This window comes from Cupriavidus sp. GW823-FHT06D04 (genome assembly GCF_058795055.1).
In genome coordinates this window covers 1-42,993 of the sequence record NZ_JBXAHL010000020.1, presented here as the reverse complement: position 1 = coordinate 42,993, position 42,993 = coordinate 1, and the positions used below count along the sequence as shown (strand labels likewise).

43 protein-coding genes and 1 pseudogene are annotated in these 42,993 nt (G+C 67.7%); 27 read left to right on the top strand and 17 right to left on the bottom strand.

Going from position 1 to position 42,993, the window contains the following annotated elements; translation table 11 throughout:
• Positions 1-1,181 (bottom strand): alkaline phosphatase D family protein (locus tag AC1Q7H_RS23045; RefSeq protein WP_492381768.1); only part of this gene is annotated, 1,181 nt, incomplete at its 3' end.
• A 291-nt stretch (positions 1,182-1,472) separates the two neighbouring features.
• Here AC1Q7H_RS23045 and AC1Q7H_RS23040 point away from each other — a divergent pair.
• Positions 1,473-2,306, top strand: coding sequence for a universal stress protein (locus AC1Q7H_RS23040; protein ID WP_211981034.1), 834 nt, complete (start codon positions 1,473-1,475; stop codon positions 2,304-2,306).
• Between the two features lie 43 nt (positions 2,307-2,349).
• On the opposite strand, the gene AC1Q7H_RS23035 is transcribed toward AC1Q7H_RS23040, so the two are convergent.
• The gene (locus AC1Q7H_RS23035; protein WP_492379330.1) at positions 2,350-3,603 is read right to left on the bottom strand and encodes an alkyl sulfatase dimerization domain-containing protein; all 1,254 of its coding nucleotides are present in this window, start codon (positions 3,601-3,603) and stop codon (positions 2,350-2,352) included.
• A gap of 222 nt (positions 3,604-3,825) precedes the next feature.
• Positions 3,826-4,758, bottom strand: coding sequence for a LysR family transcriptional regulator (locus AC1Q7H_RS23030; RefSeq protein WP_013952490.1), 933 nt, complete (start codon positions 4,756-4,758; stop codon positions 3,826-3,828).
• Between the two features lie 200 nt (positions 4,759-4,958).
• Between AC1Q7H_RS23030 and AC1Q7H_RS23025 the strand changes: the two genes are divergently transcribed.
• From AC1Q7H_RS23025 to AC1Q7H_RS23000, 6 genes are all read left to right on the top strand, one after another.
• The gene (locus AC1Q7H_RS23025) at positions 4,959-6,182 is read left to right on the top strand and encodes a CaiB/BaiF CoA transferase family protein (RefSeq protein WP_153955072.1); all 1,224 of its coding nucleotides are present in this window, start codon (positions 4,959-4,961) and stop codon (positions 6,180-6,182) included.
• Positions 6,179-6,868: an enoyl-CoA hydratase/isomerase family protein gene (locus AC1Q7H_RS23020; RefSeq protein WP_492379329.1), complete on the top strand. Its 690-nt coding sequence runs from the start codon at positions 6,179-6,181 to the stop codon at positions 6,866-6,868. The genes AC1Q7H_RS23025 and AC1Q7H_RS23020 overlap by 4 nt, the downstream gene beginning before the upstream one ends.
• A 14-nt stretch (positions 6,869-6,882) precedes the next feature.
• Positions 6,883-8,106 carry an acyl-CoA dehydrogenase family protein gene (locus tag AC1Q7H_RS23015; RefSeq protein WP_492379328.1) on the top strand — a complete coding sequence of 408 codons (1,224 nt, stop codon included), beginning with the start codon at positions 6,883-6,885 and terminating at the stop codon, positions 8,104-8,106.
• Positions 8,107-8,149: 43 nt separating this feature from the next.
• Positions 8,150-9,295 (top strand): acyl-CoA dehydrogenase family protein, encoded by a 1,146-nt coding sequence (locus AC1Q7H_RS23010; RefSeq protein ID WP_492379327.1) that lies wholly within the window; start codon positions 8,150-8,152, stop codon positions 9,293-9,295.
• A gap of 105 nt (positions 9,296-9,400) precedes the next feature.
• On the top strand, positions 9,401-10,408 hold the full coding sequence (locus AC1Q7H_RS23005) for a Bug family tripartite tricarboxylate transporter substrate binding protein (RefSeq protein ID WP_153955075.1): 1,008 nt from the start codon (positions 9,401-9,403) through the stop codon (positions 10,406-10,408).
• Positions 10,409-10,463: 55 nt separating this feature from the next.
• On the top strand, positions 10,464-11,489 hold the full coding sequence (locus tag AC1Q7H_RS23000; protein WP_492379344.1) for a porin: 1,026 nt from the start codon (positions 10,464-10,466) through the stop codon (positions 11,487-11,489).
• Between the two features lie 130 nt (positions 11,490-11,619).
• Here AC1Q7H_RS23000 and AC1Q7H_RS22995 read toward each other — a convergent pair whose 3' ends face one another.
• The 4 genes from AC1Q7H_RS22995 to sorA all read right to left on the bottom strand — a co-directional run bounded on the left by AC1Q7H_RS22995 (position 11,620) and on the right by sorA (position 14,514).
• Complete coding sequence (locus tag AC1Q7H_RS22995) at positions 11,620-12,105, bottom strand: SRPBCC family protein (RefSeq protein WP_492381767.1); 486 nt, start codon at positions 12,103-12,105, stop codon at positions 11,620-11,622.
• The gene (locus AC1Q7H_RS22990) at positions 12,095-12,481 is read right to left on the bottom strand and encodes an ArsR/SmtB family transcription factor (protein WP_013952497.1); all 387 of its coding nucleotides are present in this window, start codon (positions 12,479-12,481) and stop codon (positions 12,095-12,097) included. Before AC1Q7H_RS22990 ends, AC1Q7H_RS22995 begins: the two co-directional genes overlap by 11 nt.
• Positions 12,482-12,581: 100 nt before the next feature.
• A complete protein-coding gene (locus tag AC1Q7H_RS22985; RefSeq protein ID WP_013952498.1) occupies positions 12,582-13,241 on the bottom strand; it encodes a c-type cytochrome in 660 nt (219 codons plus the stop codon).
• Positions 13,242-13,251: 10 nt separating this feature from the next.
• Positions 13,252-14,514, bottom strand: coding sequence for a SorA family sulfite dehydrogenase catalytic subunit (sorA, locus tag AC1Q7H_RS22980; protein ID WP_492379326.1), 1,263 nt, complete (start codon positions 14,512-14,514; stop codon positions 13,252-13,254).
• A 301-nt stretch (positions 14,515-14,815) separates the two neighbouring features.
• On the opposite strand from sorA, the gene AC1Q7H_RS22975 reads away from it, so the two are divergent.
• Genes AC1Q7H_RS22975 through AC1Q7H_RS22965 form a run of 3 tightly spaced genes read left to right on the top strand, consistent with a single transcriptional unit; the run spans position 14,816 to position 18,343 of the window.
• Entirely contained in the window at positions 14,816-16,165 is a 1,350-nt protein-coding gene (locus AC1Q7H_RS22975) for a uracil-xanthine permease family protein (RefSeq protein ID WP_492379325.1), read from the top strand.
• A gap of 19 nt (positions 16,166-16,184) precedes the next feature.
• Complete coding sequence (locus AC1Q7H_RS22970) at positions 16,185-17,633, top strand: amidohydrolase family protein (RefSeq protein ID WP_013952501.1); 1,449 nt, start codon at positions 16,185-16,187, stop codon at positions 17,631-17,633.
• Positions 17,634-17,635: 2 nt separating this feature from the next.
• Positions 17,636-18,343 (top strand): sulfite exporter TauE/SafE family protein, encoded by a 708-nt coding sequence (locus AC1Q7H_RS22965; RefSeq protein ID WP_013952502.1) that lies wholly within the window; start codon positions 17,636-17,638, stop codon positions 18,341-18,343.
• On the opposite strand, the gene AC1Q7H_RS22960 is transcribed toward AC1Q7H_RS22965, so the two are convergent.
• Positions 18,340-19,377, bottom strand: coding sequence for a LacI family DNA-binding transcriptional regulator (locus AC1Q7H_RS22960; RefSeq protein ID WP_211981041.1), 1,038 nt, complete (start codon positions 19,375-19,377; stop codon positions 18,340-18,342). The two genes, AC1Q7H_RS22965 and AC1Q7H_RS22960, sit on opposite strands and share 4 nt — an antisense overlap.
• Positions 19,378-19,436: 59 nt before the next feature.
• A complete protein-coding gene (locus AC1Q7H_RS22955; protein WP_041228823.1) occupies positions 19,437-20,372 on the bottom strand; it encodes a LysR family transcriptional regulator in 936 nt (311 codons plus the stop codon).
• 155 nt (positions 20,373-20,527) lie between these two features.
• Here AC1Q7H_RS22955 and AC1Q7H_RS22950 point away from each other — a divergent pair, with 155 nt between their 5' ends.
• From AC1Q7H_RS22950 to AC1Q7H_RS22935, 4 genes are read left to right on the top strand one after another with little or no spacing between them, the layout of a single operon-like run.
• Positions 20,528-20,734, top strand: coding sequence for a DUF3311 domain-containing protein (locus tag AC1Q7H_RS22950; RefSeq protein WP_013952505.1), 207 nt, complete (start codon positions 20,528-20,530; stop codon positions 20,732-20,734).
• 13 nt (positions 20,735-20,747) lie between these two features.
• Positions 20,748-22,130, top strand: coding sequence for a sodium:solute symporter family protein (locus AC1Q7H_RS22945; RefSeq protein ID WP_013952506.1), 1,383 nt, complete (start codon positions 20,748-20,750; stop codon positions 22,128-22,130).
• A gap of 12 nt (positions 22,131-22,142) precedes the next feature.
• On the top strand, positions 22,143-23,807 hold the full coding sequence (locus AC1Q7H_RS22940) for an amidohydrolase (protein ID WP_492379343.1): 1,665 nt from the start codon (positions 22,143-22,145) through the stop codon (positions 23,805-23,807).
• Positions 23,804-24,754 carry a CobW family GTP-binding protein gene (locus AC1Q7H_RS22935; protein WP_492379324.1) on the top strand — a complete coding sequence of 317 codons (951 nt, stop codon included), beginning with the start codon at positions 23,804-23,806 and terminating at the stop codon, positions 24,752-24,754. Before AC1Q7H_RS22940 ends, AC1Q7H_RS22935 begins: the two co-directional genes overlap by 4 nt.
• Positions 24,755-24,776: 22 nt before the next feature.
• Here AC1Q7H_RS22935 and AC1Q7H_RS22930 read toward each other — a convergent pair whose 3' ends face one another.
• Positions 24,777-25,688, bottom strand: coding sequence for a YihY/virulence factor BrkB family protein (locus AC1Q7H_RS22930; RefSeq protein WP_013952509.1), 912 nt, complete (start codon positions 25,686-25,688; stop codon positions 24,777-24,779).
• Positions 25,689-25,949: 261 nt separating this feature from the next.
• Between AC1Q7H_RS22930 and AC1Q7H_RS22925 the strand changes: the two genes are divergently transcribed.
• Both AC1Q7H_RS22925 and AC1Q7H_RS22920 read left to right on the top strand, forming a co-directional pair.
• Positions 25,950-27,245 carry a serine hydrolase domain-containing protein gene (locus AC1Q7H_RS22925; RefSeq protein WP_492381766.1) on the top strand — a complete coding sequence of 432 codons (1,296 nt, stop codon included), beginning with the start codon at positions 25,950-25,952 and terminating at the stop codon, positions 27,243-27,245.
• A 10-nt stretch (positions 27,246-27,255) separates the two neighbouring features.
• Positions 27,256-27,417, top strand: a pseudogene (locus AC1Q7H_RS22920) (porin); the annotation flags it as partial.
• A 7-nt stretch (positions 27,418-27,424) separates the two neighbouring features.
• Here the strand turns inward: AC1Q7H_RS22920 and AC1Q7H_RS22915 are convergent.
• A complete protein-coding gene (locus AC1Q7H_RS22915; RefSeq protein WP_013952511.1) occupies positions 27,425-28,345 on the bottom strand; it encodes a LysR family transcriptional regulator in 921 nt (306 codons plus the stop codon).
• 152 nt (positions 28,346-28,497) lie between these two features.
• On the opposite strand from AC1Q7H_RS22915, the gene gtdA reads away from it, so the two are divergent.
• The 5 genes from gtdA (at position 28,498) to AC1Q7H_RS22890 (ending at position 33,708) form a co-directional block, all read left to right on the top strand.
• Complete coding sequence (gtdA, locus tag AC1Q7H_RS22910) at positions 28,498-29,544, top strand: gentisate 1,2-dioxygenase (RefSeq protein WP_013952512.1); 1,047 nt, start codon at positions 28,498-28,500, stop codon at positions 29,542-29,544.
• A 95-nt stretch (positions 29,545-29,639) separates the two neighbouring features.
• Positions 29,640-30,338, top strand: a complete 699-nt coding sequence (locus AC1Q7H_RS22905) for a fumarylacetoacetate hydrolase family protein (protein WP_211981043.1) — start codon at positions 29,640-29,642, stop codon at positions 30,336-30,338.
• 36 nt (positions 30,339-30,374) lie between these two features.
• Positions 30,375-31,016, top strand: a complete 642-nt coding sequence (maiA, locus tag AC1Q7H_RS22900; RefSeq protein ID WP_013952514.1) for a maleylacetoacetate isomerase — start codon at positions 30,375-30,377, stop codon at positions 31,014-31,016.
• 27 nt (positions 31,017-31,043) lie between these two features.
• Positions 31,044-32,258 (top strand): 3-hydroxybenzoate 6-monooxygenase, encoded by a 1,215-nt coding sequence (locus tag AC1Q7H_RS22895; RefSeq protein ID WP_013952515.1) that lies wholly within the window; start codon positions 31,044-31,046, stop codon positions 32,256-32,258.
• A gap of 109 nt (positions 32,259-32,367) precedes the next feature.
• Entirely contained in the window at positions 32,368-33,708 is a 1,341-nt protein-coding gene (locus tag AC1Q7H_RS22890) for an MFS transporter (RefSeq protein WP_492379322.1), read from the top strand.
• 84 nt (positions 33,709-33,792) lie between these two features.
• Here the strand turns inward: AC1Q7H_RS22890 and AC1Q7H_RS22885 are convergent, their stop codons facing one another.
• Positions 33,793-34,401, bottom strand: coding sequence for a cysteine hydrolase family protein (locus AC1Q7H_RS22885; protein WP_492381765.1), 609 nt, complete (start codon positions 34,399-34,401; stop codon positions 33,793-33,795).
• A 181-nt stretch (positions 34,402-34,582) separates the two neighbouring features.
• Between AC1Q7H_RS22885 and AC1Q7H_RS22880 the strand changes: the two genes are divergently transcribed.
• On the top strand, positions 34,583-35,545 hold the full coding sequence (locus tag AC1Q7H_RS22880) for a GlxA family transcriptional regulator (RefSeq protein ID WP_211981045.1): 963 nt from the start codon (positions 34,583-34,585) through the stop codon (positions 35,543-35,545).
• Positions 35,546-35,575: 30 nt separating this feature from the next.
• Here the strand turns inward: AC1Q7H_RS22880 and AC1Q7H_RS22875 are convergent, their stop codons facing one another.
• Complete coding sequence (locus tag AC1Q7H_RS22875) at positions 35,576-36,046, bottom strand: DUF1801 domain-containing protein (protein ID WP_013952519.1); 471 nt, start codon at positions 36,044-36,046, stop codon at positions 35,576-35,578.
• A 221-nt stretch (positions 36,047-36,267) separates the two neighbouring features.
• On the opposite strand from AC1Q7H_RS22875, the gene AC1Q7H_RS22870 reads away from it, so the two are divergent.
• The 5 genes from AC1Q7H_RS22870 (at position 36,268) to AC1Q7H_RS22850 (ending at position 40,841) form a co-directional block, all read left to right on the top strand.
• Positions 36,268-36,687, top strand: coding sequence for a DUF1801 domain-containing protein (locus tag AC1Q7H_RS22870; protein ID WP_013952520.1), 420 nt, complete (start codon positions 36,268-36,270; stop codon positions 36,685-36,687).
• A 156-nt stretch (positions 36,688-36,843) separates the two neighbouring features.
• On the top strand, positions 36,844-37,824 hold the full coding sequence (locus tag AC1Q7H_RS22865) for an ABC transporter substrate-binding protein (RefSeq protein ID WP_492381764.1): 981 nt from the start codon (positions 36,844-36,846) through the stop codon (positions 37,822-37,824).
• Positions 37,825-38,093: 269 nt separating this feature from the next.
• Positions 38,094-39,092 carry a taurine ABC transporter substrate-binding protein gene (gene tauA / locus AC1Q7H_RS22860; protein WP_013952522.1) on the top strand — a complete coding sequence of 333 codons (999 nt, stop codon included), beginning with the start codon at positions 38,094-38,096 and terminating at the stop codon, positions 39,090-39,092.
• 86 nt (positions 39,093-39,178) lie between these two features.
• Positions 39,179-39,955 (top strand): taurine ABC transporter ATP-binding protein, encoded by a 777-nt coding sequence (locus tag AC1Q7H_RS22855; RefSeq protein ID WP_013952523.1) that lies wholly within the window; start codon positions 39,179-39,181, stop codon positions 39,953-39,955.
• Positions 39,956-39,965: 10 nt separating this feature from the next.
• Positions 39,966-40,841 carry an ABC transporter permease subunit gene (locus AC1Q7H_RS22850; RefSeq protein ID WP_013952524.1) on the top strand — a complete coding sequence of 292 codons (876 nt, stop codon included), beginning with the start codon at positions 39,966-39,968 and terminating at the stop codon, positions 40,839-40,841.
• 163 nt (positions 40,842-41,004) lie between these two features.
• Here AC1Q7H_RS22850 and AC1Q7H_RS22845 read toward each other — a convergent pair whose 3' ends face one another.
• From AC1Q7H_RS22845 to AC1Q7H_RS22830, 4 genes are all read right to left on the bottom strand, one after another.
• Positions 41,005-41,268 (bottom strand): hypothetical protein, encoded by a 264-nt coding sequence (locus AC1Q7H_RS22845; protein ID WP_041228579.1) that lies wholly within the window; start codon positions 41,266-41,268, stop codon positions 41,005-41,007.
• 68 nt (positions 41,269-41,336) lie between these two features.
• Positions 41,337-41,600 (bottom strand): hypothetical protein, encoded by a 264-nt coding sequence (locus AC1Q7H_RS22840; protein ID WP_492381763.1) that lies wholly within the window; start codon positions 41,598-41,600, stop codon positions 41,337-41,339.
• Between the two features lie 67 nt (positions 41,601-41,667).
• On the bottom strand, positions 41,668-41,931 hold the full coding sequence (locus tag AC1Q7H_RS22835) for a hypothetical protein (RefSeq protein ID WP_114134388.1): 264 nt from the start codon (positions 41,929-41,931) through the stop codon (positions 41,668-41,670).
• A 64-nt stretch (positions 41,932-41,995) separates the two neighbouring features.
• Positions 41,996-42,259, bottom strand: a complete 264-nt coding sequence (locus AC1Q7H_RS22830) for a hypothetical protein (protein WP_153957110.1) — start codon at positions 42,257-42,259, stop codon at positions 41,996-41,998.
• Between the last annotated feature and the right edge of the window lie 734 nt (positions 42,260-42,993).

Genomic DNA, 42,993 nt, shown 5'->3' with positions numbered 1-42,993 from the left:
TTCCGTGTGGTGGTGTCGGCGCCCCCCCGGTCCTGCCACCACGCGCGCTGCGCGTCGCCCAGCATCGACACGGGCGTCAGCGTGTTGCCCGCGGCGGCAATCTTCTGCGCTTCGGCCGCGGCCAGTGTCGCGGCCGGGACGAAGTACAGGGCGCCGACTGCGCGGCCGGTGGATTGCTCGGAGATGATGTGGTCGGCGCGGTACAGGCGCTCGTCGGTCATCAGCAGGGTGGCGAGATTGCCGAAGGTGAACGAGCGATAGATCTGGATGTTCTGGAACGACGGGTTGTTGACGTCCAGGCTGACATCGGCCGGCATGAACTCGAACCACGCCTGGTTGGCAGCGCGCCGGCGCGCGGTGCGCGGCGTCAGGTCGTCGTCGGAGTCGTAGGTCTGGCGGTCCTGCCAGCAATTGTCCGAGAACTCATGGTCGTCCCAGATCGCAATCATCGGGAACGCGGCATGCAGGGCCTGCAGGCGCGCGTCGTTGCGATAGCTGCGGTACAGGTAGCGATAGTCGTCCAGCGTGGTGGCGTAGACGCTGCCGTCCGGCAGCGCGGTGCCATTGGGCAGCTGCAGCACGCCGTGGCGATCCTCCACATTGTCGGCGCGCGAGCCGCCCGGGACGGCCTCGTAGATGTAGTCGCCGACGTGGACGATGAAGTCCAGGTCCTGCTGCGCCAGTTCTTCCATGCCGGCCCAGTGGTTGGCATTCCAGTCCTGGCAGCTGACAAAGGCGAAACGCAGCTGTGACAAGGGCGTGCCGGCCGCTGCCGCGGTGCGGGTGCGGCCGACGGTGCCGGGGCGGTTGCCCAGCAGGAAGCGGTAGTAGTAGCGGGTGCCGGGGCTCAGGCCCGTGACCTTGTTGCGAATGGTGTAGTCCCAGTCCGGCAGGGCCATCAGCGGTTGATTGACCAGCAGGCTCGGCGGCGGGAAGTCAGGCTGCGTCGACACCTGCAGCCGCACCACCACCGGCCGTTTGCCGTTGCCGCCTTCCACCCGCGTCCATACCACCACGCTGTCGGGCCTCGGGTCGCCCGAGGCGACGCCATGGACGAAATTGAAGTTTTCCGGATTGCCGGTGTCGGGTTCCGAATCGCCGCCGCCGCAGGCGCTCAGCCCGCCGGTGGCAACGGTGACGGTCAGGAAACTACCCCACTTGAGAAACTCGCGGCGGTCCATGGCGCTCCTCCTGTTCTTGCGGTCTCGGTCCATGCAGCGCGCAGCCGCGGCCAGGATGCCGCGTGCGGCACCAGGATTCGTGGGGGCGTGCTGGTTGCTGAATGCATACTAGTGGCTGGTCCGCACGCTCGCTGTCGGTGAGGTTCCGACATCGATATAGGAGGAGGTCGACTGGTTCGTGCCGGGACCGGAGCACCGCGCATCACCATTGCTGGCGCGATCGGCAAGTCGGCAAGCATTGCCTGCCACGCGGCCTAGACTGAAAGCAAACGGTCCGGACGCGAGGGCATCATGGCGTACGAGAGCATCCTGGTCCAACTCGATGGCAACCGGCAGGCAATGCAGCGCTTGCAGATTGCGGCACGCCTTGCCACCGCCAGCCAGTGCCCGCTGATCGGCCTGCTGGCCGGGCGCGTGCCGGACCCCAGCTGGTTCTACCGCATGAACAATGCCCAGCGCTGCCTGGCCGAAGACCAGGAGCGGCGCCGGCTGCAGCGCGAGAACATGCGCTGTGCCTTTCAGGCCGCCACGCGCGAGCTGGCGGTTGCCTGCGACTGGCGCACCGTCGAGCGCGATCCGGTGACACTGGCGCTGCGCGAGGCGCGCGAGGCCGGCCTGATCGTCTCCGGCCAGTACGACGCCGACAACGCTGAAGGCCCGGTGGCGCGGCAGCTATTGGAGGCGCTGCTGCTGGAGAGCGGCCGGCCGGCGCTGGTGGTGCCCTGTGCCGGCGCTTTCGCCACCGTGGGCACACGCGTGCTGGTGGCCTGGAACGGCAGCCGCGAGGCCGCGCGTGCTTTGCACGACGCGCTGCCGCTGATGGCCGGCGCGCGGGCGCGGGTGCTGAGCGCCCATGCCGCCAGGGAGCCGCGTGCCGATGCCACCCCGGTCAGCCACGCCGTGCACGTGCTGGAGCGACAGGGTGTGGCAGTTGAGGTGGAGCACGACCCGGCCGGTGGCGACCTGGCCATCGGCGAGCTGATCCTGTCGCGAGCGTCGGACTTCGATGCCGACCTGATCGTGATGGGTGCCTACGGCCACGGCCTGTTGCGCGAGCTGGTGCTGGGCGGCGTGACCAGGGTGGTGCTGGAGTCGATGACGGTGCCGGTGCTGTTCTCGCACTGAAGCGCAGCGCCGGGCGGCATCAGGATCGTGGCATGGGGTCTGCTTAGTGCATGCCGAAGTTGTCCGCCGCGTCGCCTTCCAGCGCGTCGGCGGCAGCGCCATACAGGCTGCGCGACACATAGCTGCGGATCTGCGTGGCGCGCTGGCGCAGCCAGGCGGCCTTGAGCTGGCGGGCCTCGCGCACGGTGGGCGTTTCATCCGGCGCCAGCGCCAGCAGGTCGATCACGTGCAGCGCCAGCTGCGTGTCGCCGCGCGCGGCCAGGGACTGGGCGTGGCGGATCAGCGCGCCGTGGTCGGCCACGGCCGCGGCGATCTCGGCGGCCGCCTGTTGCGGCGCGGCCGGATGCAGCGTGGTGGCATTGCGGTCCCACCAGCCGTTCTCCGAGCGGTAGATGTCGCGCGCGATGTAGCTGGGGTCGCCATAGGTGGGGCGCATCCAGGGCTGGTCGAACAGCTCAGCCGGCGGCTTGAGCGCGGCCAGCACCTGGCGTTCATTGCAGCCAGCGTTCATCAGCCGCACCACCTCCGCGCGCAGCCATCGCAGGGCCCTGGCGGTCTGGCACAGCACGCGCTGGCACTCGTCCCCGCCTTGCAGCGTCGCGCCGAACTCTCGCACCACGGTGCGCGGCTGCAGCCCGGCCAAGCGTTCCAGCGTCTCGGCCCAGCGCACGGTGTCGCGCATGGTGCGGAAGGGGGTGCCGATGTTCGGGATCGAATCAATGACCGCGGGGCCGCCGTACAGCAGGCGCCGGCCCGGCAGCCAGACCGCCACGGCGTCGTCGGTCTCGGACGGCGCCCACAGGATTTCCGCGCGGCGCTCGCCCCGGCCCAGCGTCAGGCCATCGGCGAAGGTCTCGGTGGGTTCGATGTGGACCAGCTTTCCTGCCAGCGCGCCGGCCGGCTGGCGGAACTGGATCTCCGCCATGCGCTCCTGCATGCGCTGGGTCTCGCGGTAGCGCGCCTGCCGCGCCAGCACGTTGACGTGGGCCAGCACCCGCGGCGCGGGCTCGCCGCGCGCGGCGGCGTGGTCCAGCCATTGCTGCAGGCCGGCGTTGTAGCCCATATGGCCGTGGCTGTAGCAGATGGCCAGCACCGGCAGTCCGGTCTGCGTGCGCAGCGCCTCGATCATGCCGCGCGTGACGCGCCCGCCGGGGCCGCTGTCGACCACCAGCAGGCCGCCGCCCACGTCGGCGACAAAGCTCTGCCCTTGCCCGTGCAGCAACCACACGCCGTTGCCGGCGCCGTCGATTCCTGTGCCGGTGACCAGTGCCGCCGGCCGGTCCTCAATGTCCTGCATGCTTGCCTCCTCTGCGAACCAGGTCGCGTCCAGCGCAACTGTCAGGCAAGAAGGTGCACCCCGGGGATTGGGGAAAATCCCGCCGGGAGGCGGCATACCGGCCGCAAACCAAGCGCCGGTGCGGCCCGGCGGGGGTTCTGGAATTTCAGGTGTAAACCGCTGGTTAGCACCGCGCGGGTGCAGGGAGTTCCCGGCCGGCGCGCGCTGCGGTAGCGGCTGCCTTCAGTCGAGTCGGCGCAGCGGACTGTCAGGCAGGTTGGACAGATAGTGGACTTCACGACGCAGCAGAGTGGCGAACTGCGCCGCCACCGGCGTCATCGGCGAATCGGCGCGGTAGATCAGGCTGACGGTGTGGCTGGGCAGCTTGTCCTCGATGGGCAACGGCACCAGGCCATTGGCGGCCAGCCGGCCGGCCACCATCTGGCGCGGCAGCATGCACAGCAGGTGGCGGTCCTGCATCAGGTGCTCGATCATGCCGATGGTGTCGCAGCGCACCGCCACGCGCGGCAACGGCAGATCGCGTTCACGGAAGGCATCGAGGATGGCGGCGCCCGGACCATGCATGCGCTGGCCGGTCAGGATCCAGTCCGAGCCGATCAGCTCGCGCAGGCTGCGGGCGTTGCGCAGCGGATGCTCGCGGTGCGCCATCACCACCGAGTCATTGTTGTAGAGCGGCTCGCAGGTGAATTCGCGCTCGATGCCCTCGTTCGGGACCGGACTCACCGCCATGTCCATCACGCCCGAGCGCAGCTCGTCCAGGTGGGTGGGGTAGCCCCAGCTGTCAATGCACACCAGCACGTCTGGATGCTGCACGCGAAAGCGCTTGACCACGGGAGGCAGCACCACATGCGCCGGGCCGCGGGTGGTGCCGACGCGCACCACGCCGTTGCGCGCGCCCAGCATCTGCGCCATTTCCTCGCTGGCCTTGCGGGCCTCGGTGGCGATCAGCCGCGCGCGCCGCAGGAAGGCTTCGCCGAAGCGCGACAGCACCACGCCGCGGGTGGTGCGGGTCAGCAGTGGCACATGCAGTTCCTCTTCCAGCTGGCGGATGCTCTTGGTCAGTGCCGGTGCCGACACATCGCGCGCACGGGCCCCGGCGCGGATGCTGCCGTGCTCGGCCACGGCGATGAAGTCCTGGACTTGGCTCAGACGCATGGATTTGGCTCCACTCAAACGACGCACTGGGCGCACAGCATAGCGGCATTCCGGCGGGTTCGGGATAACCCCAGGGTGCTAACCATTAGTTTGCACCGAAGCAGTTTTGGCATCTGCCATGATGCGCGGTGCTAACGCATGATCGCTCCACATCGTCGCAAACCGCCGGCCGCGCCGGCATCTTCGAGGAGTGGCATCGCATGACGAACCGGCAAGACCTGCCGCTGGCAGGCATACGCGTGGCGGAGTTCGGGCAGTTCATCGCGGCGCCGGGCGCGGCCATGATGCTGGCCGACCTGGGCGCCGACGTGGTCAAGGTGGAGGCCTTGCGCGGCGACAGCGCGCGGCGCTTTGACGGCACCAGCCCGCAGAGCCCGATGTACCTGGCCTACAACCGCGGCAAGCGCGGCATCGCGCTGGACCTGCGCACGCCCGGCGGGCTGGACGCCGCACGGCGGCTGGCGCTGGCCAGCGACGTGGTGCTGCACAACACCCGCGCCGGCGTGATGGAAGCGCTGGGGCTGGACGCCGCCACGCTGCGCGCGGCGCGTCCTGACCTGATCCACGCCTCCATCAGCGGCTTCGGCACGCGCGGGCCGTCGCGCACGCGGCCCGGGCTGGATATTGCCGCGCAGGCCGAGAGCGGCATGATGTCCGTCACCGGCGAGGCCGGCGGGCAGCCGCTGAAGGCCGGCTTCGCGCTGATCGACGCGGCCACCGCGCTGGCGACCGGCAACGCCATCCTGGCGGCGCTGTTCCGGCGCGAGCGCACCGGCGCCGGGGAGACTATCGAGACCTCGCTGTTGTCGGTCGGTGTACAGATGCAGGCCCAGCTGTGGGCCGAATACCAGTGCTCCGGCGCGCTGCCGGTGCGCAGCGGCAACAGCCAGCCCAAGGCCGCGCCGGCCGCGGATGTGATCGCGGTCGCGGACGGGCATATCGTGCTGTCGGCCTATCTCGACGAACACTGGACGCGCCTGTGCGAGGCCATCGGCCAGCCGGCGCTGGCGCAGGACGCGCGCTTTGCCTGCAACGCTCTGCGCGTGCAGAACCGCCTGGCGCTGCTGGCCATCCTGCACGACGCCATGCGCCACCTGAGCGGCGACGCCGCCCGTGCGCTGCTGGAGCGCCACCAGGTGGTGGTGGGCGTGGTGCGTGACTATCACCAGGTCAAAGCGAGTGCCGACGTGCGCGCCAGCGGCATCCTGCGGCAAGTCGATGATGGCGAGGGCGGCCAGCTGGACCTGCCCGGGCTGCCGTTCACCATGGCTAGCCTGCCGGCAGGGGCCACGCCCGCGGTGCCGCGGCTCGGCCAGCATACGGCCGAGGTGCTGGCCGAGCTCGGCTACAACGCGGCGGAGATCGACGCCATGGCCCGCGCCGGTGCGATTGGCGTGGAACAAGCCCAGCAGGAGCCCGCATGAACACCCCCCAATCCCCCGTACTGCTGCAGCGCCATGCCGGCTGGGCCGAGGTGGTGCTGAACCGCCCGGCCCGTCGCAATGCCGTCGACATGTCGCTGGCACGCGCGCTGGGCGATGCCATCGAGATCCTGGCCGCCGACGACAGCGTGCGCGCCGTGCTGCTGCGCGGCGCCGACGGCGCCTTCTGTTCCGGCCTGGACCTGCAGGCACTGCAGGCGGAGCCCGGCGGGCTGGCCGCGTTTGCGCCGGTCTGGGAGCGCGTCCATCTGGGCCTGCTGCAAAGCCGCAAGGCATGGATCGTGGCGCTGGAGCGCCATGCCATCAACGGCGGCGCGGCGCTGGCGCTGGCCGGCGACCTGTTGGTGTGCGGCGCTGGGGCCTTCCTGCAAATCGGCGAGATCCGCCTGGGCATGGCCGCGCCGCGCAATGCCGACTGGCTGGCGCTACGCCATTCCGAGGCCGTGGCCGCGCGCCTGTGCTTGCTTGGCGACCGCGTGCCAGCGCCGGAGCTGCTGCGCCTGGGTATTGCCACCGAACTGGTCCAAGACGCCGAGGTACTGGACCGCGCGCGCGGCCTGGCCGCCACCATCGGCGGCTTTCCGGCCGAAGGCGTGGCCGCGATTAAGGGCGGCATGCGCGCCGCGACGATGCGCATGGCATCTGCCGCGCGCGACAAGAATTCCTGAGGACCGATATTTCCATGACAGATTCCATCAACACTGACGACGACGCGTCGCTGCAGGATTTCCGCCGCGAGGTGCGCGAGTTCGTCGCCCGGTCGCTGCCCCATGCCGTGCGCGAGAAAGTCCGCCTCGGACTGGAAGTCAGCAAGCAAGAGCTGGTCGACTGGCAGCACCGGCTCGCCGAACGCGGCTGGCTGGCGCCGCACTGGCCGCCTGAATGGCAGGGCTGCAACTGGAGCGCCGAGCGCCGCGCCGCATTCCAGGAAGAACTGGTGCTGGCGCACGCGCCCGAGAGCGGCGGCATCACCTTCGAGATGATCGGCCCGATCCTGATCCGCTACGGCACGCCGGCGCAGCAGCAGTACTTCCTGCCGCGCATCCTGAACCAGGAGCACTGGTGGTGCCAGGGCTATTCCGAACCGAACTCCGGTTCCGACCTGGCTTCGCTGAAGACGCGTGCGTTGCGCAGGACGCGGCCCGACGGCACCGATGTCTACGTGGTCAGCGGCAGCAAGATCTGGACGTCCTACGCGCAGTACGCGGACTGGATCTTCTGCCTGGTGCGCACCGATACCGAGGCGCACGCGCAGCAGGGCATCAGCTTCCTGCTGATCGATATGCGCAGCCCCGGCGTCAGCGTGCGGCCGCTGGTGGGCATCCATGGCTGGCACCTGTTCAACCAGGTGTTCCTCGACGAGGTGGAAGTGCCGGTGGAGAACCTGGTCGGCGAAGAGAACGCTGGCTGGACCATCGCCAAGTCCCTGCTCGAGCATGAGCGGCTGAACCTGGCACGCGTGGCGGAGAACCGCCGCCGCCTGGCCAAGGTGCGCGCCATCGGCGAGGAGCTGGAGGAGGGCGGCCAGCCGCTGTCGCAGCGCCCGTGGTTTGCACGCCGGATGCGCGCGCTGGAGGTGCGGCTCGAAGCGCTGGCGGCAACCGTGCTGCGTTTTCGCAAGCGGGCGCGCGCCGGGGAAACGCTGGGGCCGGAGACCGGCATGCTCAAGCTGCTGGGCAGCCGGCTGATCCAGGATATCGAGAACCTGGCGGTCGATGCGCTGGGTCCGGACACGCTGGCCTATGACCGCGCCGCGCACTTCGAGCCCGCCGTGCCGCAAGCGGGCCAGTCGGCATACGCCGCGGCGGCATCGGCGCGCCGCTTCGTCACCCGCGGCTACACCATCGCCGGCGGCTCCAGCGAGATCCAGCACGAACTGCTGGCCAAGCAGGTGCTGGGCCTGTAGTGGCCCCAATCGTGCCCGCAACCCAGGACAAGGAACTGAACACATGAGCGATTCAACGGACGATCGCCGCCTGCTGCAGGAAAGCGTGCGGCGCTATGTCGAGCGCGGCTACGGCTTCGAGCAGCGCCGCGCGGCGCTGGCCGAGCCCGAAGGCTTCTCGCGCAAGCACTGGCAGGCGTTTGCCGAAATGGGCTGGCTGGCCGTGGGCCTGCCCGAAGCCTGCGGCGGCCTGGGCGATGCCGCGGACCAGGCCCTGCTGGCCGAGGAACTGGGCCGCGCCCAGCCTGCCGAGCCCTGGCTGGCCAATGCCGCGCTGTGCGCGCCGCTGCTGGCCGCCTGCGGCGATCCCGCCCACGCCGCCATCGCGGCGGCGATGGCCGAGGGTGGCGCCATGCTGGCGCTGGCCGCATGGGAAACGCAGGGACGCTATGACGCCTTCGATGTCAGCACCACCGCGCAACAGCATGAGCCGGGTCAATGGACGCTGGACGGCCGCAAGACCCTGGTGCTGGGCGGCGGCGCCGCCGCCGTGCTGCTGGTGCTGGCGCGCACCGGCGGCCAGCGCCGCGACCGCAGCGGCCTGACGCTGTTCGCGGTGCCGGCCGACACGCGCGGCATCAGCATCGATGCGCTGCCGACCTACGACGGCCGCCAGACCGCCAGCGTAACGCTGCGCCGCGCGACCGTGCCGGACAGCGCGCGCATCGGCCCGATGGACGGCGCCTGGCCGCTGGTGGAAGGCGCCATCGACCAGGCCACCGTGATGGCCTGCGCCGAAGCCGTGGGCACCATGTCGCGCGCGTTCGACCTGACCCGCGACTACCTGGTGACGCGCGAGCAGTTCGGTCGCCCCCTGACGGCCAACCAGGTGATCCGGCATCGGCTGGTAGACCTCTATGTCAGCGTCGAACAGGCGCGCGCCATCACCGAGCTGGCGGCCAACGCCCTGCATGGCGATGCAGTGGCGCGCATGCGCGCGGTATCGCATGCCAAGGCCTTTGTTTCGGACGCCGGGCGCGCGCTCGGCGAAGACGTGGTGCAGCTGCACGGTGCGGTGGGCATGACCGACGAGATGGAAATCGGCCACTGCTACAAGCGCCTGGCCGCCCACGCCAACCTGTTCGGCGATGCCGACTGGCACTACGAACGGCTGGCGGCACTTGATCACGCGGCGCAGGCGCAAGCCTGAGCCGGTTCAGCCAGGGCGCCCGGGCCGCTGCCCGGTGCGCCCACCCATGACACGCCGGCAACGTACCGGCATGCGCGGCCAATGCGCCGCAACGGAGACAGCAATATGAGCAGCCAGCACACTGGCGCCCGCAGGGCTTGTGCCACGCGCACAGCGACCCTGGCCGCGGCGCTGGCCCTGGCGGGTGCGGTCAGCGCGCACGCCGAGGCCCCATACCCCAGCAAGCCCATCCGCATGGTGCTGCCCTCGGGCGCAGGCACCGTCACCGACCAGACTGCACGGCTGGTGGCCGAGCGCCTGACCGCCGCGCTCAAGCAGCCAGTGGTGGTCGACAACCGCCCCGGCGCCAACGGCATCATCGCCAACGAGACCGTGGCGCGCGCCGCGCCCGACGGCTACACGCTGCTGTTCACCTACGCCGCGACCATGACGGTGAACCCGTGGACCACGCCGTCGCTGCCCTATGACCCGATCAAGGACTTCACCCCCATCGCGCGCCCCAGCCAGCCCGGCGGCAACCTGCTGGCGGTCAGCGCCACTGTACCGGTGCACAATCTGCAGGAGCTGGTTGCCTACGCCAGGGCCAGCAAGACGGAACTGGCGTACTGCTCATGGGGCGTGGGCTCGGGCGGCCACCTGGCCATGGAATACCTGAATGCCAAGACCGGCATCCACCTGCGCCATATCCCCTACAAGACCGCCACCCAGTGCAGCAACGACCTGGCCGCGGGCCACGTCACCATTGGCATCACCGACGCCATCTCGTCTGTCCCGCACCTGAAGTCCGGCCGCATCCGGGGCATTGCGGTCTCCGGTCCGGAGCGTCTGCTGACGGCGCCGGACGTGCCGACTATGTCGCAGCAGGGCGTGCCCTTCCAGCAAGCCAGCTGGGTCGCGATCTTCGGCCCCAGGGGCCTGCCCGCGCCGATCGTCAACCGGCTGAACGCCGAGGTGAACCGCATCCTGCAGACACCGGGCGACCGCGAGAAGTTCACCGCCATGAACCTGCAGCCGGCCGCGCCGTCGAGCCCGGCCGACCTGGGCAAGCTGGTCAGCGCCGACCTGGCCGCGTGGGGCGAGGTAGTGAAGGTGGCGGGGCTGCAGGCGAAGTAAGGCTGGACCACAACAACAAGAACGGGAGACAGGCAGCGTGAAGGTAAGACAGTGGATGGTGATGGGCGCGGCGCTGGCCGCGGGCAATGCCGTGGCCGGCACGATGCAGCTGTTCGGCGTGGTCGATGCATCGATCGAATACGCCGGGGGTTCGGAAAGCGTGGTGCGCATGCGCGAAGGCCAGCAGGCCGCGTCGCGCTGGGGCATCCGCGGCATCGAGGACCTGGGCGGCGGGCTCAAGGCCAACTTCCTGGTCGAGTCGGGCTTCAATATCGACAACGGCACGGAGTTCTTCGGCAACAACCGGCTGTTCGGGCGACAGGCCTATCTGGGCCTGTCGGGCAACTGGGGTGAGTTCCGGCTGGGGCGGCAGTACACGCCGTCGTTCTATGCGCTGCTGCGGCTGGATCCGTTCCTGCTCAATGGCGCGGTGTCGCCATTCAACCTGCTGAGCGCGACCGCATCGCAGGGCACCGGGCACGTGGCCTACGGCGCCCGTTTCGACAACGCGGTGCAGTATTTCTCGCCTAATTGGGGCGGCTTTTCCTTTGGCGCCGCGGTGGCGCCCGGCGAGGTGCCGGGGTCGGCGCGCTCAGGGCTGAACTTCGGCATGAATGCGACCTACGAGGCCGGCAACGTCTACGCGTTCTACTCCTACCAGGGGATGTATTCAGGCGCCAACGTGCCGGTGGAGCCGACGCTGACTTCCAACCATTTCGTCGGCGGCTCCTATCGCTTCAAGCCGGTCGAGATCGGCCTGCTGTACAGCGCCGCCAGCAGCGAGCGGCCCGAGACCCGCTCAGCACGCCACTACGGCGTGACCTTCAGTTGGAACGTGACGCAACGCGACACCTTCAAGGCCGCCGCACTCAAGCGCCAGATCCTGGGCGGCGGCCAGCGGCCGCTGGCGGTGACGCTGGGGTGGGACCATGACCTGAGCAAGCGCACCACGGCCTATGTGCGGGTGGTGCTGGTGCATAACAGCCCCGGCGGCAGCGTGAGCAACAACAGCATCGTGATTGATCCGGGTAGCGGGGATGATGCGAAGTCGGTGAGCGTGGGGTTGCGGCATCGGTTTTGAAAACGCCAAGCCGCCCACGCTACTGAGAGATCGGGATCAGGCTGGCACCTCTCGCAGGCGCTCCCCTTTCCCGCGAGCGGGCAAGGGGAGCAAACCGGCAAGCGTGCCGAAGGCATCTGCGAAGCCAGCCTTACTTCAACTGCTGCGCAAATTCATCCAGCTGCGTAATGCAGATGCCCCAGCCCTCATAAAACCCCAGCTCCTCATGCTGCTTGCGCGTGGCCTCATCCGGATGCATCACGCTTGCAATGTAGCGGGTGCCGTCACCCTCGTCAGCCATGGTGATGACCGCGGTCATCGACAGCCACGGCTTGTTGGGCCGATAGCCTGCCACCAGGGCCGAGGTGGAGACGATCTTCTCCATCGGCACGATTTCGAGGAAGCATCCCGGGTTGTCGCTGACGCCGCCGTCCGGGCCTTTCATGAGCGTATGGAAGGCACCGCCGGGGCGCATGTCGAAGGCCAGGACCTCGGTGGTCCAGGGTTTGGGGCACCACCACTCCTTGAGCAGCTTGGGATCGCTCCATGCACGCCAGACCTTGGCACGCGGGGCCTTGAGCAGGCGCGAGATGACTAGGTCCTGGCTTTCAGGGCTGGCGGCGTTTTCATTCGGCATCTGACTGTTCCTCCTGATGAAGGGCTTCGACAAAGGCGGCCAGGCGGTCGGTACGGGCCTCCCACATGGCGCGCTGGTCGGCCAGCCATTGCTGCGCGTCTGACAGCGGTTGCGGTACCAGTTCGCATGTGCGCACGCGCCCCGTCTTGCGCGAGCGGATCAGGCCGCTGCGCTCCAGCACCTGCAGGTGCTTCATGAACGAGGGCAGTGCCATCGTGAACGGTGCCGCCAGTGCCGAGACCGTTTCCGGCCCGCGGCCGAGCACGCTGACGATGGCACGGCGGGTCGGGTCCGCCAGCGCGTAGAACACGTCGGAAAGCGGGGAAATATCGACAGCCTGGGACACGTCAGCAAACTCGGCACAATGGTTAGCCATGTGGCTAAGTATAAGGAAGCAACGGGAAACTGCAAGCGAAAAATGCAAGGCGCCCCGGCGATTAGCCGTGGCGCCTTGCGATCGGGGAAGCGGGGGGAGACTATTGCTGCCGCACGTACGCCGCCAACGCCTTGACTTCGTCCGCCTTCAACCCGGCAAACGGGGGCATCGGCACCGAACCCCATTTGCCGGTGCTGCCGCCGCGGATGCTGGCTTCCAGCCTGGCCTGTGCCTGCGCATCGTCCTTATAGCGGGTGGCGACTTCGTGATAAGCCGGGCCGACAACCTTCTGCGTCACGCTGTGGCAGCTCAGGCAGGCGTTCTTCGCCAGCAGGCCCTGCACGTCCACCGCGGCGGCAGGCGCTGAGGCGGCCGCGGGTGCGGCCGGCGCGGGCTTGCCCGCCTTCTGCGCGATCGCCACGATCTCCGGATCCTTGATCTTGGCGGAGCCGTAGGCCACCGCGAGATAGGCGCCGAGCTGCTCGACCTCGCCATCGTCGATCGGCGCACCGTAGGCCTGCTGCATTTTCTTCATCTCGCCGGTCCACTGCGTCAGGCTCAGGCCGGGCGGCTGGTAGGCGACGTAGTCGGCCGAATGGCAGATCGCGCATTTCTGCATGGCGATGCCGTAGCCGGGCAGCTTCGCGGGTTTGAGCTTAACGTTCTCCGCCGGCAGCTTGATGTCCTGGGGTGCCGCGGACGCGCTACCCGCGCCCAGCAGGGCGAGCGCGAGCAGCATGGGGGTGATGGATCGATGCATGGCGCGCTCCTCAGGCAATGGTGACCGGCGTGGATTCAATGACGTTGCGGCGATAGCCGGCCGGGTTCCAGTTGGCCTTGGCAGGCTGCACCTCGCCCTGGACGCTGGTGGCGCGCACCATCAAGACCGCTGGGCCCTTGCGCGCGAACTTCACCGGCAGTTGCCAGGGGCGGAACGAGAAGCGGCCCAGGTCCTGGCCCAGCGTGGCGGCCTGCCAGCTTTGCCCGCCGTCGACCGAGACTTCGACGCCGCGGATGCCGGAGCCGCTATCGAAGGCAATGCCTTTCAGCTCCACCATGCGACCGGCGGGCAGCACGCCGCCGGCGCCCACGCTGGTGATGAAGCTGCGCACCGCGAGCGTCGAGATCGGCCGCGTCTTGCTGGCGGGGGTGCCCGGCGCCACGCATTGGCAGTCGTTATCCGGTACGCGATAGCCCTTGGTCATGAAGAACGCATCATGGCCTTCGAACGGGCGGTCCAGCACCTCGATCTCGGACAGGTGCTTGATCCAGTAGGTGCCGAAGTAGCCCGGCACCACCAGCTTGATGGGATAGCCGTTGAGCAGCGGCAGGTCTTCGCCGTTCATGCCCCAGGCCAGCATCGGCTCGCCGTTCATCGCATGGGCGATATCGAGCGACTTGCGGAAGTCGGGCGTGCTCGGCAGCACCGGCGTATCCAGCCCGTTGAAGGTGACCACCTTGGCGCCGGCCTTGACGCCCGCGTGCTCCAGCACTTTGCGCAGCGGCACACCGGTCCAGCGCGCATTGCCCATTGCACCGTTGGCAAGTTGGGCACCGAACACGCGCGGCTCGGAGAAGCCGCGGCTGTTGCCTGAACACTGGTTCACGGCGACGATGTCCACCGGATCGGCCAGCCTCTTCAGTTCATCGAGCGACAGCTTCAGCGGCTTGTTGACGTGCCCGCCAACCGTCAGGCGGAAGGTGGCAAGGTCTACCGACAGCGGAATGTTGGCCAGGTGGTAGCGCACGAAGAAGGCGTCGTTGGCGGTGATCGGCCCCTCGTTGAACGCGGAGAAGGGCGTCTCAAGGTGCGGCGGCCGGGTGCTGACGCGCACCAGCGGGCGCTTGCCCGGATAGCGCACCAGCGGGCGGGGGCCGTCGGCCAGGGTGACGCCGTCGCTGATGCGCGCGGCCAGTGCGCCGAGCGGGGAGGCGCTGAGAGCGAGCAGGCCCGCCCCCTGGACGATGCGGCGCCGGGCCGGCACCGGCTGGGCGGGGTCGGCAGATTCCGCCGGACTGTTCTTGTCTCGCATGGGGGCGTCTCCTTCAGGGGCGTGTTGTGTCGCGCAAGGCGCTATGGCGGGTACTTTGGGGCCCAGGCATCAACTTGTGAAACGCGTTTTGCTGCTAGCACTTATCGATCTGATCGATATAGGGGAAGACCACAGGCGCTCCGCCGAGAAACCGCTTGCATCGCGAATTCCGTTTCCCTACACTTACCAAAACGTTTTTGTTAGCGGAAATCGATAATATCCGAGGCGAATTGCGCACAGACGCAGCAGGTGGCTTGCGGGCCACCGGGACAACGCCCACACACCAAACGAGGAGCAAAGCATGTCCCACCCCGCCCCCGCGCCGGTGGATGAACGGCTGCCATGGCGGCGCCTGTTTGTCTTCGGGCTTCAACACGTACTGGTCATGGCCGCGTCGCCGATCGCGTCCGTCTTCCTGATGAGCAAGGCGCTGAACTTCCCGCCCGCGCTGGCGGTGCAGCTGCTGAGCGCCACCTTTGTGATCTGCGGCATCGGCACGCTGTTGCAGTCGCTGGGCAAGCGGGGCATCGGTGCTCGGCTGCCGTTCGTGATGCTGCCCGGCGGCGCCCCGATCGTGCTGTTTATCCTGATCGCACAGCAGACCGACGTGCAGACCGCTGCCGGCGCGGTGATCCTGACCGGCGTCTTCTACTTCTGCGTGCTGCCGGTATTCCGGCGCTGCCTGCGCTATTTCCCGCCGGTGGTGGTGGGGACGATGCTGCTGCTGGTGGCGATCAACCTGGCGCAGGTATCCGGCAAGCTGGTTGCCGGCCACCCGGCCGCGGGCAGCACGGTGGATCCGCTCAACCTGCTGCTGGCGTTCGCCACCATTGCCTGCACCGTGGCGGCATCGCGCCTGCTGTCGGGCATGCTGGCACAGCTGGCGATCCTGCTGGGGCTGCTGGGCGGTGCGCTGGTGGCCGGGCTGGCCGGTGCGTTCCAGCCTGGCCATGTGTCGATGTCGCCGGTGTTCGCGTTGCCCACGCCGTTCCCGTTCGGGTGGCCGCATTTCGATGTGGTGGCCGCGATCCCGCTGATGGTGTTCGCCGTGATCTCGATGGTAGAGGCCACCGGCCAGACGCTGGCGATCAGCGATGCCGTGGGCAGGCCGGTTGACCAGCAGCGCGACGTGCCGCGCACCATCCGCGCCGATGCGTTGACTTCGTTGCTGGGCGGGATGTTCGGCACCTCGCTGATCATCACCAGCGGCGAGAACATCGGCATCGTGCGTGCCACCGGCGTGCGCTCGCGCTTTGTCACGGCGATGTCGGGCGCGATCCTGGTGGCGTTCGGGCTGCTGGTGCCGGTGTCGTCGCTGATCAGCGCGATCCCCGAGGCCGTGGTCGGCGGCACCGGGCTGGTGGTGTTCTGCATCGTCGGCACCATGGGCATCGACATCCTGCGCAAGGTGGACCTGCGCGACCACGCCAATATGTACGTGGTGGCCGTGGCGCTGGCCGTGGGCCTGCTGCCGATCCTGGTGCCCGGCATCTATGGCGGCCTGCCGGCCAACGTGCGCATCCTGGTGGGCAATGGCGTGGCCATGGGGGCCATGACCGCGGCGCTGCTCAACTTCCTGTTCTTCCATACGGGCCTGCGGGCCGCGGCAGCGGGCCCGGTGGCCCGCGACGATGCCGCTGCCACGCATTGACCCCGCTTCCTGAATTGCAATGACTGATCGTTCTGACTCGACCCCGGCCTGGCCCGGCGATACCAACCCGGCCCTGGTGCCGGACAGTTTCAGGCAACCGCGCATCCTGCTGCCGGAATGGACCCTGCTGCGCCAGGGCGCGGTACGCGGCCACGCGGTGGTGGTGGAGGGTGGCCGCTTCACGGCAGTGGGCACGGCCGGGGAAGTCGCTGCGCGCTTCCCCGAGTTGGAGACCCTGCCGCTGCCGCGCATGCTGCTGATGCCCGGCATGATCGACACGCATCACCACCTGACGCAGTCGTTCGGCAAGTCGCTGGTGTTCGGCGAGCCGTCGGAGATCTTCCGCCGCGTGTGGGTGCCGCTGGAGGGCAGCCTGAAGGCGGAGCACCTGTACCTGTCGTCCAAGCTGGCGGCGCTGGAAGCGCTGCGCGGCGGCTTCACCACCGTGGTCGATGCCGGCACGCGCAGCGACGCCGGGCTGGACGCGGTTGCGCGCGCGATCACCGATGCCGGCGTGCGCTGCGTGCTGGGCCTGATCTGCAACGACAAGCCTGGCGCCGAAACGCTCGACGCCGCGCCGATCCTGCGCCGCGCCGCCGCTCATCTGGACAAGTACGCCAGCGATCCGCTGGTGGCCCCGTCGCTGGCGATCTCGATTCCCGAGGTGGCCTCTGACGCGATGCTGCACCACGTCTACCAGTTGTGCGCCGAATCCGGCCGCATCTTCCAGACGCACGCCAACGAGCACCTGGTGGCGGTGGAGCGCTCGCTCAATGCCTGCGGGCGCCGTCCGATCGAACATCTCGCGGCAGTCGGCGCACTGGGCCAGGCGGCGCTGCTGGCGCATGCCACGCTGGTGACGCCGCATGAGATCCGCTTGCTGGCCGACACCGGCACCGCGGTGGCCTACAACCCCGTGGCCAGCGCCTGGAAGGGCAACGCCGTGGCGCCGGCTGAAACCATGGCCACCTTCGGCGTGCGCCTGGGTCTGGGCACCGATGGCACCCGCAGCGACGGCTTCCGCCTGCTGGACTATGCCGAGGCCGCCCAGCGCTTCGCCTTCGGCATCGGCGTGGGCGATTCCTCCTGCGGCGCGGGCTGGCGCTGGGTCGACATGGCCACGCATGACGCGGCCGATGTGGCGGGCCTGGGTGCGCTCACCGGCGAGATCGCCGCGGGCAAGCGCGCCGACTTCCTGCTGGTCGACCTGGACGTGCCGGAGCTGACGCCGTCCTGGGACCTGACCTGGGAACTGGTGCGCCTGGCCAACCGCGACCAGATCCGCGCGGTCTTTGTCGATGGCAGCCTGCGCCTGTGGCAGGGCTGGCCCACGGACTGGGACGCTCGCGCGCTGATGCGGGCGATCCACGCCATGGCCGAGGACACCATCGCCAATGCCCCGATCCGCAAGCTGCACGACGCCGCGGACGTGCACCGCGCGCGCCAGGCCGGCATGGAGGCATCCTGACCATGGACATGACGTTGTTCAGCGTCGGCGTGGCGGTCTTTACCGGCGCGCTGGTCCAGGGTGCGACCGGCATGGGCTTCGCGCTGATCGTGGTGCCGGTACTGGCGCTGGCCGCGCCGGCAATGCTGCCAGGCGCGCTGCTGCTGGCGATGCTGCCGCTCAACGCCTACGTGGCATGGCGCGAACGCCATGCCATCGACCTGCGCGGCGCAGGGTGGATCAGCGCCGGGCGGCTGGCCGGCACCTTCGGCGGGCTGTGGGTGCTGGTGGCGATGCCGATGGCATGGCTCAACGCGCTGGTCGGCGGCAGCACCATTGCCGCAGCGGTGGTGTCATTGCTGGCGCCGGCCTTTACGCCGGGGCGGCTGACCTTTGCCTCGACCGGCCTGATCACCGGCGTGACCGAGACCGCAACCGGTGTCGGCGGCCCGCCGCTGGCGCTGGCCTACCAGCATGCGCCGGTCGCGACGCTGCGTGCCACCGTGGCGCTGTGCTTCCTGGTCGGTGAATCGATCTCGCTGGTGGTGCTGGCGCTGAGCGACCGGCTCGGTATGGAGCAGGTGCTCTATGCCATCGGGCTGCTGCCGGTGCTGATCGTCGGCATGGTGGCCAGCCACCTGGTGCACAAGCGCATCAACCAGCGCATGCTGCGCATCGGCGTGCTGGTGTTTGCGCTGGTCTCCGGTGCGGTGGTGCTGCTGCGCGGTTAGACGCCTGGCGTGGACGATGCCCGCACCACCAGTTCGGGCGCGGGCCCGGTGATCACGTCGCGGCTACGGTCGCCGGACAGGTGCGCGAACAGCAGTTCCACCGCCAGCGATGCCACGCGCTCCAGATGCAGGTTGACCGCGGTGATCGGCGGCTGTGCGCTGCGGGCGCGGATGCCGTCATAGCGCGTCACCACCAGCACATCGTCGGGCACGCGCTTGCCCAGCCCTTGCAGGTGGGCCATGGCGCCCACCGCAAACGCATCCACCGGCGCGCACAGCGCATCGAGCGCCGGCATCTGCGCCAGCAACTGCGCGCAGGCCTCGGCGCCCGCGGCTTCGCCGTGTTCCTCGGCTGCCTTGACGATATGGCAGGGCAAGCCCATTGCCTGCGTGAACTCGCGGTAAGCGCGTTCGGTTTCCACATACGACTGCCGCGGCGCCGCGCCGATCATCAGGCCGATATGCCGGCGCCCGTGTCCGTGCAAATGCGCCAGCAGCAGCCGGGCGGTGTCGGCCGATTGCAGGTCGACGCAAGGCACCGGCGTGTCGGTCAGCGGCTCGCGCCCGATCGACACGATGCTGACGCCGCGCTCACGCAGGCGCGCGATATGCGGGTCGCCCGCGATCGGCTCGATCACGATCGCGCCGTCGATATCCAATGTATCGAGCAGGCCCCCGGCGCCTTCCAGCGGCGGCACCAGCACCACGCCCAGGCCGCGCCCCATTGCCGCTTCGGCGGCGATCGCCGCCACTTCCATCATGAAGCCGAGCCGCGACGTGCCGCCCGCCACCGCGAACGGCATCGACGACAACAGCGCGATGCAGTTGGCGCGGCCCGACTGCAGCCGCTGCGCGCGCACGCTGGGCCGGTAGCCCAGTTCGGCGGCAACGCGCTTGACGCGCGCACGCGTGGCCGGGTCCAGCACGCCGCGGTCGTTCAGCGCGTGCGACACCGTGGTCAGCGACACGCCGGCGGCGCGGGCGACGTCGTGGATGGTGATGCGGCGAGGGCGGTCTGGCGTGGATTCGGTCATGCGGGACACGGGCGATGGTTCAGGGCGGAGCATACAACAGCGCGCGGCAAGGGGCAGGTTCAGCGGCGCGCGTTGGCACCGCCAGCTTCGGACGACAGCGCTTTCCAGTGTTCCCGCGTGAACCGATAGAGCACCTCCAGCGCCGGCGACAGCGAGCGCGCCGCCATGCGTGCAATGCCATAGCGGCCGCAGCGGCGCGGATCGGGCGGCATCGGCACTTCGGCCATCAGCCCGGCGGCGCGCTCCTGCCGCGTGATCGAGAGCACGCCGAACAGCAGCGTATCGCTGGCCAGCGTCACGCTGCGCAGCATGTCGAGGTTGTCGCAATGCAGGGTGAAGAGCTTGTCCGGCGCGGCGCCCGGCCCCCATAGCTCCGCCAGTTGCCGGCTGATGACGGTGCTGAGCGTGGTGGTTGCCACCGGGTAGGCGCGAATGGTCTCGATATCGATGCGGCGTTTGCGCAGGATCGGATGCCCGGCGCGGCATACCAGACCTGCGGGTAGCTCACCCAATGGCTCCACGTCGATGTCGTCGGCCGCGCGCAGCACATAGGCATCGCCGACGATGGCGTCGATGGTTTCGTTGCGCAGTGCCTCCAGCAGGGCGCTGGTGGCGCCGGTCTCGGTGCGCACTTTGATGCGCGGGTGGGCCTGCGCCATGTGGATCAGGAACGGCGTCAGCAGCAGCGCCGCCGGCGCGGGCGCGACCCCGATCGTCAGCGAGCCTTCCTCGCCACCTCGCAGCAGGTCCAGGTCGCGCCGCAACTGGCGTTCTTCCAGCCGCATGCGGCGCGCGCGGTCGGCCACCAGTTCGCCGAACACCGTCAGGCGCGCGCGCCGCGCGCCGCGGTCAAAGAGTGGCGCCTTGAGCTCGTCTTCCAGCGCGCGGATGCTGCGGCTCAGCGCCGGCTGGGTCAGGTGTATGGCACGGGCCGCTTCGGAGAACGTGCCGTGCTCGACCACGGCGAGCAGGTGCAGAAGTTTCTGTGTGTCCATGCGGAAAACCATGCGCGTTGGTTATGGGATCGGTTCAACATTTGCATTTGAATCATACCTCCGCGCTCCCTATGATGACCGGAACAAAAGAGCGGGCCGGTGACAGCACACACGGCGCCCGCCATCCACCGCCCATCGGAAACCGGAGAGACATCATGCTCAAGCTGTTGATTGGCCTTGGCCTGCCGTATATCGGCGTCATCGGGATGCTGCCCTGGGTGGCGACTGTCGAGCGCTTCGTGCTCGGCGTGCCCTTTATCTACGCCTGGATCTTTGCCTGGTTCGTGCTGACCTCCGGCTGCATGCTGGCGTGCTGGCTGCTGTTCGACCGCCACGCCGCCGACGCGGCGCATGAAGCCTGAAGGGGAGACCATCATGACCACAGCGGTATTCCTCGGCTTTATCGTCTTCTCGCTCTATCTCGCCATCCGCTCGAAGAAGGGCCACGGCGCGCAGAGCGTGCATGATTTCTTCGTGGCGTCGCGGCAGTTCGGCGCCTACTTGGTGTTCTTTCTGGCCGCGGGCGAGATCTACAGCATCGGCACGATGGTGGGCTTTCCCGGTGGCATCTACGCCAAGGGGCCGACCTACGGGGTCTGGTTCCTCGGCTACATCCTGCTGGCGTATCCGCTCGGCTATTTCCTCGGGCCCAAGATCTGGCAGGCCGGCGCGCGCTATAACGCGATCACGCTGCCGGACCTGTTCAAGGGCCACTACGGCAGCCGTGCGCTGGAGCTGATCGTGGCGGGCTCGGCGATCCTGTTCCTGCTGCCCTGGGGCCAGCTGCAGTTCACCGGGCTGGTGGCGGCGCTCAAGGGGCTGGGCTGGGAGTTCGAGCCGGTGTACCTGGTGATGATCTCGGCGGCGCTGGCCTTTACCTACATTGCCATCTCCGGCGTGCGCGCATCGGCCTATATCGCCATCCTCAAGGACATCCTGATGGTGGTGGCGATCGTCGCCACCGGCGTTGCAGTGGGCTGGAAGGCGGGCGTGGGCGACGTGTTCCATGCCGCCAGCATGCAGGTCAGCAATCAGATGAATGACACCCAGCTGCGCTTCTCGATGAGCACCATGCTGTTCCAGGCACTGGGCTTCTACGTGATGCCGTTCGCGGTGCAGAACTTCTTCACGGCCAAGAGCGCCAACACCATCCGGCGCACGCAGGTGGCGATGCCGCTGTACATGCTGATGTATCCGTTCCTGGTGCTGGCGTCGTACTACGCGATCAGCCAGAACCTGCAGCTCGCCTCCCCCAACGAGGCCTTCTTCGCGGCGGCGGTGCGGCTGTTGCCGGACTGGCTGCTCGGACTGGTGACCGCCGGCGCTGCGCTGTCGGGGCTGCTGGTGCTGGCCGGCATCTGCCTGGCGATCGGCCCCATTGTCACGCGCAACCTGCTGCCCGGCATGCCCGAGGCGCGCCAGAAGCAGGGCGCCAAGGTGGTGATCGTGATCTACCTGGTGTTGTCCATCGCCATGACGCTGGCCACGCCCAACCTGATGCTGACGCTGATCAACACCACCTACTACGGCGTGACGCAGTTCTTCCCTGGCGTGCTGGTGATCCTGTTCTCGCTGAAGGTGCGGCCGCTGGCGATTGCGCTCGGCATCGTCACCGGCCAGGCACTGGCGATCGCGCTGTATGTGCAGCAGGTCGATTTCGGCGGCATCAACCTCGGGCTGGTCAGCCTGTGCGTCAACCTGCTGGTGATCGCGCTGGTGAACTACGCACCCCGCCTGGCCCGCGTGCAGGCGTCGTGAATGAACGGACTCATGCAATTCATGACACAAGACGACACGGCGCGCACGCAGGTATTCGTGGCGCGCAAGATCCTCACGATGGAAGCCGGCCAGCCCGAGGCGACCCAAGTCGCGGTGCGCGACGGCAAGATCCTTGCCGTGGGCGGCGCGGCCGAGATGGCCGGCTGGCCGGATGCGGTGCAGGTCGACACCTTCCGCGACAAGGTGCTGATGCCCGGGCTGGTGGAAGGCCATTGCCACCTGATGGAAGGCGCGATGTGGGATGCGGTCTACGTCGGCTACTTCGACCGCCGCGATCCGGACGGCAAGCTGTGGCGCGGTCTGCGCACGCTGGAGCAGGTGATCGATCGCCTGGCGGGCGCGGCAAGCCAGATGCATGACCCGGACACGCCGCTGCTAGCCTGGGGCTTCGACCCGATCTATTTCGGCGCCAGCCGGCTGTCGGTGCGCGAGCTGGATCGCGTCTCGGCCACGCGGCCCATCGTGGTGATGCATGCCAGCGTGCATCTGATGAACGTCAATTCCGCGATGCTGGCGCGGGCCGGCATCGACGAGGACACAGATATCGACGGCGTGCACAAGGACGCGCGGGGCTTGCCCACCGGCGAGCTGCAGGAATTCGCCGCGATGTTCCCGGTGCAGCGCGTGCTTGGCAGCGGCCTGTCGCTGGCGGCGGCCGAGAATGCCGACGCGGTGCGCCGCTTCGGCCGCGTGGCGCAACTGGCGGGCGTGACCACGGCGACTGACCTGGTCAACGACCTGTCGCCCAAGGGGCTGGAGACGCTGCAGGCGGTCACTGCCGACCCCGGCTTCCCGCTGCGCATCGTCCCGGCGTTCTCGCCGCAGCGCAATGCACAGGGCGGCCCCGCCCGCGTGCAGGCCGCGGCGGCGGCCGGTACCGACAAGCTGCGCTTCGGTCCGGTCAAGTTCATCGTCGACGGCTCGATCCAGGGCTTTACCGCGCGCCTGCGTGCGCCCGGCTATGCCGGCGGACAGGCCAATGGCTTGTGGCTGATCCCGCCCGAGCAACTGCTCGACGCCTTCACGCCGTTCCACCTGGCCGGCCTGCCATTGCATATCCACAACAATGGCGATGAGGCGACGCAAGTGGTGCTGGACGTGCTCGAAGCCATGCTGTCGCGCCATCCGCGCGCGGACCATCGCCATACGCTGCAGCACTGCCAGCTGGCCGACGAGGCACAGCTCGCGCGCGCGGCGCGGCTGGGCCTGTGCATCAACTTCTTCTCCAACCACCTGTACTACTGGGGCGATGCGCATGCCGGCCAGACCGTGGGACCGGCGCGCGCCGCGCGCATGAACCCGGCGGGCACTGCGCGCAAGCTGGCCATTCCGTTTGCGATCCACTCCGATGCGCCGATCACGCCGCTGAACCCGCTCTTCACGGCGTGGTGCGCGGTGCAGCGCCAGACGGCCTCCGGCAGCGTGCTGGGCGAAGCGGAGCGCTTGACCGTCGCCGACGCGCTGTATGCCATCACCATGGGTGCGGCCTATACGCTGAAGCTCGATCACCGCATCGGCAGCATCGCGCCTGGCAAGCTGGCCGACTTTGCCGTGCTGGAAGATGACCCGACCACAGTGGCTCCCGCATGCCTGAAGGACGTGCGCGTCTGGGGCACGGTGCTGGGCGGGCGCGTGTTCCCGGCGCCGGCCCGATGAACGCGCGGGCTCCGGTCCCGCTGGTGGTGGTCGGCGGCTACCTTGGCGCCGGCAAGACCACCTTGCTCAACCGCCTGCTGGCCAACGCGCACGGGCGCCGCATCGCATTGCTGGTCAACGACTTCGGCGAGATCAATATCGATGCCGCGCTGATCCGCACGCGCAGCGACGACGTGATCCAGCTGGAGAACGGCTGTATCTGCTGCTCGATCGGCGGCCGGCTGGCCGAGGCGCTCGTGGCCATCGCAGCAAGGGAGCAGCGGCCCGACCTGCTGGTGATCGAGGCCAGCGGTGTCTCGGACCCGCAGCGTATTGCGCAGGTCGGCTTGCTGGATCGGGCCTTTGTGCTCAATGCCGTGGTGGTGGCCGTGGACGTGACCGAGGTCGCCCACAGCCTGCACGATCCGCTGGTGGGCGACATAGTGCGGCTGCAGATCGCGGGGGCCTCGGTGGTGGTGCTGACCAAGGCAGACCTTGCCGATGCGGATGCACTGGCAATGGCTGCCGCCACGGTCGGCGCCATCGCGCCGCGTTCTGCGGTGCTGAGCGCATGCGAGGGCGAGGTGCCCTTGTCGGTCTTTGTCGACGCCGCCTTGCCGGAACCACATGGCGATGCCGTGCTGCAGGCAGGCGGGCACTGGCGGCGACCCGTCGGCACCGTGCACGCCGGCATCCGCAGCATTTCATACCAGACCGGCCGCGATTTCGACAAGATGCGGCTGCGGCAGGCGCTGAAGACGCTGCCGGTGCGCCTGCTGCGCGCGAAGGGTATGGTCAGGCTGGCAGCCGATCCGCGCCTGCATGAACTGCATGTGGTCGCGGGCCGCATGCGGCTGAATCCGATGGCGCAAGGCGATGCGGCAGGGTCTGCACTGGTATTTATCGGCGCCTTCGGTGCGGAGGAGGAGAGGCGTATCCGCGCCTGCCTCGATCTGGCGCTCGCCTGAGCGGGCGCGTGAATGGTGCCGCTCAGGTGTGGAATTCTTCCGGTTCCGCGTGCGCTGGCTTTCCTTCCCAGCCGCCACGCTCGAACTCCGCGATCACCTGCGCCCCCAGCAGCAGCAAGGTCGCCGCAATCTCCAAGCTCAGCAGCACCACGATCGCCGTGGTCAGCGAACCATAGACCCGGCTCACTTGCGACAACGTGGTGAAGTACCATGCCAGCACATGACGGGAGACTTCCCACAGCACGGCCGCAATCAACGCGCCGCTCAGCGCATGCCGCAGCGACAGCCTGCCAACCGGCATCACCATGTAGATCGAGGTCAGCATCAGCACCTCGCCAATGAAGCCGAGCAGGTAGAGCAGGCCGGTCGAGAGCCGGTCCAGCGACCAGTCGCGGCCCAGCACTTCCACATGCCGTTCGCCGATGGCCAGCAGGCCGCCTGACACCACCGTGACCAGCAGCAGGCCCACGCTCAGTACCGCGATGTAGCAATAGGGCAGTAGCGCCGAGACCAGGAAATGCCGGCGCCGGATCGACACGCGGTGCTCGAAGATCACCGACATGGCATTCTCCAGCACGGTGAAGGCGAGCGAACTGAAGAACAGCATGGTGCCCAGCAGTACCCAGCCGATCGTGCCGCGGTTGCGCAGGAAGGCGGCAAGCTCGGAGATAAGGGCCCTGGACTGCCCCGGCACCACCCACTCCAGGTAGCGCGCGAGCGTGGACAACAGCAGGTCTGGTCCGATCACGTGCGACAGGGCAATGATCATCAGGATTAGCAGCGGCACGATCGACAGCAGCGCGTAGTAGGCCACCGCGCCGGCCAGCAGCAGGCCCTGGTTGGCGCGGAACTGCCTGAGCGTGTGCCAGGCAAAGCGCCCCGGATGGCGGAGCAGGTCGCGGACGCGGGCGTCGGGAAGCTGCATGGCAGACATCGGAGAGGAAGGGTTTCGCCATTATGCGGCTTCGGGGCCTGACATTCCACCGGGTTATGGCTCTATTCCGAACGCATCATTGAGGTCAGGATCCGCGTCCGCCAAGATGGCGCCCGCGGCCTGCACCATGCAGGCTTGCACCTAATGCATACAAGGCGGCGCACCGTCCGTGCAAGCGCCTGGACAGGAATGGAGACAGCATGCAAGCGCAAACAGTGACGCGCAGGACGGGATTCGGACGCAGTCGGGCCGTGGTTGGCCGTGGCGCTGCTGGTAGCGCCGATGAGCGTTGCGCTGGCGCAGGGCACCGGCCAGCCTTTGGTCGTTGCCGAGGACGAGGTCATGCAGGGCTTTCCGCCGCCGCCCGACAAGCAAGTCAGCCGCGGCAGCGGGCTGCGTCCGCCGAATATGCGCTGGGCGTTCCGGCATGCGCGCGAGATGTCGCCAACGGCGGGCATCCGGCATGCCAGCCAGCCGCTGGCCCTGGCCGGCCAGCCCGGTACGGAACTGGATGGCACCACGTTTGCCGTGGCGGGCAAGACTGCCCGACTGGCCGATTACCTGCGCGACACCCATACCGACGGCTTTATCGTGCTGCACCAGGGCAAGGTCGTCTATGAGCGCTACCTCGCTGGCTTTGGTCCTTACCAGCCGCATATCTGGGCCTCGATGACCAAGTCCGTCACCGGTCTGCTGGCCGCCATGCTGGTCGAAGAGGGCAAGCTCGATCCGCAGGCCCGGCTGGCGCAGTATGTGCCGGAACTGGCCGGCAATCCGTTCGGCGAGGCCACGGTACAGCAGAACCTGGATATGGAGGTGCCGGTGGGCTACCCGGAGGGGCTGCCGCCGGACCTGGGGCTGTTCGGGGCGGTGGGGATCGTGCCGCGCAAGGCGGATGCGCCGGACACCATCTATGACTTCCTCAAGGTCGTCCACGCCACCGGCGGGCGCGACGAAGTCGGCGTCTGGTACTACCAGAACGGCTCGCCGGAAGCGGTGGCATGGGCGCTGCGGCGTATCACCGGCAAGAGCTGGGCGCAGCTGGTGACCGAGCGGCTGTGGTCCCGCTTTGCCGACGATGATGCCTACACCCAGGTGGACCGCCAGGGCACGGAAATGGCCAGCGGCGGCATGAATTCCACGCTGCGCGACGCCGCCCGCTTTGCCGAGGCGGTGCGCCGGGCGGCCGCGGGCGACGCCTCGGGCGGGATCTCGCCGGCGGCGGTGCGCATTGCGCTGCAGCCGGCCGGCAACCAGGCCCGCTTTGCGCGCGGCAACACCATGCCGGGCCGCGATGGCTATGGCTACCGCAACTACTGGTTCCAGCGCAACGACGGCGACGGCAGCATCGAGGCCAGCGGGCGCTTCGGACAGAAGATCTATATCAACCCGGCCAGGGGGCTGACGGTGGTGAAGTTCTCCGCCAACCCGGACGGCGCCGCGCGTGGGACCAGCGCGGCTGGGGTGCGCAAGCGCGACGATCCGGGCCGGGCGCTGGAATCCGCCGAGGCCATGGTGGCCGCGGCGCTCGCGATCCATCGCGCGGTCAGCCGCTGACCCACGCGACAGCCTGTCAAAGCGTACCGACGTCTATCTGACGACGGCCTATGTCCAGCATGCCGGCATCAACTTCGATACCTCGGCGGTGAGCTTTGCCAACGGGTATTTCCTCGGCAGCGGGCATCGCAGCATGACGGCCGTGGCGGTGGGGATGCGGCATCGATTCTGAGCCGCACCTAGTCCTGCGGTGCCCCCGCCGCCCGCCGCAGGCAATCCAGCATGGCCATGACCGCCGCGCGCGACTGCGCGTCGTCACGCCAGTACATCGACACCGAGCCGAACCCCGCCAGCCGCAGCGGCACGATGCGCAGCGCGCCCAGCTCTTCCAGCCGGCGCGCGGTGCGGTGCGAGGCCAGGCCGATCATGTCGCTGTTGTTGAGTAGCGTGAGATTCAGCACGGTGGAATTGCTCTCCACGCAATCGGCCGGCAGGGCACGCTCGGCGCTGGCCAGCGCGCCTTCCAGCGCGTTGCGGATGGGCGTGCCGCGCGGCCACACCACCCAGCGGTGGCGATACAGGTCGTCCCAGCCGATGCCAGCGCCCTGCAGCAGCGGATGGCGGGGCCGGGCGACGAAGTGGATCGGCTCCATGTAGAGCGATTCGGTGCGCATGTGCGCGTCCTGCAGTTCGGGGGCGGAGCGTCCCACTACGATATCCAGCTCGCTGTGTGCCAGCTGGCTCATCAGCCGGTCCATGGTCGTTTCCACCAGCCGCACGCTGGCGCGGGGCATCTGCTGCAGCAAATGCAGCGCTGCCAGCGGCACGGTATCCGCCGACGACGCGCCCGACGTACCCACCACCACAATCCCGCTGCCGCCGTCGCGCATGGCCTGCAGGTCGTCGCGCGCAGTATCCAGCTGGGCCTCGATCCGGCGTGCGTGCTCGATCAGCGACTCGCCATAGGGCGTGGGCCGCAGCCCGCGCGCCTGGCGCTCGAACAGTGGCAGCCCGATATCGTCCTCCAGGTCCTTCAGCCATTTGGAAAGGCCCGGCTGGGTCGTGTTCAGCATGGCCGCCGACTGGCTCATATTGCCGGTCTCGGCCAGGCTCAGCAGCATCTGCAGGTTGCGCAGCCGCAATCTCTGGGTCCAGTCCATGGGGCTACCTATATAAAAAATCGTATCGATAAGATGAAAAGTTCATTTCAAATCTTATAGGGCGCCGCGTATAACGACAACAAGACGGTGCGAGCGATGACACGCACCCACAAAAGCGCTCCCAAAGCCCTGCATAAAGTTACGGAGACAGCATGTCCGAACACACCCCAGACCCGGCCCGCGTGGCCTATTACGAAGAAATCGGCCGCAGCCACATGACCCCGCTGTGGGAGTCGCTCCACGCGCTGGTGCCGCCGCAACCGCGGCCGCAGATCGTTCCCGCCATCTGGAAGTACGCCCAGATCCGCCCGCTGGTCATGCAGGCCGGCGGCGTCATCAGCGCCGAGGAAGCGGTGCGCCGCGTGCTGGTGCTGGAGAACCCGGGGATCCCGGGCAAGTCGAGCATCACCTCCACGCTGTACGCCGGCCTGCAGCTGATCCTGCCGGGCGAAATCGCGCCCAGCCACCGCCATACCCAGTCCGCGCTGCGCTTTATCGTCGAAGGCAAGGGCGCCTGGACCGCGGTCAACGGCGAGCGCACCACCATGCACCCCGGCGACTTCATCATCACGCCGTCGTGGACCTGGCATGACCATGGCAACCCTGCCGTCGAGGACGGCGGCGAGCCGGTGGTGTGGCTGGACGGGCTGGATATCCCGCTGGTGCAGCAGTTCGATGCCGGCTTTGCCGAGAACTACCCGGAAGCCCAGCAGCCCGTGACCCGCGTCGAGGGCGACAGCTTTGCCCGCTTCGGCCACAACATGGTGCCGGTGCGGCACCGCGTGACCGATCCCACTTCACCGATTTTCAGCTACCCGTACGAGCGTTCGCGCGAGGCGCTGGACCAGCTCTACCGCAACGGCGAGCTCGATGCCTGGGACGGCGTCAAGCTGCGCTATATCAACCCGGCCACCGGCGGCTGGCCGATGCCGACCATCGCCACCTTCATGCAGTACCTGCCGGCGGGCTTCCAGGGCAAGACCTACCGCAGCACCGACGCCACCATCTACAGCGTGGTGGAAGGGCGCGGCACGGTGCGCATCGGCGACGACCAGTTCCAGTTCGAGCCGCGCGATATTTTCGTGGCCCCGTCGTGGGCGCCGGTGCAACTGGGCGCGCTGGAAGACGCGGTGCTGTTCAGCTATTCCGACCGGCCCGTGCTGTCCGCGATGAACCTGCTACGCGAAGCGCGCACCTGAGCCTCCCGCAACCCTGATCCGACCTGCCCCGGGCGGTGCCTGCGCGCACCGCCGGAGGCTCCCGCTTACCTGACGACCTCCGGAAATTCCGAACCATGTCCTACGTCTTCACGCCCCCCGCCACCGTTTCCATCCCCGTTGCCGGCAGCGACGACCAGTTCGCCGTGCGCCGCGTCTACTGCGTGGGCCGCAACTACGCCGCCCATGCGCGCGAGATGGGCTTCGATCCCGACCGCGAGCCGCCGTTCTTCTTCTGCAAGCCGGCCGACGCGATCGTCCCGGTGCAGGCCGGCACCACGCTGGACCTGCCTTATCCGGCGCAGACGCAGAACTACCACTACGAGGCCGAACTGGTGGCCGTGATCGGCAAGGCCGGTTCGGATATCCCGGTCGAACAGGCACTCGAACACGTGTGGGGCTATGCCGTCGGCCTCGACATGACCCGCCGCGACCTGCAGATGAAGATGCGCGAGATGGGCCGCCCCTGGGAAATCGGCAAGGCCTTCGATGCCTCGGCGCCGGTGGCGCCGATCCACCGTGCCAGCGAGATCGGGCACCCGCAGCAGGCCGGCATCTGGCTGACCGTCAACGGTGAAACGAAGCAGCGCAGCGACGTGTCGCACCTGATCTGGTCGGTGGCCGAGACGGTGGCCTACCTGTCGCAGTTCTTCCGCCTGGAGCCGGGCGATGTGATCTTCACCGGCACGCCGGAAGGCGTTGGCGCGGTCAAGGCCGGCGAGACCATGGTCACGGGCGTGGACGGCCTCGGCGAGCTGACCGTGCGCGTGGTCTGACCCCCCGTGAATCGCAGCACACAGGCATTACCGATCATGCAGCTCTATAGTTTCTTCAACAGCTCGACGTCCTACCGGGTGCGCATCGCGCTGGCCCTCAAAGGCCTGCCGTACGACTACCTGCCGGTCAATATCCGCACCGGCCAGCACCGCGCGCCGGAGTATGTCGAAAGCATCAACCCGTCCGCGACCGTGCCCGCGCTGGTGGATGGCAGTCTTGCGCTCGGGCAGTCGTTCGCGATCATCGACTACCTGGATGCGCTCCATCCCGAACCGCGCCTGCTCCCGCAAGACCCGGTGCAGCGAGCGCGGGTGCTGGAACTGGCCACGCTGATCGGCTGCGACATTCACCCAGTCAACAACCTGCGCATGCTGCGCTACCTGCAGGATGTGCTGAAGGTCACGCCCGAGCAGAAGGATGCCTGGTACCGCCACTGGGTCGATGAAGGCATGGCCGGCGTGGAGCGCCTGCTGGCGCTGCACGGACATGGCAGGTGGTGCTTCGGCGATGCGCCGACGCTCGCTGACGTCGCGCTGGTGCCGCAGGTTGCCAACGCCCTGCGCATGGGCTGCGACCTGGGCCGGTACGAGCGCGCGATGGCGGTCTACGCCCACGCCAGCGCCCATCCCGCCTTTGCCCAGGCGGCGCCCGGGCGCCAGCCCGACCATACCGCCTGACGCATCGCGCAGGCCAGGAGACAAGACATGAGCAGTACCAACAACGCGACCGGCAAGGTCCTCATCATCGGCGGCGGCATCGGCGGCCTGGCCGCGGCGCTGGCGCTGGCACGCCAGGGCATCCGCATCGAACTGCTGGAGCAGGCCGAGCAGATCGGCGAGATCGGCGCGGGCATCCAGCTGGCCGCCAACGCCTTTGCTGCGCTCGACGCGCTCGGCGTCGGCGAGGCCGCACGCAGCCGCGCGGTCTTTACCGACTACCTCAGCCTGCGCGATGCGATCGACACCAGCGAGATCGCCCGGGTCGATGTGGGCCAGGCCTACCGCGAGCGCTTCGGCAACCCGTATGCGGTGATCCATCGCGCCGATATCCACCTGTCGATCCTGGAGGCGGTGCAGGACCATCCGCTGATCACGTTCCGCACCAGCACGCGCGTAGAGCAGTTGCTGCAGGACGACAAGGGCGTGACCGTGATCGACCAGCACGGCGAGCATCACCATGGCGACGCGGTGATCGGCTGCGACGGCGTCAAGTCCGCCATCCGCCAGGCATTGATCGGCGATGAGCCCCGCGTCACCGGCCATGTGGTCTACCGCGCCGTGGTCGATGTCGCCGACATGCCGCAGGACCTGCAGGTCAACGCACCAGTGGTGTGGGCCGGCCCGCATTGCCACCTGGTCCACTACCCGCTGCGCGGCGGCCAGCAGTACAACCTGGTGGTGACCTTCCACAGCCGCGAGGAGGAGACCTGGGGCGTGCGCGACGGCAGCAAGGCAGAGGTGCTGTCGTACTTCGACGGCATCCACCCGCTGCCGCACCAGATGCTGGACCGCCCGACCTCGTGGAAGCGCTGGGCCACCGCCGACCGCGATCCGGTCGAGCGCTGGAGCTTCGGCCGCGCCACCATCCTCGGCGACGCCGCGCACCCGATGACGCAGTACGTGGCGCAGGGCGCCTGCCAGGCACTGGAAGATGCGGTCACGCTGGGTGAAGCGGTGAAGGTGGCCGGCGGTGATTTCGAAGCGGCATTCAAGCTTTACGAGCAGGCCCGCATCCCGCGCACCGCCCGCGTGCTCTACGCCGCGCGCGACATGGGCCGCGTCTATCACGCCAAGGGCGTGGACCGGCTGGTGCGCAACAGCCTGTGGACCGGCCGCACGCAGGCGCAGTTCTACGACGCGCTGCAGTGGCTGCATGGCTGGCGTGCCGACAAGTGCCTGAGCCCCACGCCGTGGCTGTAAGCCGCTGACGCAACCTTTCTTCGCAGTCAATCCGAAACGACCTGGCGGCCGCCTATAAGGCCGCCGGGCGTGACTCGCCCCTAATCCTGGCATCAAGGAGGAGACCACCATGCCTGCCAGCCAACCCCTGAACGTCACCGCGTTCATCGACCGCCAGCCGCTGTCGGCGTTCCAGGTGAGCATCGTCGTGCTTTGCTTCCTGATCGTTGCGGTCGATGGTTTCGATACCGCGGCGATCGGCTTCATCGCACCAGCCATCCGCGCGGAATGGCAGCTGACGCCGGCCCAGCTGGCGCCGCTGTTCGGCGCCGGGCTCGGCGGCCTGATGGTCGGCGCCTTCCTCTTCGGCCCACTGGCCGACCGCTTCGGCCGCAAGGGCGTGCTGGTGCTGTCGGTGCTGTTCTTCGGTGCCGCCAGCCTGGCCTCGGCCTGGTCGCATGACCTGTGGACGCTGGTGCTGCTGCGCTTCCTGACTGGCCTGGGCCTGGGTGGGGCCATGCCCAACGCCATCACGCTGACCTCGGAGTTCTGTCCGGAAAAGCGGCGCTCGTTCCTGGTCACGACCATGTTTTGCGGCTTCACGCTGGGCTCGGCTTTCGGCGGACTGGCTTCGGCCGGGCTGATCGACGCCTTTGGCTGGCGCTCGGTGTTGGTGGCCGGCGGGGTCATGCCGCTGATGCTGGCGGCGCTGCTGCAGTGGCTGCTGCCGGAATCGGTGCGCTACCTCGTGCTGGCCGGCAAGCAGCGCGAACGCATCGTCGCCACGCTGCAGAAGATCGCGCCGCAAGCCGACCTGCGCGACGCCACCTTCGTGGTCGGCGAACAGCGCAGCACCAGCTCGCCCGTGCGGCACCTGTTCCGGCCCGAACTGCTGCGGGGCACGCTGCTGTTCTGGCTGACGTTCTTCATGAGCCTGCTGGTGATCTACCTGCTGTCCAGCTGGCTGCCGACGCTGCTGCGCACTGCCGGCCATTCGTTGCGCACGGCCGCGCTGGTGACAACAATGTTCCAGATCGGCGGGACGATAGGGGCGATTGCGCTGGGCTGGCTGATGGACCGGATCAATCCGCACTATGTGCTGGCATCCAGCTATGCGCTGGCGGCGCTTGGCATTGCGGCGGTGGGCAGCGTTGCTTCCGAGCCGGTGGCCGCGGGCATGGCGGTGTTCCTGGCGGGCTTCTGCATCTCAGGGTCGCAGGTGGGTGCGAATGCGCTGTCCGCCAGCTTCTATCCGACGGACTGCCGTGCCACAGGCGTGAGCTGGGCCAACGGCGTGGGCCGGATGGGCTCGGTGGTGGGGTCGGTCGGCGGGGCGACCATGTTGTCGATGGGCCTGGGCATGCCGGCGTTGTTTGCGTTGATTGGCGTGCCGGCGCTGGTCGCGGGGTTGTCGATGTTCTCGTTGGGGATGGTCAGGCGTCAGGGCGCGGTGGAGCGCCTGGCAGTCTGAAAGCGGGCGGCGGGAGCCATTGACTGAGGGGGAGGTGCATGGCCTGACGTTCTCCCCCTCGGCACCACGGCTGTCGGCGATCGATCAGGCGATCGGCAGTTTCAACACCTCCTCGGTCGTCAGGATATCGCCGAAGGTGTCGTCGATGGTGGCAAGCGCGGCCCGGTGCAGGTCCCGGTGCGGCACCACGCCGCCGGCGGTATCCAGGTCGCGCGTTGCGCAGGCATCCTCCGCCACGATCACGCCGTATCCGAGCGGCACCGCATCGCGCGCTGCGCCCGACACGCAGGCATGGGTCATCAGGCCCGTGATGATCAGGGTCTTGATGCCGGCGGCCTTGAGGCGCTGGTCCAGGTCGGTCGTCGGGAACACGCTGACCGAGGTCTTCTGCAATACCGTGTGATGCGCGGCCGGCTGCAGGTCGCTGTGGAATTTCACGCTGGCGCTCTGTTCCGCAAAGATGGGGCTGCCCGCGGGCGTCACATGCTGGATGTGGACAACAGGAATCCCTGCCGCATCCGCGTGAGCGATCAGGCGTTGCGCATTGCCCAGGGCGCGCGCGCCGTCCGGAATCGGCATCTTGCCGCTGAAGTACTCATTCTGGAAATCGATCACCAGCAAGGCGCTGCTGGCGGCTTCGATAGCGGTGGGGGCCGGTGCGCCGGCCATGGTGCGAATCGTCGGGTGGTTCATTGTGGTCCTCGTCATGGGGAAGAAGAGGGCGGCGCCGTTGCCGAGGAGGCCGCCCCAATCACCGCAACCGCGGCATGGGATGTAGTTTCCAACGCCCGCTGGAACCCCGAAAGTGGCCCGATGGACAGCATCCGATAGAATTGGGCCAACTTCAATCCCTGTCCCTGACTGCGAGAATGCAATGCATACCGTCGCGGTGATCGCCTTCGAAGGCATCAGCCCCTTCCACCTGTCCGTGCCCTGTATCGTGTTTGGCGACGATCTTGCCCGGCTGGGCGTGCCGCGCTACCGGCTGATCATCTGCGGCGAGAAGACCGGGCTGATTCCAACCATGTCCGGTTTCAGGATCGAGGTCGGGCACGACCTTTCGGTGCTGGCCGAGGCGGATACGGTCATCATGCCGGCCTGGCGCGACCCTGCGGAGCGCCCGCCCCAGGCCCTGGTGGAAGCGCTGCAAACCGCCAGCGTGCGGGGCGCGCGGATTGCCGGCCTTTGCCTGGGTACGTTCGTGGTCGCCGAGGCGGGTTTGCTGGACGGGCGCACGGCGGCCACGCATTGGGCCTGGGCCGATGACTTTGCGAACCGGTATCCGAAGGTCAGGCTCGATCGCAACTCCCTGTATATCGACGATGGCGACATCCTGACCTCGGCCGGGACGGCGGCCGCCCTGGATTGCTGCCTGCACCTGCTGCGCCGCGACCATGGCGCGGAGGTCGCCAACCGGGTGGCCCGCCGCATGGTCGTTGCCCCGCACCGGCATGGCGGCCAGGCCCAGTACATCGAACAGCCGCTGCCCCGGATGGATGGCGCGGACAAGCTCAGCACGACCCTGGACTGGGCCATCGAGAACCTGGACCAGGCGCTGGCACTGGACACGCTGGCGGAGAGGGCCGGGATGAGCCGGCGCAACTTCACCAGGCGCTTCAAGGCGAAGACTGGCACAACGGTGACGCAGTGGGTGCTGAACCACAGGCTGGCGGCGGCGCAGCGCCTGCTGGAGACGACGGACAAGGGGGTCGACCTCATCGCCGAGCTGGTAGGGTTTGGATCCGCCGTTTCGTTCCGGCAGCACTTCACCCAGGCCTTCGCCGTTTCTCCGTCTGCCTACCGCAAGCAGTTTGGCGGTGCGGTGCTGCCGGATTGACCAACGGGGCCTGGTTCTGAGGACAGGGGCTTACGGAGCCCAGCCAGGCAGTTCCGATGCCTGCCGGATCCAGCTTGCCACCAGCGCCTCGTCAAGCTCGTCGTCTTCGTGGATGTGGAAGTAACGCGTGTTCTCGTCCTTGGACTCGACAGGGGGAACAGGGCGCAGCGACATGCCACGGAAGAATGCCACCTTGATGTACCTCGTCATGCAATGGAAGCTGAGGAACCAGCCCTGACCCTCGATGCCATAGAAGGGCGAGTTCCACCTCACTGCCTTGCGGACGTCAGGCACGGTGCGCTGGATGAGCGCGTCGAGGCGGCGCCCGGCGTCGTGTTTCCAGCCCGGCATGGCGGCGATGTAGGCCTGCACGGGGGCATCTCCGTCGGCCTTCGCGATCTGGGGGTTGCCGCCGGCGAGCAGGGGCGGGCTGGCAGCGGCCCGCCTGGCCGGGGTCTTCGTTGCGGCGTGCGCCGGCTTCCTGGATGGTTGGTTCGCCATTGCCTTCACTCCATCGAATACACGCTGACTGCCTGACAGACAGGCCAAGTCGCCCAGGGCAGGCATGGCTGCTGACGACAGTGCATGAAGCACAACAATCGGGCTATGCTAACCTGCTGAAACGGATGGAGCGATGAACGAGGGATCGACCGAAACGCTCTCTGCCATTGCCGAACGTGAGCTGCCTCATCCACGGGACCAATTCGAGGAATAGGGATCCAATGAATCCATCGGAACGTATCGACGAGCTGATCGCAGGACTCACCGACTGGCGTGGCAAGACGCTGGCCAGCCTGCGCAAGACCATCCTTGAGGCCGATGGCGAGATCATCGAGGAATGGAAATGGATGGGAAGCCCGGTGTGGTCGCGCGACGGCATGATCGCAGTCGCCAACGCGCACAAGGAGAAGGTGAAGATCACCTTCACCAATGGGGCCAGCCTGCCGGATCCTGACAAGCTCTTCAACGCCGGCCTCGGCGGCAACAAGTGGCGCGCGATCGATCTCTTCGAGGGCGACAAGATTGACGCGAGTGCCATGAAGAATCTCATTCTTGCCGCGATTGCGTTCAATCAGGGCAAGTCGAAGAAGAAGGCAGCGCCCGCGGCTACCCGGGCGAAAGCACAAGAGCGTAAAGAGTAAAGGGACGCGAAGCGTCCTGGCGTGCGGGCGCGCGCCTGAGCTTCGCAACGAAGGTCCCGGCCGGCATGCTCCACGCATATGGAATGCCGGATTTCTTCGTTGGTTTTCGCGCGCTGCGCGCGTACGTTCGTGGGTTTCCATCTCCCCGCGAATGCTATGACCGCTTCCCGACGACAGTTCCTGCGCCAGGGCGCCGCCGCCACGGCCGCGCTCGCCTCCGGCCCCATCCTTTCCTTTACCACCTTCGCCACCAGCAGTGCGCAAGCGCAGGGGCGCCCGGTCCTGAAAGCCGGCGACCAGAAGGGCGGCCTGCGCGCGCTGCTCGAGTCCGCCAACGCGCTCGAGGGCCTGGGCTACGACATTCAATGGACCGAGTTCCCTGCCGCGGCACCGCTTGCCGAGGCGCTGAACGCGGGCGCGGTCGACAGCGGCCCGATCGGCGATGCCCCGGCGATCTTCGCGCTGGCGGCCGGCACGCGGATCAAGCTGATCGGCGCCAACCGCTCTGACCCCTACGGCACGGCAATCCTGGTGCGGCCCGACTCGCCGCTGCGGCAGGCCGCCGACCTGAAAGGCAAGAGCATCGGCACGAACCGTGGCTCGATCGGGCACTTGGTGACGCTCAAGGCGCTGGAATCCGCGGGGCTGAAGCCGGAGGACGCCAACCTCCGCTTCCTGCCGCCGGCGGATGCCAAGCTCGCGTTGAGCAGCGGCTCGGTGGATGCGTGGGCGACGTGGGAACCCTATACCGCGATGGTGGAAACGAGCGGCCACGCGCGCGTGCTGGTCAGCGGACGCGGGCTGTGGTCCGGCCTCAGCTACCTGGCGGCCACCGATGCCGCGCTGGCGGCCAAGCGCGTGGTGCTGCAGGACTTCCTGCGCCGGGTGGTGCGTGCGCAGCAATGGTCCTACCAGCACGCACCGGAGTTCTCGGCGGCCCTCGCCCGCATCATCGGGATCCCGCCGCAGGCGGCACGGCTGCAGTTCGAGCGGCGGCACACGCAATGGCGGAGCATCGATGCCGAACTGCTCGCCGAGCAGCAGCGCACGGCGGATTTCTACCAGAAAGTTGGGCTGCTCAAGCAACGGCTCGATGTGCGGCAGACCTTCGACTCCGGGTTCTCCCTTACCGCCTGACCGCCGCGGGCGGCATCAGGCCGTGCACCGGGATCTTCGACGGCCTCGGGAAGCGCCTCCGGCACGACCAAAGCCTCGTCGGTAGCCGCTAAGGATTTCCATGATTGACGCCGCCTCGCGCCAGCGCATTTCACGGCCTGGCGCGGCCTGCGCCGGCGCGGCCCGTTCTGGTTCCAGCGAATGCGGGCAACTGGTCCTATAGGCCCGGAATGGCCCTCACCTATAAAGCCGTGACCCCCAAACATATTTCCCTTCCGAGGAGCACAACCATGCGGTGGATCAAGCAGATAGCGACGTATTTCGCCCTGGTGGCCGCGCTGGCGCCAGCCGCACACGCCCAGAGCAAGAATGTAGTGATTGCTTACCAGGACATGGTGGTGCCCTGGCGCTACGCGCAGGACATGAAGGAACTGGAAAAGCAGACCGGCTACACGGTTTCGTTCCGGCAGTTCGGCGGTGGCGGGGATGTGATCCGCGCCATGGCTTCGGGCCAGATCGCCATTGGCGAGGCCGGCACTTCGCCGATTGCGTCGGCGCTGTCGCAAGGGCTGGATGTCGAACTTTTTTGGATCCTGGACGACATCAACGCAGCCGAGGCGATGGTGGCGCGCAATGGCAGCAAGATCGCCAGCGTCGCCGACCTGAAGGGCAAGCGCGTCGGCGTGCCCTTCGTGTCAACCACGCACTACCACACGCTGGTCGCACTGGAGCGCGCCAAGATCAATCCGAAGGACGTCCGCATTGTCAACATGCGGCCGCCCGAGGTAGCCGCCGCCTGGGAGCGCGGCGATATCGACGCCACCTTTATCTGGGACCCGGTGCTGGCCAAGCTCAAGCAGTCAGGCACCGTGCTGATGACTTCCGGCCAGATTGCCGCCGACACCGGCAAGGCCACCTTCGACGGTATGATCGCCAACAAGAAGTTTGCCCGTGAAAACCCGGAGTTCATGGTCAAGCTGGTGCGCGTGCTGGCCGCCGCGGATGACAACTACCGCAAGAACAAGGCGTCGTGGACCCCCGATTCGCCCATGGTGAAGGCGGTGGCCAAGGTGTCTGGCGCCAAGGCCGAGACCGTACCCGCGAGCATGGCGCTGTACGCCTTCCCCACGCTGCAGGAGCAGGTGTCGGAGCGCTGGCTGGGCGGCGGCGCGGCGCGCGCGCTGCAGTCCGCGGCGCAGTTCCTCAAGGAGCAGGGCACCATCCAGACCGTCTTGCCGGACTATGGCCCGGGCGTCAACGCGGAATGGGCGAAGCGGGCGTTGCGCTGACGCCGCGCCCATCGCGCTGAAGATGGCCGCCGCGCGCAAGCCAGTCCGGCGCGGCCGCCCCGAAAGTCCTGTTGCGGAAGCCCATCATGTACAAGCTTGAAATCGATAATCTCAGTGTCAACTATGGCGTCGCAGGCGGCGCCAAAACGCTGGCCCTGTCGCAAGTCAACCTCACCATGGAGCGCGGCGATTTCGTCGTGGCGCTCGGTGCCTCGGGCTGCGGCAAGACCACCTTGCTGTCGTGCATCGCAGGCTTCATGGAACCCTCGGAAGGCGAGATCCGGCTGTCCGGCAAGGTGGTGCGCGGGCCGGGTGCCGAACGCGGCGTGGTGTTCCAGAAGCACGCCCTGATGCCGTGGCTCAGCGTGGCGGACAACGTCGCGCTCGGATTGCGCCTGCGCGGCGTATCGCGTGCCGAGCGGCTGCGGGTCGCGCATGAGAAGCTGGCCGCGGTCGGGCTGGAAGATGTCGCCAGCAAGCCGGTCTATCAGCTTTCGGGCGGCATGCAGCAGCGCGTCGGGATTGCCCGCGCGCTCGCCTGTGATCCGGCCGTGATGCTGATGGACGAGCCGCTGGGCGCGCTCGACGCGCTGACGCGCGAATCGATCCAGGCGCTGATTCTCAAGCTCTGGGCCAAGGAACAGAAGATTGTTTTCTTTATCACGCACAGCGTGGAAGAGGCGCTGTTCCTGGCCACGCGGCTGATTGTCATGACGCCGTCGCCTGGCCGCATCGCGCACACCTATGAACTGCCGTTCGCGCGGCGCTTCATCGAATGCGGGGACGCCCGTGCAGTCAAGGCCGACCCGGAATTCATCCGCTATCGCGAAGAGATCATTGATCTGATCCATGCCACCGCCTGAGGAACACGAGATGCCCGCTTCCGTCCAACGCATCGAACCCACGCCGCGCGTCACCAAAGCCGCAGCGGCCGGGGCCAGCCAGCAAATGAAGACCGTTTCGGGCTACCGCCTGCCCGGCGAGGGGTCAAGTTCACGCATCTCCACCATCACCGTGGTCCTGCTGCTCGCGTTGTGGTGGCTTGCCAGCCATCTGCGCTGGCTGCCGCCGCTGTTCCTGCCCACGCCTGAGTCGATCGTCACCGCCTTTATCGATGCCTGGCAGGGCAACCTGCAGGGCGGCCAGCCGCTGACCGAGCATTTCGCGGCCAGCATGCTGCGCGTGTTCGGCGCCTTCGGGCTGGCGGTGGTCACGGCGGTGCCGATCGGCGTGATGATGGGGGTGTCGCGCATCGCACGCGGCGTCTTCGATCCGCCGATCGAGTTCTACCGTCCCCTGCCGCCGCTGGCGTACCTGCCGCTGATCGTGATCTGGTTCGGCATCGACGAGACCTCGAAGGTGCTGCTGATCTTCCTGGCCTGCTTCGCGCCGCTGGCAATGTCGGCCCAGGCCGGCGTGCGCTCGGTCACCATCGAGCAGATCAACGCGGCTTACTCGATGGGTGCCACGCCGTGGCAGGTGGTGCGCCACGTGGTGATACCCGCCGCACTGCCCGATATCCTGACCGGGATGCGCATTGCCATCGGCTTCGGGTGGACCACCCTGGTCGCCGCTGAAATGGTGGCCGCGACCGCCGGCCTTGGCCAGATGGTGCTCAATGCCTCCAACTTCCTGCGTACAGACGTGGTGATCATGGGCATCGTGCTGATCGGGCTGATCGCCTACGTGTTCGACCTGCTGATGCGCAAGCTGGCGAAGGTCCTGGTGCCCTGGAAGGGACGGATGTGAGGTGAGGGTGTAGCTCCGGGATCATCATCCCCCCAGGGGGCACGATGAGCCGTTCAGACTTGGCCGGAGAATGCAGTGGAAGATAGCGCAGGCGGTATCTTCCGCTGCGGACTCCAAGTTGCGTCGCCACCCGTTGAAGCGGGGGCGACGCACCTCGGTCCCGTTACAGCGCAGCCACCTGGGTGCCGTTGCCGAAGTTCTGCATGGTGGGCATCTTCAGGCTGAGGTGCGAGCTGGCGTCGATCGTGTTCACGGTCGGCCCGACCTGCAAGCCGATGGTCGGGCTGGCAAAGCCGCCGCCGCCGACGACGTTCTGATAGTTGCCGCCGACAAGTGAGTAGGCGCTGCCACCGCGCACAGCGGACATGGTCTTGCCGTCCAGTTCCTGGTCGAACGGCAGGTCCTTGATCATGAGGGTCGATTGCATGGTAAGTCTCCTTGGGGATTCGGTTGAAGGGGAGTCCCGCCTCGGCGGGCCTCCCGCATGCAGCGTTGTTACAGCGTGGCCACCTGGGTGCCGTTGCCGAAGTTCTGCATGGTGGGGATCTTCAGGCTGAGGTGCGAGCTGGCGTCGATCGTGTTCACGGTCGGCCCGACCTGCAAGCCGATGGTCGGGCTGGCAAAGCCGCCGCCGCCGACGACGTTCTGAGAGTTGCCGCCGACAAGCGAGTAGGCGCTGCCACCGCGCACAGCGGACATGGTCTTGCCGTCCAGTTCCTGGTCGAACGGCAGGTCCTTGATCATGAGGGTCGATTGCATGGTAAGTCTCCTTGGGGGTTCGGTTGAGGGGAGTCCCGCCTCGGCGGGCCTCCCGCGTGCAGCGTTGTTACAGCGTGGCCACCTGGGTGCCGTTGCCGAAGTTCTGCAGGGTGGGGATCTTCAAGCTGAGGTGCGTGCTCGCATCGATCGTGTTCACGGTCGGCCCGACCTGCAGGCCGATGGTTGGGCTGGCAAAGCCGCCGCCGCCGACGACGTTCTGGGCGTTGCCGCCGACAACAGAGTAGGCGTGGCCGCCGCGCACAGCGGACATGGTCTTGCCGTCGAGTTCCTGGTCCAGCGGCAGGTCCTTGATCATGAGGGTCGATTGCATGGTGAGTCTCCTTGGGGGTTCGGTTGAGGAGAGTCCCGCGTCGGCGGGACTCCCGCATGCAGCGTTACAGCGCGACCATCTGGGTGCCGTTGCCAAAGTTCTGCAGGGTGGGAAGCTTCAGGTTGAGGTGTGTGCTCGCGTCGATGGTGTTCACGATCGGCCCGATCTGCACGCCGATGGTCGGGCTGGCAAAGCCGCCGCCGCCGATGACGTTCTGAAAGTTGCCGCCGACAAGAGAGAAGGCGTGGCCGCCGCGCACAGCGGACATGGTCTTGCCGTCGAGTTCCTGGTCGAGCGGCAGATCCTTGATCATGAGGGTCGATTGCATGGTGAGTCTCCTGGGGTTCGGTTGGGGGAGCACGTTTGTTGCGCTCGAAGGGTATAGAGCATGGGCCGTGCCAGGCCCGGGAGGGCGCTGCAGTTAGCTGACTAACATATTGAAAATAAAGGATTTTTCATGGAATCTTGGTGCCTTCTGAGATCCGTCGGGCGAAAATTTGTCAGGGTTGGTGTTGGGCGTAGGCCAACTCATTTCACGGCACTGTTGGCCCAACGAATACAGTTGCCCCCGAGAACTGACTGCGTCGAGCCAAGCCGCCTTGAAGCCAATGACACCGGGCTTCGGTGGGTCAGCTCTCTGCCTGGACGCGCGCGATTTGTGCGGCCTGGTGGCCGGCGAGCGCGCCACTGATGCGAGATGGCCGCCGCCGTGATGGCACGCAAATGGCCGCGCTCGAAGCGCGGCCCCAAGGTCCGGCGAAGAAAAAAAACCGCCCAGAATAGGGCGGGTTCAGACTGCTGAAAACCTGTCGAGTGCTTGCCAAGGCCGGCAAGTGCTACGGGCTCCGGACTGGAATACCGTAGGTTGTATCTTCCGCTGCGGACTCCAAGTTGCGTCGCCACCCGTTGAAGCGGGGGCGACGCACCTCGGTCCCGTTACAGCGCAGCCACCTGGGTGCCGTTGCCGAAGTTCTGCATGGTGGGCATCTTCAGGCTGAGGTGCGAGCTGGCGTCGATCGTGTTCACGGTCGGCCCGACCTGCAAGCCGATGGTCGGGCTGGC

Coding starts and splice junctions, on each gene's coding strand:
- AC1Q7H_RS23040 (WP_211981034.1), top strand. CDS start 1,473: ATGGCGTACGAGAGCATCCTGGTCCAACTCGATGGCAACCGGCAGGCA.
- AC1Q7H_RS23035 (WP_492379330.1), bottom strand. CDS start 3,603: ATGCAGGACATTGAGGACCGGCCGGCGGCACTGGTCACCGGCACAGGA.
- AC1Q7H_RS23030 (WP_013952490.1), bottom strand. CDS start 4,758: ATGCGTCTGAGCCAAGTCCAGGACTTCATCGCCGTGGCCGAGCACGGC.
- AC1Q7H_RS23025 (WP_153955072.1), top strand. CDS start 4,959: ATGACGAACCGGCAAGACCTGCCGCTGGCAGGCATACGCGTGGCGGAG.
- AC1Q7H_RS23020 (WP_492379329.1), top strand. CDS start 6,179: ATGAACACCCCCCAATCCCCCGTACTGCTGCAGCGCCATGCCGGCTGG.
- AC1Q7H_RS23015 (WP_492379328.1), top strand. CDS start 6,883: ATGACAGATTCCATCAACACTGACGACGACGCGTCGCTGCAGGATTTC.
- AC1Q7H_RS23010 (WP_492379327.1), top strand. CDS start 8,150: ATGAGCGATTCAACGGACGATCGCCGCCTGCTGCAGGAAAGCGTGCGG.
- AC1Q7H_RS23005 (WP_153955075.1), top strand. CDS start 9,401: ATGAGCAGCCAGCACACTGGCGCCCGCAGGGCTTGTGCCACGCGCACA.
- AC1Q7H_RS23000 (WP_492379344.1), top strand. CDS start 10,464: ATGGTGATGGGCGCGGCGCTGGCCGCGGGCAATGCCGTGGCCGGCACG.
- AC1Q7H_RS22995 (WP_492381767.1), bottom strand. CDS start 12,105: ATGCCGAATGAAAACGCCGCCAGCCCTGAAAGCCAGGACCTAGTCATC.
- AC1Q7H_RS22990 (WP_013952497.1), bottom strand. CDS start 12,481: ATGGCTAACCATTGTGCCGAGTTTGCTGACGTGTCCCAGGCTGTCGAT.
- AC1Q7H_RS22985 (WP_013952498.1), bottom strand. CDS start 13,241: ATGCATCGATCCATCACCCCCATGCTGCTCGCGCTCGCCCTGCTGGGC.
- sorA (WP_492379326.1), bottom strand. CDS start 14,514: ATGCGAGACAAGAACAGTCCGGCGGAATCTGCCGACCCCGCCCAGCCG.
- AC1Q7H_RS22975 (WP_492379325.1), top strand. CDS start 14,816: ATGTCCCACCCCGCCCCCGCGCCGGTGGATGAACGGCTGCCATGGCGG.
- AC1Q7H_RS22970 (WP_013952501.1), top strand. CDS start 16,185: ATGACTGATCGTTCTGACTCGACCCCGGCCTGGCCCGGCGATACCAAC.
- AC1Q7H_RS22965 (WP_013952502.1), top strand. CDS start 17,636: ATGGACATGACGTTGTTCAGCGTCGGCGTGGCGGTCTTTACCGGCGCG.
- AC1Q7H_RS22960 (WP_211981041.1), bottom strand. CDS start 19,377: ATGACCGAATCCACGCCAGACCGCCCTCGCCGCATCACCATCCACGAC.
- AC1Q7H_RS22955 (WP_041228823.1), bottom strand. CDS start 20,372: ATGGACACACAGAAACTTCTGCACCTGCTCGCCGTGGTCGAGCACGGC.
- AC1Q7H_RS22950 (WP_013952505.1), top strand. CDS start 20,528: ATGCTCAAGCTGTTGATTGGCCTTGGCCTGCCGTATATCGGCGTCATC.
- AC1Q7H_RS22945 (WP_013952506.1), top strand. CDS start 20,748: ATGACCACAGCGGTATTCCTCGGCTTTATCGTCTTCTCGCTCTATCTC.
- AC1Q7H_RS22940 (WP_492379343.1), top strand. CDS start 22,143: ATGCAATTCATGACACAAGACGACACGGCGCGCACGCAGGTATTCGTG.
- AC1Q7H_RS22935 (WP_492379324.1), top strand. CDS start 23,804: ATGAACGCGCGGGCTCCGGTCCCGCTGGTGGTGGTCGGCGGCTACCTT.
- AC1Q7H_RS22930 (WP_013952509.1), bottom strand. CDS start 25,688: ATGTCTGCCATGCAGCTTCCCGACGCCCGCGTCCGCGACCTGCTCCGC.
- AC1Q7H_RS22915 (WP_013952511.1), bottom strand. CDS start 28,345: ATGGACTGGACCCAGAGATTGCGGCTGCGCAACCTGCAGATGCTGCTG.
- gtdA (WP_013952512.1), top strand. CDS start 28,498: ATGTCCGAACACACCCCAGACCCGGCCCGCGTGGCCTATTACGAAGAA.
- AC1Q7H_RS22905 (WP_211981043.1), top strand. CDS start 29,640: ATGTCCTACGTCTTCACGCCCCCCGCCACCGTTTCCATCCCCGTTGCC.
- maiA (WP_013952514.1), top strand. CDS start 30,375: ATGCAGCTCTATAGTTTCTTCAACAGCTCGACGTCCTACCGGGTGCGC.
- AC1Q7H_RS22895 (WP_013952515.1), top strand. CDS start 31,044: ATGAGCAGTACCAACAACGCGACCGGCAAGGTCCTCATCATCGGCGGC.
- AC1Q7H_RS22890 (WP_492379322.1), top strand. CDS start 32,368: ATGCCTGCCAGCCAACCCCTGAACGTCACCGCGTTCATCGACCGCCAG.
- AC1Q7H_RS22885 (WP_492381765.1), bottom strand. CDS start 34,401: ATGAACCACCCGACGATTCGCACCATGGCCGGCGCACCGGCCCCCACC.
- AC1Q7H_RS22880 (WP_211981045.1), top strand. CDS start 34,583: ATGCATACCGTCGCGGTGATCGCCTTCGAAGGCATCAGCCCCTTCCAC.
- AC1Q7H_RS22875 (WP_013952519.1), bottom strand. CDS start 36,046: ATGGCGAACCAACCATCCAGGAAGCCGGCGCACGCCGCAACGAAGACC.
- AC1Q7H_RS22870 (WP_013952520.1), top strand. CDS start 36,268: ATGAATCCATCGGAACGTATCGACGAGCTGATCGCAGGACTCACCGAC.
- AC1Q7H_RS22865 (WP_492381764.1), top strand. CDS start 36,844: ATGACCGCTTCCCGACGACAGTTCCTGCGCCAGGGCGCCGCCGCCACG.
- tauA (WP_013952522.1), top strand. CDS start 38,094: ATGCGGTGGATCAAGCAGATAGCGACGTATTTCGCCCTGGTGGCCGCG.
- AC1Q7H_RS22855 (WP_013952523.1), top strand. CDS start 39,179: ATGTACAAGCTTGAAATCGATAATCTCAGTGTCAACTATGGCGTCGCA.
- AC1Q7H_RS22850 (WP_013952524.1), top strand. CDS start 39,966: ATGCCCGCTTCCGTCCAACGCATCGAACCCACGCCGCGCGTCACCAAA.
- AC1Q7H_RS22845 (WP_041228579.1), bottom strand. CDS start 41,268: ATGCAATCGACCCTCATGATCAAGGACCTGCCGTTCGACCAGGAACTG.
- AC1Q7H_RS22840 (WP_492381763.1), bottom strand. CDS start 41,600: ATGCAATCGACCCTCATGATCAAGGACCTGCCGTTCGACCAGGAACTG.
- AC1Q7H_RS22835 (WP_114134388.1), bottom strand. CDS start 41,931: ATGCAATCGACCCTCATGATCAAGGACCTGCCGCTGGACCAGGAACTC.
- AC1Q7H_RS22830 (WP_153957110.1), bottom strand. CDS start 42,259: ATGCAATCGACCCTCATGATCAAGGATCTGCCGCTCGACCAGGAACTC.